Source organism: Bradyrhizobium sp. AUGA SZCCT0158 (assembly GCF_018130065.1).
Lineage (GTDB): Bacteria > Pseudomonadota > Alphaproteobacteria > Rhizobiales > Xanthobacteraceae > Bradyrhizobium.
This window is the reverse complement of sequence record NZ_JAFCME010000005.1, coordinates 280,812-337,557: the sequence shown is the minus strand read 5'-3', so window position 1 is coordinate 337,557 and position 56,746 is coordinate 280,812. Positions and strand designations below refer to the sequence as shown.

General features: G+C 63.2%; 54 protein-coding genes and 1 pseudogene (2 of these 55 only partly in view). 27 read left to right on the top strand and 28 right to left on the bottom strand.

Annotation, left to right across the window (positions count from 1 at the left end):
• The 10 genes from JQ574_RS10175 to JQ574_RS10130 form a co-directional block, all read left to right on the top strand.
• Positions 1-433, top strand: partial view of a glutamate-5-semialdehyde dehydrogenase gene (locus JQ574_RS10175; RefSeq protein ID WP_212204185.1) — the 3' portion only. Its footprint begins 860 nt before the window's first position; 433 of the gene's 1,293 nt are visible here — the last part of the coding sequence; the start codon falls outside the window, past its left edge; its stop codon occupies positions 431-433.
• 49 nt (positions 434-482) lie between these two features.
• Positions 483-1,109 carry a nicotinate-nucleotide adenylyltransferase gene (locus tag JQ574_RS10170; RefSeq protein ID WP_212204184.1) on the top strand — a complete coding sequence of 209 codons (627 nt, stop codon included), beginning with the start codon at positions 483-485 and terminating at the stop codon, positions 1,107-1,109.
• A gap of 211 nt (positions 1,110-1,320) precedes the next feature.
• Positions 1,321-1,677 carry a ribosome silencing factor gene (gene rsfS / locus JQ574_RS10165; protein WP_192739152.1) on the top strand — a complete coding sequence of 119 codons (357 nt, stop codon included), beginning with the start codon at positions 1,321-1,323 and terminating at the stop codon, positions 1,675-1,677.
• A 101-nt stretch (positions 1,678-1,778) separates the two neighbouring features.
• Positions 1,779-2,261, top strand: coding sequence for a 23S rRNA (pseudouridine(1915)-N(3))-methyltransferase RlmH (gene rlmH / locus JQ574_RS10160; protein WP_211999212.1), 483 nt, complete (start codon positions 1,779-1,781; stop codon positions 2,259-2,261).
• A gap of 141 nt (positions 2,262-2,402) precedes the next feature.
• Positions 2,403-3,725, top strand: a complete 1,323-nt coding sequence (locus JQ574_RS10155) for a murein hydrolase activator EnvC (RefSeq protein WP_212204942.1) — start codon at positions 2,403-2,405, stop codon at positions 3,723-3,725.
• Positions 3,722-5,083: a S41 family peptidase gene (locus JQ574_RS10150; RefSeq protein ID WP_212204183.1), complete on the top strand. Its 1,362-nt coding sequence runs from the start codon at positions 3,722-3,724 to the stop codon at positions 5,081-5,083. Before JQ574_RS10155 ends, JQ574_RS10150 begins: the two co-directional genes overlap by 4 nt.
• 263 nt (positions 5,084-5,346) lie before the next feature.
• Positions 5,347-6,552 carry a divergent polysaccharide deacetylase family protein gene (locus JQ574_RS10145; protein WP_212383469.1) on the top strand — a complete coding sequence of 402 codons (1,206 nt, stop codon included), beginning with the start codon at positions 5,347-5,349 and terminating at the stop codon, positions 6,550-6,552.
• Between the two features lie 96 nt (positions 6,553-6,648).
• Positions 6,649-7,152, top strand: coding sequence for an RNA pyrophosphohydrolase (locus tag JQ574_RS10140; protein ID WP_212204181.1), 504 nt, complete (start codon positions 6,649-6,651; stop codon positions 7,150-7,152).
• A 60-nt stretch (positions 7,153-7,212) separates the two neighbouring features.
• Entirely contained in the window at positions 7,213-7,722 is a 510-nt protein-coding gene (locus JQ574_RS10135; RefSeq protein ID WP_212383468.1) for an RNA pyrophosphohydrolase, read from the top strand.
• A 10-nt stretch (positions 7,723-7,732) separates the two neighbouring features.
• The gene (locus JQ574_RS10130) at positions 7,733-8,389 is read left to right on the top strand and encodes an HAD family hydrolase (RefSeq protein ID WP_212204179.1); all 657 of its coding nucleotides are present in this window, start codon (positions 7,733-7,735) and stop codon (positions 8,387-8,389) included.
• Positions 8,390-8,398: 9 nt separating this feature from the next.
• Here the strand turns inward: JQ574_RS10130 and JQ574_RS10125 are convergent.
• The 6 genes and pseudogenes from JQ574_RS10125 to JQ574_RS10100 form a co-directional block, all read right to left on the bottom strand.
• Positions 8,399-10,005, bottom strand: a pseudogene (locus tag JQ574_RS10125) (adenylate/guanylate cyclase domain-containing protein).
• A 196-nt stretch (positions 10,006-10,201) separates the two neighbouring features.
• Entirely contained in the window at positions 10,202-10,609 is a 408-nt protein-coding gene (locus tag JQ574_RS10120; RefSeq protein ID WP_212204178.1) for a F0F1 ATP synthase subunit epsilon, read from the bottom strand.
• 97 nt (positions 10,610-10,706) lie between these two features.
• Entirely contained in the window at positions 10,707-12,152 is a 1,446-nt protein-coding gene (atpD, locus tag JQ574_RS10115; RefSeq protein WP_212204177.1) for a F0F1 ATP synthase subunit beta, read from the bottom strand.
• 58 nt (positions 12,153-12,210) lie between these two features.
• On the bottom strand, positions 12,211-13,089 hold the full coding sequence (locus tag JQ574_RS10110; RefSeq protein ID WP_212204176.1) for a F0F1 ATP synthase subunit gamma: 879 nt from the start codon (positions 13,087-13,089) through the stop codon (positions 12,211-12,213).
• Positions 13,090-13,178: 89 nt separating this feature from the next.
• Positions 13,179-14,708, bottom strand: coding sequence for a F0F1 ATP synthase subunit alpha (gene atpA, locus JQ574_RS10105; RefSeq protein ID WP_212204174.1), 1,530 nt, complete (start codon positions 14,706-14,708; stop codon positions 13,179-13,181).
• Positions 14,708-15,268 carry a F0F1 ATP synthase subunit delta gene (locus tag JQ574_RS10100; protein ID WP_212204173.1) on the bottom strand — a complete coding sequence of 187 codons (561 nt, stop codon included), beginning with the start codon at positions 15,266-15,268 and terminating at the stop codon, positions 14,708-14,710. The genes atpA and JQ574_RS10100 overlap by 1 nt, the downstream gene beginning before the upstream one ends.
• A gap of 691 nt (positions 15,269-15,959) precedes the next feature.
• Between JQ574_RS10100 and JQ574_RS10095 the strand changes: the two genes are divergently transcribed.
• Positions 15,960-16,457, top strand: coding sequence for a septal ring lytic transglycosylase RlpA family protein (locus JQ574_RS10095; RefSeq protein ID WP_212204172.1), 498 nt, complete (start codon positions 15,960-15,962; stop codon positions 16,455-16,457).
• 262 nt (positions 16,458-16,719) lie between these two features.
• Positions 16,720-17,343 carry an MSMEG_1061 family FMN-dependent PPOX-type flavoprotein gene (locus tag JQ574_RS10090; protein ID WP_212204171.1) on the top strand — a complete coding sequence of 208 codons (624 nt, stop codon included), beginning with the start codon at positions 16,720-16,722 and terminating at the stop codon, positions 17,341-17,343.
• A gap of 29 nt (positions 17,344-17,372) precedes the next feature.
• Here the strand turns inward: JQ574_RS10090 and JQ574_RS10085 are convergent, their stop codons facing one another.
• A complete protein-coding gene (locus JQ574_RS10085; RefSeq protein ID WP_212204166.1) occupies positions 17,373-19,583 on the bottom strand; it encodes a primosomal protein N' in 2,211 nt (736 codons plus the stop codon).
• Between the two features lie 145 nt (positions 19,584-19,728).
• On the opposite strand from JQ574_RS10085, the gene JQ574_RS10080 reads away from it, so the two are divergent.
• Entirely contained in the window at positions 19,729-20,700 is a 972-nt protein-coding gene (locus tag JQ574_RS10080; RefSeq protein WP_212204164.1) for a tyrosine recombinase XerC, read from the top strand.
• A 114-nt stretch (positions 20,701-20,814) separates the two neighbouring features.
• A complete protein-coding gene (locus JQ574_RS10075; RefSeq protein ID WP_212204161.1) occupies positions 20,815-21,405 on the top strand; it encodes a DUF4337 domain-containing protein in 591 nt (196 codons plus the stop codon).
• 48 nt (positions 21,406-21,453) lie between these two features.
• Here JQ574_RS10075 and JQ574_RS10070 read toward each other — a convergent pair whose 3' ends face one another.
• From JQ574_RS10070 to JQ574_RS10015, 12 genes are all read right to left on the bottom strand, one after another.
• A complete protein-coding gene (locus tag JQ574_RS10070) occupies positions 21,454-21,984 on the bottom strand; it encodes a hypothetical protein (RefSeq protein WP_212204159.1) in 531 nt (176 codons plus the stop codon).
• Positions 21,985-22,019: 35 nt separating this feature from the next.
• Complete coding sequence (gene lpdA / locus JQ574_RS10065) at positions 22,020-23,423, bottom strand: dihydrolipoyl dehydrogenase (RefSeq protein WP_212204157.1); 1,404 nt, start codon at positions 23,421-23,423, stop codon at positions 22,020-22,022.
• 36 nt (positions 23,424-23,459) lie between these two features.
• Positions 23,460-24,209 (bottom strand): SDR family oxidoreductase, encoded by a 750-nt coding sequence (locus JQ574_RS10060; RefSeq protein WP_212204156.1) that lies wholly within the window; start codon positions 24,207-24,209, stop codon positions 23,460-23,462.
• Positions 24,210-24,289: 80 nt separating this feature from the next.
• Entirely contained in the window at positions 24,290-25,534 is a 1,245-nt protein-coding gene (odhB, locus tag JQ574_RS10055) for a 2-oxoglutarate dehydrogenase complex dihydrolipoyllysine-residue succinyltransferase (RefSeq protein WP_212383466.1), read from the bottom strand.
• 167 nt (positions 25,535-25,701) lie between these two features.
• Positions 25,702-28,659, bottom strand: coding sequence for a 2-oxoglutarate dehydrogenase E1 component (locus tag JQ574_RS10050; RefSeq protein WP_212204151.1), 2,958 nt, complete (start codon positions 28,657-28,659; stop codon positions 25,702-25,704).
• Positions 28,660-28,796: 137 nt separating this feature from the next.
• On the bottom strand, positions 28,797-29,681 hold the full coding sequence (gene sucD, locus JQ574_RS10045) for a succinate--CoA ligase subunit alpha (protein ID WP_212204149.1): 885 nt from the start codon (positions 29,679-29,681) through the stop codon (positions 28,797-28,799).
• 36 nt (positions 29,682-29,717) lie between these two features.
• Complete coding sequence (locus tag JQ574_RS10040; protein ID WP_212204147.1) at positions 29,718-30,194, bottom strand: DUF1579 family protein; 477 nt, start codon at positions 30,192-30,194, stop codon at positions 29,718-29,720.
• 2 nt (positions 30,195-30,196) lie between these two features.
• Positions 30,197-31,393 (bottom strand): ADP-forming succinate--CoA ligase subunit beta, encoded by a 1,197-nt coding sequence (gene sucC, locus JQ574_RS10035; protein ID WP_212204145.1) that lies wholly within the window; start codon positions 31,391-31,393, stop codon positions 30,197-30,199.
• Between the two features lie 132 nt (positions 31,394-31,525).
• Positions 31,526-32,494, bottom strand: a complete 969-nt coding sequence (gene mdh, locus JQ574_RS10030; RefSeq protein WP_212204137.1) for a malate dehydrogenase — start codon at positions 32,492-32,494, stop codon at positions 31,526-31,528.
• A 263-nt stretch (positions 32,495-32,757) separates the two neighbouring features.
• Entirely contained in the window at positions 32,758-33,945 is a 1,188-nt protein-coding gene (gene zapE, locus JQ574_RS10025; RefSeq protein WP_212204136.1) for a cell division protein ZapE, read from the bottom strand.
• A gap of 121 nt (positions 33,946-34,066) precedes the next feature.
• Positions 34,067-34,603 (bottom strand): RNA 2',3'-cyclic phosphodiesterase, encoded by a 537-nt coding sequence (gene thpR / locus JQ574_RS10020; protein ID WP_192739017.1) that lies wholly within the window; start codon positions 34,601-34,603, stop codon positions 34,067-34,069.
• A 146-nt stretch (positions 34,604-34,749) separates the two neighbouring features.
• On the bottom strand, positions 34,750-35,397 hold the full coding sequence (locus JQ574_RS10015; protein WP_409363365.1) for an arylesterase: 648 nt from the start codon (positions 35,395-35,397) through the stop codon (positions 34,750-34,752).
• 55 nt (positions 35,398-35,452) lie between these two features.
• Between JQ574_RS10015 and JQ574_RS10010 the strand changes: the two genes are divergently transcribed.
• From JQ574_RS10010 to JQ574_RS09995, 4 genes are all read left to right on the top strand, one after another.
• The gene (locus JQ574_RS10010; RefSeq protein WP_212204135.1) at positions 35,453-36,172 is read left to right on the top strand and encodes an ABC transporter ATP-binding protein; all 720 of its coding nucleotides are present in this window, start codon (positions 35,453-35,455) and stop codon (positions 36,170-36,172) included.
• Positions 36,169-38,742 (top strand): ABC transporter permease, encoded by a 2,574-nt coding sequence (locus JQ574_RS10005; protein WP_212204134.1) that lies wholly within the window; start codon positions 36,169-36,171, stop codon positions 38,740-38,742. The genes JQ574_RS10010 and JQ574_RS10005 overlap by 4 nt, the downstream gene beginning before the upstream one ends.
• A 245-nt stretch (positions 38,743-38,987) precedes the next feature.
• Positions 38,988-39,779 (top strand): Bax inhibitor-1/YccA family protein, encoded by a 792-nt coding sequence (locus JQ574_RS10000; protein WP_212204133.1) that lies wholly within the window; start codon positions 38,988-38,990, stop codon positions 39,777-39,779.
• A gap of 83 nt (positions 39,780-39,862) precedes the next feature.
• Positions 39,863-40,402, top strand: a complete 540-nt coding sequence (locus JQ574_RS09995) for a GNAT family N-acetyltransferase (protein WP_212204132.1) — start codon at positions 39,863-39,865, stop codon at positions 40,400-40,402.
• Positions 40,403-40,431: 29 nt separating this feature from the next.
• Here JQ574_RS09995 and JQ574_RS09990 read toward each other — a convergent pair whose 3' ends face one another.
• From JQ574_RS09990 to acnA, 3 genes are all read right to left on the bottom strand, one after another.
• Positions 40,432-40,803, bottom strand: coding sequence for a DUF2794 domain-containing protein (locus JQ574_RS09990; protein WP_211999183.1), 372 nt, complete (start codon positions 40,801-40,803; stop codon positions 40,432-40,434).
• A 621-nt stretch (positions 40,804-41,424) separates the two neighbouring features.
• Positions 41,425-42,186, bottom strand: coding sequence for a DUF1223 domain-containing protein (locus JQ574_RS09985; protein WP_192739310.1), 762 nt, complete (start codon positions 42,184-42,186; stop codon positions 41,425-41,427).
• Between the two features lie 247 nt (positions 42,187-42,433).
• On the bottom strand, positions 42,434-45,154 hold the full coding sequence (acnA, locus tag JQ574_RS09980) for an aconitate hydratase AcnA (RefSeq protein ID WP_212204131.1): 2,721 nt from the start codon (positions 45,152-45,154) through the stop codon (positions 42,434-42,436).
• 226 nt (positions 45,155-45,380) lie between these two features.
• Here acnA and ccmA point away from each other — a divergent pair, with 226 nt between their 5' ends.
• The 6 genes from ccmA (at position 45,381) to JQ574_RS09950 (ending at position 49,116) form a co-directional block, all read left to right on the top strand.
• The gene (gene ccmA, locus JQ574_RS09975; protein WP_212204130.1) at positions 45,381-45,983 is read left to right on the top strand and encodes a heme ABC exporter ATP-binding protein CcmA; all 603 of its coding nucleotides are present in this window, start codon (positions 45,381-45,383) and stop codon (positions 45,981-45,983) included.
• Positions 45,984-46,251: 268 nt separating this feature from the next.
• Entirely contained in the window at positions 46,252-46,920 is a 669-nt protein-coding gene (gene ccmB / locus JQ574_RS09970) for a heme exporter protein CcmB (protein WP_212204129.1), read from the top strand.
• An 85-nt stretch (positions 46,921-47,005) separates the two neighbouring features.
• Positions 47,006-47,737, top strand: coding sequence for a heme ABC transporter permease (locus JQ574_RS09965; protein WP_283813708.1), 732 nt, complete (start codon positions 47,006-47,008; stop codon positions 47,735-47,737).
• Positions 47,737-47,916, top strand: a complete 180-nt coding sequence (ccmD, locus tag JQ574_RS09960) for a heme exporter protein CcmD (RefSeq protein ID WP_192739315.1) — start codon at positions 47,737-47,739, stop codon at positions 47,914-47,916. The genes JQ574_RS09965 and ccmD overlap by 1 nt, the downstream gene beginning before the upstream one ends.
• On the top strand, positions 47,913-48,509 hold the full coding sequence (locus tag JQ574_RS09955; protein WP_212204128.1) for a DsbE family thiol:disulfide interchange protein: 597 nt from the start codon (positions 47,913-47,915) through the stop codon (positions 48,507-48,509). The genes ccmD and JQ574_RS09955 overlap by 4 nt, the downstream gene beginning before the upstream one ends.
• Before the next feature lie 247 nt (positions 48,510-48,756).
• Positions 48,757-49,116 (top strand): helix-hairpin-helix domain-containing protein, encoded by a 360-nt coding sequence (locus JQ574_RS09950; RefSeq protein WP_192739317.1) that lies wholly within the window; start codon positions 48,757-48,759, stop codon positions 49,114-49,116.
• A 153-nt stretch (positions 49,117-49,269) separates the two neighbouring features.
• On the opposite strand, the gene JQ574_RS09945 is transcribed toward JQ574_RS09950, so the two are convergent.
• Together JQ574_RS09945 and ftsY are read right to left on the bottom strand one after the other, a co-directional pair.
• On the bottom strand, positions 49,270-49,872 hold the full coding sequence (locus tag JQ574_RS09945) for a septation protein A (RefSeq protein WP_212204125.1): 603 nt from the start codon (positions 49,870-49,872) through the stop codon (positions 49,270-49,272).
• A 1-nt stretch (position 49,873) separates the two neighbouring features.
• A complete protein-coding gene (gene ftsY / locus JQ574_RS09940) occupies positions 49,874-50,821 on the bottom strand; it encodes a signal recognition particle-docking protein FtsY (protein WP_212273361.1) in 948 nt (315 codons plus the stop codon).
• Between the two features lie 28 nt (positions 50,822-50,849).
• Here ftsY and JQ574_RS09935 point away from each other — a divergent pair, with 28 nt between their 5' ends.
• Positions 50,850-51,593, top strand: a complete 744-nt coding sequence (locus tag JQ574_RS09935) for an RluA family pseudouridine synthase (protein ID WP_212204123.1) — start codon at positions 50,850-50,852, stop codon at positions 51,591-51,593.
• Here JQ574_RS09935 and JQ574_RS09930 read toward each other — a convergent pair.
• From JQ574_RS09930 to dapF, 3 genes are read right to left on the bottom strand one after another with little or no spacing between them, the layout of a single operon-like run.
• Positions 51,565-52,113, bottom strand: a complete 549-nt coding sequence (locus JQ574_RS09930) for a 2'-5' RNA ligase family protein (protein ID WP_212204122.1) — start codon at positions 52,111-52,113, stop codon at positions 51,565-51,567. The two genes, JQ574_RS09935 and JQ574_RS09930, sit on opposite strands and share 29 nt — an antisense overlap.
• Before the next feature lie 6 nt (positions 52,114-52,119).
• A complete protein-coding gene (gene mtaB, locus JQ574_RS09925; protein WP_212204116.1) occupies positions 52,120-53,388 on the bottom strand; it encodes a tRNA (N(6)-L-threonylcarbamoyladenosine(37)-C(2))-methylthiotransferase MtaB in 1,269 nt (422 codons plus the stop codon).
• Positions 53,385-54,257, bottom strand: a complete 873-nt coding sequence (dapF, locus tag JQ574_RS09920) for a diaminopimelate epimerase (RefSeq protein WP_212204114.1) — start codon at positions 54,255-54,257, stop codon at positions 53,385-53,387. Before dapF ends, mtaB begins: the two co-directional genes overlap by 4 nt.
• A 180-nt stretch (positions 54,258-54,437) precedes the next feature.
• Between dapF and JQ574_RS09915 the strand changes: the two genes are divergently transcribed.
• Both JQ574_RS09915 and JQ574_RS09910 read left to right on the top strand, forming a co-directional pair.
• On the top strand, positions 54,438-55,202 hold the full coding sequence (locus tag JQ574_RS09915) for a GyrI-like domain-containing protein (RefSeq protein WP_212204112.1): 765 nt from the start codon (positions 54,438-54,440) through the stop codon (positions 55,200-55,202).
• 5 nt (positions 55,203-55,207) lie between these two features.
• Positions 55,208-55,909, top strand: a complete 702-nt coding sequence (locus tag JQ574_RS09910; RefSeq protein ID WP_212204110.1) for an SIMPL domain-containing protein — start codon at positions 55,208-55,210, stop codon at positions 55,907-55,909.
• A gap of 166 nt (positions 55,910-56,075) precedes the next feature.
• Here JQ574_RS09910 and JQ574_RS09905 read toward each other — a convergent pair whose 3' ends face one another.
• Positions 56,076-56,746, bottom strand: the 3' portion of a protein-coding gene (locus JQ574_RS09905; protein WP_212204108.1) for an MBL fold metallo-hydrolase. Its footprint extends 394 nt past the window's final position; only the last 671 of its 1,065 coding nucleotides appear in the window; the start codon falls outside the window, past its right edge; the stop codon is at positions 56,076-56,078.

Sequence of the window (56,746 nt, the reverse complement as noted above, 5' to 3'; positions counted from 1 at the left end):
GAAGCCGCTGGTCGAAATGCTGATCGATGCCGGCTGTGAGGTGCGCGGCGACGCCGCCGTGCAGCGCGTCGACAGCAGAGTGAAACCCGCCTCCGACGAGGACTGGGACACCGAGTATGAGGACGCGATCATCGCCGCGAAAGTCGTCGATGGGCTCGATGACGCGATCGCGCATATCCAGAATCACGGCTCGCACCACACCGATGCGATCGTGACGGAAGACGCAGATGCCGCCGAGAAATTCCTGAGCGAGGTCGACTCGGCGATCGTGCTGCACAACGCATCGACGCAATTCGCCGATGGCGGCGAATTCGGCTTCGGCGCCGAGATCGGCATTGCCACCGGCAAATTCCACGCCCGCGGCCCTGTCGGCGCCGAGCAACTGACCAGTTTCAAATATCGCGTCCGCGGCACCGGGCAGACGCGGCCGTGACCCCAACAACGCTTTCGAGCAACCCCCCGCGCGCGCAGTGGCAGCATTGATGCCGCCACAATCCGCTTCGCAGGCGATCCCGTTCCACACCAACGGCATGCGCGTCGGCCTGCTCGGCGGCTCGTTCAATCCGCCGCACGCGGCGCACCGCGCCATCAGCCAGTTCGCGCTGAAGCGTCTGAAGCTCGATCGCGTCTGGTGGCTGCTGACACCGGGCAATCCGCTGAAGGACAATGGCGGGCTGCATGACCTGTCCGAACGCGCCGACGCTGCGCGCAGGGTCGCCGACGATCCGCGCATCGATATCAGCTGTCTCGAAGCTGTCATCGGCACCCGCTATACTGTCGACACGATCATCCATTTGCGGCGCCGCGTCTCCGGTGTGCATTTTGTCTGGATCATGGGCGCTGACAATCTCGCGCAGTTCCATCGCTGGAAGGATTGGCGGCGCATCGCGTCCGAGGTGCCGATCGCTGTGATCGACCGCCCCCCACAGAGTTTCCGGGCGCTTGCCGCACCCGCCGCACAGGCGCTGGCGCGCTACCGCCTGCCCGAGAATCAGGCTGCCCGGTTGGCGGAGCAGCACACGCCCGCCTGGGCCTTCCTTACCGGCATGAAACTGAACCTGTCTTCGACCGGCCTTCGGAACTCGGACGGAAGCTGGAGGACGAAGTGAGGGTGGGGTCTCACTGGAATATTGAAACCGTTAACCCCACATGCCTAATATAGCCCGTGGACACCAAGATTCGGCGTTCGCGATACAGTGAAAGGAATGGTCCCTGGCCACATCTGTATTGTCCAAGTCTGTTTTGCCCAAGGTTTCCAAGACTTCTGCTGCAAAGCCTGCTGCAAAAACCGCGCGCAAAACATCGACCAAAGCTGCGGCCTTGAAGGCGCAACCCGACGCCGACAAGACGCTGAATATGATCCTCTCCCGCCTCGACGATATGAAGGCGGAAGAAACGGTCACCATCGACCTTCGCGGCAAATCGGCTTTTTCCGACTACATGATCGTCACCACCGGCCGGGCCAACCGGCACGTCGGCGCGATCGCGGAAAACGTCACCAAGGCCCTGAAGGAAACCGGCATCAAAGGCATTCATGTCGAGGGCTTGCCCAATTGCGACTGGGTGCTGATCGATTCCGGCGATGTGGTCGTGCACGTATTCAGACCCGAGGTGCGTGAATTCTACAATCTGGAAAGATTGTGGACGCAAAACCCGGCGGCGGCTGAGGCGATCTGAGTTTTTGAGCCGATGCGAATCGGCTGCAGCGCATGTCGCGTGCGCGCGCCGTTGGCGCGCGAGTAAACGATTTGACGCTTTTTCGGCGCGGCATGCTTTGAATGAAGATCGTCGTCGTTTCAATCGGCCGGCTGAAACAGGGCCCGGAGCGGGAACTGGCCGAACGCTATCGCGAGCGCTTCGAGGACATCGGCCGCAAGCTCGGCTTTCGCGGCCTCGAGATTCATGAAATTCCGGAAAGCCGCGCGCGCGACGCCGCGACCCGGATCGCCGAAGAGGCGGCTGCGATTGCAGCGCTGATCCCGGAGAAATGCGTGCTGGTGGCGCTCGACGAACGCGGCAAGAGCATCGACAGCGCAAGCTTCGCCCAGCAGCTCGGCCGCTGGCGGGATGAAGCGGTCGCCAACACAATTTTCACAATCGGCGGCGCGGACGGACTTTCGCCCGATTTGCAGCGCAGAGCCAAACTGCGCATTGCGTTCGGCTCGGCGACCTGGCCGCATCAAATGGTCCGCGTCATGCTTCTGGAACAGATTTACCGGGCCGCGACGATTCTGTCGGGCCACCCCTATCACCGCGCTTAGGCACGCTAGCGTGAATAGAGAGCGCTGAATAACTGGATGCACACAACACGGGACATTCAAGTACGCCCTGACGGCATCGGCCATGATGGTTCGTTGGCGTCGCGTGTTCCGCTTTGCGTTGTGCTGTTGTCCGCAAGCCTGATGGGTCTTTCGATTTCGCCGGCAGCCGCGCAGGTGACGGCGCCCGCACAGCCGGCGCCATCCCAACAAGCGCCGGCCCAACAGTTGCCTGCCCAACAAGCCGCCGCGCCTTCCCCCGAAGCCATCAAGGAACGCGAGCAGGAACTGGAAGCTGCGCGAGAGCAGCAGAAGAAGGCCGCCGAGCTGCAGCAGAAGCTGAAAGCCGATATCGCATCGATCGGGCAGGACCGCAGCAAGCTCAATGCGCAGCTGATCGACATCGCCGCCCAAGTGCGCGGCGTGGAAACGCGCATCGGCGACGCCGAAGCGCGGCTGCGTCCGCTCGACAGCCGTGAGCAGCAGATTCGCGGCTCCCTCGACTCGCGCCGTGCCGAAATCATCGAGGTGCTGGCGGCGCTGCAGCGTGCCGGACGGCGCACACCGCCGGCGCTGCTGGTCCGCCCGGAAGACGCGCTGCAATCGCTCCGCACCGCCATGCTGCTCGGATCTGTCGTGCCCGAACTCCGCGGTCGCGCGGAAAGACTGGCCAACGATCTCGGCGAACTCGTCGCGCTCCGCAAGACCATCGCCACCGAGCGCGATGCGCTGGCGCTCGATCGTGACAAGTTGAAAGACGATCAGGTCCGGCTAGCGGCGCTGGTCGACGAGCGGCAGCGAAAGCAGAGCGCGATCGAAAAGGACATGGAAGCGGAAGGCGCCCGCGCCATCACGCTGTCCAAACAGGTCGACAGTTTGCAGGGCCTGATCGCCAAACTGGAGCAGGACCTGAAAAGCGCCGCCAAGGCGGCCGCCACCGCCAGCCTGAAGGGGGCCCCGGTGACCCCCGGCGGCAAGCCCAATCTGGGGGCGCTGAAGGATCCTGCCCGACTCAGCCCGGCGATCGCCTTTGCCTCCGCCAAGGGATTGTTCGCCCTGCCGGTCAATGGCCGCAAGATTCGCGATTTTGGCGGTTCCGACGGCGCGGGTGGCGCCGAAAAAGGCATTTCCTTGGCAACCCGGGCCGGCGCCCAAGTCACAACCCCGTGTGACGGCTGGGTTGTTTACGCCGGGCCGTTCCGCAGCTACGGACAACTCTTGATCCTTAATGCCGGTGGCGGGTATCATGTCCTGATCGCCGGGATGGAGCGCATTTCGGTTAACATCGGCCAGTTTGTACTTACGGGGGAGCCGGTCGCCACCATGGGATCGACATCCCAGGTTGCATCGATTCTCGCCACCACCGCGAGTCAGCCCGTGCTCTATGTTGAGTTCCGTAAGGACGGCACTCCAATCGATCCAGGCCCATGGTGGGCCGCAAATGAAGGCGAAAAGGTTCGCGGATGATGCGCAAGACTTCAGTAATTCTCCTCAGCGCCGCCACCGGCGCAGCATTGACGCTCTTCGTGACGCAGCCTCGTTCTGTGCTGATGGGATCGGTCGCGCGTGCGGCGACCTCGGACACCTATCGCCAGCTCAATCTGTTCGGCGATGTATTCGAGCGCGTGCGCAGCGACTACGTCGAGAAGCCAGACGATTCCAAGCTGGTCGAGTCCGCCATCTCGGGCATGCTGGCCGGTCTCGATCCGCATTCCAGCTACATGGACGCCAAGAGCTTCCGCGACATGCAGGTGCAGACCCGCGGTGAGTTCGGCGGCCTCGGCATCGAAGTCACGATGGAAGACGGCCTGATCAAGGTCGTGTCCCCAATCGACGACACGCCGGCGTCGAAGGCTGGCATCATGGCCAACGACATCATCACCAATCTCGACGACGAAGCCGTGCAGGGTCTCACCCTCAACCAGGCTGTCGAGAAGATGCGCGGGCCGGTCAACACCAAGATCCGGCTCAAGATCATCCGCAAGGGCCAGGACAATCCGATCGAAGTCACGCTGGTACGCGACAATATCCGCGTCCGTTCGGTGCGCGCCCGCGTCGAACAGGACGACATCGCCTATATCCGCATCACCACCTTCAACGAACAGACCACCGAGGGCCTCAAGCGCGAGATCGGCAACCTGACGAACCAGATCGGCGCCGACAAGCTGAAGGGCTTCATCATCGACATGCGCAACAATCCCGGCGGCTTGCTGGAGGAAGCGGTGACGGTTTCCGACACCTTCCTCGAGCGCGGCGAGATCGTCTCGACCCGCGGCCGCAATGCCGAGGAAACCCAGCGCCGCGCCGCGCATGTCGGCGACCTGACCAAGGGCAAGCCGGTGATCGTGCTGATCAACGGTGGCTCCGCCTCTGCTTCCGAAATCGTGGCGGGTGCGCTGCAGGACCACAAGCGCGCGACGCTGATCGGTACCCGCTCGTTCGGCAAGGGCTCGGTCCAGACCATCATCCCGCTCGGCAGCGGCAACGGCGCACTGCGGCTGACCACCGCGCGTTACTACACGCCGTCCGGCAAATCGATCCAGGCCAAGGGGATCGTTCCGGATATCGAAATACTGCAGGACGTTCCTGACGAGCTGAAGTCGCGGACCGACACCAAGGGCGAAGCCTCGCTTCGCGGCCATCTGAAGAACGACGGCGACGAGAAGACCGGCTCGCAATCCTACGTGCCGCCGGATGCCAAGGACGACAAGGCCCTGAAGACCGCGGCCGACCTCCTGCACGGCATCAAGTCGACCGCCACCGCGGCGCCCGCGACCGGCGACAAGGCGGCGATCGACAAGCCCGCCACCAAGGCTGCGAACTGATCGAACCACGCTAGTTTCCGTGAAAAGGGCGGCCTTCGGGCCGCCCTTTTTGTTGCCGGTTCCAGATTTTTGTTTTGACGCGTTTTCTACCGCAGATAAGTCTACGCAATCTGCGCAAGCTTGATTGCTATGCGAACCGGGTCCCACTTCGCTCGAAAACGCTATATCCCCGCCGCATCCCGGGGAGGACCGCTTTTGAGCGGGTCGCGAGCGCTCGAATCCGGTCCATCGTGGTATCGTCGGTGGTTGATTCGGGGAGGTTCATGACGGAAACGGCCGACGAGCTGAGCACGCCGCTCGGACAGGACACCAAGCGCAAGAAGCGCCGGTTCCGGCTGCCGTTCACCGCGATGCAGGCGCTGGCCGTGCTGCTTGGCCTGTTCCTGGTCGGCTTTGCCACCATCGCGCTGTTTACGGACAATCCGTTTGGCGGCGAGCCGGTCGCGCACGTCGCCATGCGCAAGACGCCCGTGACTGACGAGAAAGCCACCCCGGCCGCGGCCGGTCCCGCCGGGCAGGCTGCGACATCCGCGCCCAAACAGGCTGCGGCCGGCGAAAACAAGACCGTCACCATCATCGACGGATCCAGCGGCAAGCGGCAGGACGTCGTGATCGGCGGCGATGTCGGCAACAAGAACGATGCGGAGACAGCGCCGGCAACCGCGATGGCCGGCATCGATCCGCGCCTGCTGGAGAAGTCGCGCTACGGCATGATCCCGGTGGTTGCCGACGGCCTGAAGCCGTTTACGGTCTATGCCGCCGACGCCGACCGCGCCAAGGCCGCCAAGATGCCCGTTGTCGCCATCGTCGTTGGAGGCCTCGGTGTCGGCGCCGCCAAGACGGTTGATGCCATCATGAAGTTGCCGCCCGCCGTGACGCTGGCGTTTACGCCCTATGGGGCGGACCCGACGAAACTCGCCGAGCGCGCGCGGGCGCAACGCCACGAGATCCTGCTGCAGGTCCCGATGGAACCGTTCGATTATCCCGACAACGATCCCGGCCCGCAGACCCTGCTGACGACGCTGGCGCCGGAGCAGAATATCGACCGTCTGTATTGGCATATGAGCCGGATCCAGGGCTATGCGGGGATCGCCAACTTCATGGGCGCGCGCTTTGTGGCAACGGACGCCGTGATGCAGCCGATCATCCGCGAGGCGGCCAAGCGCGGCCTCGGCTATCTCGATGACGGCTCCACCCCGCGCAGCGCCGCCCCCGCACTGGCGGCGGGTCAGGCGATGCCCTTCACCAAGGCCGATTTCACCATCGACGCGGTGCCGACCTCGGCCGAGATCGACCGGACGCTGCTCAAGCTCGAAACCCTGGCCAAGGAACGCGGCCTGGCCGTCGGCGTCGCCTCGGCCCTGCCGATTTCGATCGAGCGGCTCGCCGCCTGGATCAAGACGCTCGAGACCCGTGGCATCCTGCTTGTGCCATTGACAACGGCGATGCTGAAATCAAAATCAGGATAGGGATCAACCTGATGGCGCCAATCCGGCATTGCCGGATTCCGCCCGCCTGATCGTTCGAATTGTGTGTGTAGGAAACCTGCAAGGAAAATCGACGGAATGGCGCGCTACGAAGACCTGCCTTACCGGACATGCGTCGGCATGATGCTGATCAATGCGGCGGGGCTGGTCTTCATCGGTCGCCGCGCCGGAGGCATCGAGCATGTCGACGAAACGCACGTCTGGCAGATGCCGCAAGGCGGCGTCGATCCCGGTGAGGATACCTGGGCGGCGGCAAAGCGCGAGCTCTATGAGGAAACCAGCGTTCGCTCGGTGGAGAAACTCGGCGAGGTCGCCGACTGGCTGATCTACGACATTCCGCGCACCGTGGCCGGCCGTACCTGGAAGGGCCGGTACCGCGGGCAGCGCCAGAAATGGTTTGCGGTCCGCTTCACCGGCAAGGATAGCGAGATCAATGTCGCGAGCCCCGGCGGCGGCCACAAGGCCGAATTCATCAGTTGGCGTTGGGAGCCGATGAAGAATCTTCCGAGCCTGATCGTGCCGTTCAAGCGGCCGGTCTATGAACGCGTGGTGCAGGAATTTTCCAGCCTCGCGGGCAAGTAATGTACCCGTCATTCCGGAGCGCGAGCGAACCCGGAATGACGCCTAACACATCAAGCATCAATGACAGATACAAAACCGTACCGCCCCAATGTCGGGATCGCTCTGTTCAACGCTGCCGGTCAGGTGCTGATCGGCCGGCGCTTCCGCGACGATGGACCCGAGATCATCCTCCCCGGCCTCGAATGGCAGATGCCGCAGGGTGGCATCGACGCTAACGAGAATCCGCGTGATGCGGTGATGCGCGAACTCTGGGAGGAGACCGGCGCGGTCAGCGCCGAGCATCTCGGTGAAACCGACTGGATGACTTACGAGTTCCCGCCCTATGACGGTCCTCCCTCGCATCGCCTCGCCAAATTCCGCGGCCAGCGGCAGAAATGGTTCGCGCTGCGCTACACCGGGCGCGACGACGAGATCGACCCGTTGACGCCGCGCAACGGGCAGCCGGCCGAGTTCGACCAATGGCGCTGGGAACGGCTCGACCGTGTTGCCGGTCTTGTGGTGCCGTTCCGGCGCGAGGTGTACATGACCGTCGCCACGGCGTTCGCACGATTTGCAACCACGCCTACTTAAGAAAGTGCCGATGCCGATCCGCGCCATATTTTTCGACGTTGGCGAGACGCTGATCGACGAAACGCGCCTGCTGCACGGCTGGGCCGACACCATGGGCGTCGACAGGGCCGAGTTTCTGGCCGTGCTCGACGATATCATTGCCAAAGGCGAGAATTACCGCATGGTCTTCGAGCGGCTGCGGCCGGGTTTTGACGTCCGTGCCGCTGTCGCCGAGCGCAAGCGAAGCGGAACGGATTTCAGGATCGAAGCAGGCGATCTCTACGCCGACGCGAGGCCGTGCCTGTCCGAACTGACGCATGACGGCTGGTTTGTCGGTATCGCCGGCAATCAACCGCCCACCGCCAAGGCGGCGCTCGATTCGTTCGGCCTCGAGGCCAGATTGATCACGACCTCGGCGGAGCTCGGCGTCGACAAGCCTTCGCTCGATTTCTATAGCAAGACGCTCGCGATGACCGACCTCGATCCAGCCGAAGTGCTCTATGTCGGTGACCGTCTCGATAACGACGTCATTCCGGCGCGGAATTTTGGCATGAAGACCGCCTTACTTGAACGCGGCCCTTGGGGCCGCAACCATGTTCGCTGGCCCGATGCCGCGCTCGCCGATTTCATACTGAAAGATCTGGCCGGATTGCCGGCCTTGCTGCGCGAGATGAAGCGCCAGAGCTGATAGACGCCGCTAGTTGGGCCCGACCGTAAACGGCCCGACCGCGACGACGCGGCAATCGCTGTCGCGCTTGGCACAGTCGCTGAGGGCTTCGTTGACTGCGGCCTGCTCACTGGCTTGCTTCAATCCCAGACCGGGCCGTCTTGCGGCGCCCACGGCGATCGCGCTCCATCCACCTGCAGCATCGGCAGTTTGCGCGCGGCATCATCGCGCGCTTCAGGTGCGACCAGCGAAGTATCGGCCGCCTTGAAGAAGCCGGTCACCCTCATCGTTGTCGGAACTGGGACGATGAACGTGTCGTTCAGCGCTACAATCATGCAGGGAACGCCGGCGATGGCGCCACACGATTCCAGACTCCGTCGCGCCGCCTCCTCTACCGTATCCACACCGACGACCATGTAGTATTGACCGACGCCGGGGCCGACTGCCAGTATCTTGGTCTTACGGGCCGGCACATAGATATTTTCAATCCGCGCCTTGCCGGGATCACGCGTCAACGGCATTTCCTTTGAGGAAAATGGCCGTTCGGTTGTCTGGTCGTGTTTGATCCAGGGCGGTGGTGGCAGGGGCGGCTTGCCGTGCGCATAAACGACTTTGTTGCCGACAGCATAGAGTTCGCATTTTCGCGGTGACGAAGCGCTGTCCGCGCGCTTCTGGCATTGCTCGACCGCCATGCCTTTTGCCACTTCTTCACTCGCCTGCCCGGTGACGAAGGCGTTGAGTCCGCCGAAGTTGAGCGCGACCGCCTTGAAGTCGGTGCCCGGCACGTACTCCTTTTCGAGCGCCGCGCGAATCCGCTCACCGACAAATGGCACGGCAGCGATTGCGAGGGTCTCACTAGACGGCGAAAGCGGCGATGGAGATGATGGCGTAGCCACCGGCGGCACGGACGCTGGCGCCGGCGCCGAGTTCACATGGCTGCTCGCCACTTGCGGCGCCTGCTTCGCCGCCATGTTCTCCAGCTTGGTGAAGTACAGAAAGCCGCCGACGCCGATCGCAGCCAAACTGACCAGGGTGACCGCGACCGGCCACATCCAGTTTGGCGCACCGTGATCCGAAGCCTTGATCGGCTTCTTGACCTGCGGCGTCGAGTAGGAGCCGTCTTCGCGGCGCATCGCCACCATGAAGGCATGCACCGGGGTCGGGATGTTCTTCACGTCCTGCGCGCCGATATCGGCGAACTGCACCGACAATTTGTTGGCGACCTGTTCGTGCACCGCGCACGAGACGCAGATGCCACCGATCTCGGCGAGGCCCTCGAGGCGTGCGGCAATGTTGACGCCCTCGCCCAGCAGGTCGCCGTCGCGCTCGACCACATCGCCGATGGTGATGCCGATGCGAAACGACATCTGCCGGCTCGGCGGATACGCCATGTTCCGGGTGCGCAGGCTTTCCTGAATATCGATGGCGCAGCGTACGGCTTCCACCGCGCTCGGGAATTCGGCAAGCACCGCGTCTCCGGCGGTATTGAAAATGCGGCCGCCGCCTTTGGCGATGAAATCGTCGGTCACTTCACGATAGGACGCGAGCCGCCGCAGCGTTTCCTCTTCGTCCTCGGCAACCAGGCGGCTGTAGCCGGCAATATCGGCTGCAAAGATCGCCGCGATCTTGCGTTTCATAAAGACCAGCCCCGAACCACGTCTGGTACGGGAGAATGCCGTCAGAAGTTCCCGGGCGCAACTGTAGCGGTTCCCGGCACAGCCGGGGCGGCTTGCGAAAGAAATACTGCCGCTAAAAGTTCAGCGCCCGTCACGGTGTGACGAGCGCTGGTGTTATCAGGGGCCTTCATTGCGCCCCGGAGCGGGACCCCGGGGCTTAATGCATCGCCGTGGAGCTGAGCTGATGCTCGATGCTCTTGAAGTGATCGAGCCGCTCGATGGCGTGGTCGAGTTCGGTGCCTTCCTTCTCGGCGAGCTTGGCTTCCATCTCGGCAATCGTCTCGGCGAACTGGGCCCGATCGATGTCCTGAATCGAGGTGGCAACGTCGGCGAGTACGGTGAGGCCCTTCTCCGACATTTCGGCGAGACCGCCGAGCACGATCATCTTCTGATGCGTGCCGCCGGAGGTGATGGTCAGGATGCCGGGACGGACCGCGGCCACAACCGGCGCATGGCCGGCCAGCACGCCGAAATCGCCTTCCACGCCGGGGACGTCAACCTGATCGACCTCGCCGGAGAAGGAGAGTTTTTCGGGGGAAACCAGATCGAAGTGGAAGGTGGCCATGGAGAACCTGCGAGTGGGAATTGGCGAGTGGCGAATGGCGAGTGGCGAATGGAAAGGCGAATATCTATTCGCTACTCCCTATTCGCCATTCGCCGCCTTAGGCGGCTTCAGCCGCCAGCTTCTTGCCCTTCTCGACGGCTTCTTCGATGTTGCCGACCATGTAGAACGCCGCTTCCGGCAGATGGTCGTACTTGCCTTCGCACAGGCCGCGGAAGCCCTTGATGGTGTCGGCGAGGTCGACGAACTTGCCGGGCGAACCGGTGAACACTTCGGCGACATGGAACGGCTGCGACAGGAAGCGCTCGATCTTGCGGGCGCGGGCAACCGCGATCTTGTCCTCTTCGGAGAGTTCGTCCATGCCGAGAATGGCGATGATGTCCTGCAGCGACTTGTAGCGCTGCAACACCTGCTGAACCATACGCGCGGTCTCGTAGTGCTCCTGACCGACGACCAGCGGGGACAGCATGCGCGAGGTCGAGTCGAGCGGATCCACCGCGGGATAGATGCCCTTTTCCGAAATCGCGCGGTTGAGCACCGTGGTCGCGTCCAAATGGGCGAACGAGGTCGCGGGCGCCGGGTCGGTCAAGTCGTCGGCCGGCACGTAGATCGCCTGCACCGAGGTGATCGAACCCTTGTGCGTGGTGGTGATGCGCTCCTGCAGCGCGCCCATGTCGGTGGCGAGCGTCGGCTGATAACCCACCGCCGAAGGAATACGACCCAAGAGCGCCGACACTTCGGAGCCTGCCTGGGTGAAGCGGAAGATGTTGTCGACGAAGAACAGCACGTCCTGACCCTGGTCACGGAAGTGCTCGGCGACCGTCAGACCGGTGAGGCCGACGCGGGCACGGGCACCCGGGGGTTCGTTCATCTGACCGAACACCAGCGCGCATTTCGACTTCACGTTCGGATCGGGATTGTGCGGATCGGCGTTGACCTTGGATTCGATGAACTCGTGATAGAGGTCGTTGCCTTCGCGGGTGCGCTCGCCGACGCCGGCGAACACCGAGTAACCGCCGTGCGCCTTCGCGACGTTGTTGATCAGTTCCTGAATCAGCACGGTCTTGCCGACGCCGGCGCCGCCGAACAGGCCGATCTTGCCGCCCTTGGCGTAAGGCGCCAAGAGGTCGACGACCTTGATGCCGGTGACGAGAATTTCAGCTTCGGTGGACTGGTCGGTATAGCTCGGCGCTTCCGCATGGATCGGGCGCAGGCCTTCGGACACCATCGGACCGGCTTCATCGATCGGCTCTCCGATCACGTTCATGATGCGGCCCAGTGTGCCGGCGCCGACAGGAACGCGGATCGGCGCGCCGGTGTCGGTGACTTCCTGGCCGCGGACCAGACCCTCGGTGGTGTCCATCGCGATGGTACGCACCGTGGATTCACCGAGATGCTGCGCCACCTCGAGCACCAGGCGGTTGCCGGCGTTCTTGGTTTCGATGGCGTTCAGAATGGCGGGCAGATGCCCTTCGAACTGCACGTCGACGACGGCGCCGATGACCTGGGTGATGTGTCCGGTCTGGTTTGCTGGTGCTGCGGCCATAAAACTCTCTCCTTCGAATTCTGTCTTAAGGAAGTCCGTCAGGGTGTCGCGCGAATGGCTAGAGTGCCTCGGCGCCGGAGATGATTTCGATCAGCTCCTTGGTGATCTGGGCCTGACGGGTTCGGTTGTAGATAAGGGTCTGCTTGCGGATCATGTCGCCGGCGTTGCGGGTGGCGTTGTCCATCGCGCTCATCTGCGCGCCGTAGAACGAAGCGTTGTTTTCCAGCAGCGCGCGGAAAATCTGCACCGCGAGATTGCGCGGCAACAGGCGCGTCAGGATCTCGTCTTCTTCCGGCTCATATTCGTAGGACGTCGACGGGCCGGCATTTGCGGCCGGCGCTTCCACCACCAGCGGGATGATCTGCTGCGCGGTCGGGATCTGGGAGATCACGGATTTGAAGCGCGAATAGAACAGCGTGCAGACGTCGAATTCGCCGGCATCGAAACGCGCCAGAACCTTCCTGGCGATATCTTCGGCATTGATGAAGCCGAGCTGACGCACCGATTTCAGGTCGAGATGTTCGACGATCTGCCTGTCGAACTGGCGGCGGAGCTGCTCGTAGCCCTTGCGGCCGACGCAGAAGAACTTGACCTCTTTGCCCTGGGCGATCAGCGACAGCGCGCGTTCGCGTGCCAGACGTACGATCGAGGAATTGAACGCGCCCGACAGACCGCGCTCGCCGGTGCAAACCAGCAGCAGGTGAACCTGATCGTTGCCGGTACCGGCCAACAGGGCCGGCGCGCCGGGTGAACCCGCGGCTGCGGTGGCGATGTTCGAGATTACCGCGTCCATTTTTTCCGCGTAGGGCCGCGCCGCTTCGGCGGCGGTCTGCGCGCGGCGCAGCTTGGAGGCTGCGACCATCTGCATGGCCTTGGTGATCTTCTGCGTCGCCTTGGTCGAGGCGATGCGGACCCGCATGTCTTTCAGTGAAGCCATTCTTAGTTCACCCCGGCGATCAGACCTCTAGGATCCGACCGCAAGCCTCTTTTCATCAGGCCCGGCTAGCGCCGGGCCATGACGGCCCATCAAGCAAGCGTCTTGGAGAAACCTTCGACAACCGCCTTCAGCTTGCCCGCAGTTTCGTCGCTGAGATCGCGGCTTTCGCGGATGCTGTTGAGGATTTCGACGTTCTTGCCGCGCAACAGCGACAGCAGGCCGTCTTCGAAAGGACGCACCTTGTTTAGCGGAAGCGCATCGAGATAGCCGTTGGTGCCGGCCCAGATCACGCAAACCTGCTCTTCCATCTTCAGCGGCGAGAACTGCGGCTGCTTCAGGAGCTCGGTCAGGCGCGAACCGCGGTTCAAGAGGCGCTGGGTCGACGCGTCGAGGTCGGAACCGAACTGCGCGAACGCCGCCATTTCGCGGTACTGCGCCAGCTCACCCTTGATCTTGCCGGCGACCTTTTTCATCGCCTTGGTCTGCGCCGACGATCCGACGCGCGACACCGACAGACCGACGTTGACCGCCGGACGGATGCCTTGGAAGAACAGGTCGGTTTCCAGGAAGATCTGGCCGTCGGTAATCGAAATCACGTTGGTCGGAATGTAGGCCGACACGTCGTTGGCCTGGGTCTCAATGACCGGCAGCGCGGTCAGCGAACCCGAGCCCTGGTCCTTGTTCAGCTTGGCGGCGCGCTCGAGCAGGCGGGAATGCAGATAGAACACGTCGCCGGGATAGGCTTCGCGGCCCGGCGGGCGGCGCAGCAGCAGCGACATCTGGCGATAGGCGACGGCCTGCTTGGACAAGTCGTCATAGATGATGACGGCGTGCATGCCATTGTCGCGGAAATATTCGCCCATGGTGCAGCCGGTGAACGGCGCGATGTACTGCATCGGCGCCGGGTCGGAAGCGGTGGCCGCAACCACGATCGAATATTCCAGCGCGCCCTGTTCTTCGAGCACCTTCACGAACTGGGCGACGGTGGAGCGCTTCTGCCCGATCGCGACATAGACGCAATACAGCTTGATGTTCTCGTCCGGCTGCGCGTTCAGCGGCTTCTGGTTCAGAATGGTGTCGAGCGCGATCGCGGTCTTGCCGGTCTGACGGTCGCCGATGATCAGCTCGCGCTGGCCACGGCCGACCGGGATCAGCGCATCGATCGCCTTGAGGCCGGTCGCCATCGGCTCGTTGACCGACTTGCGCGGAATGATGCCGGGCGCCTTGACGTCGACGCGCTTGCGTTCGGTGGACTGGATCGGGCCCTTGCCGTCGATCGGGTTGCCGAGCGCGTCAACGACGCGGCCGAGCAGGCCCTTGCCGACGGGCGTGTCGACGATGGCGCGGGTGCGCTTGACGGTCTGGCCTTCCTTGATCTCGCGGTCGGCGCCGAAGATCACGATACCGACGTTGTCGGTTTCGAGGTTCAGCGCCATGCCGCGGGTGCCGTTCTCGAATTCGACCATCTCGCCGGCCTGGACGTTGTCGAGGCCGTAGACGCGGGCAATGCCGTCGCCGACGGACAACACCTGTCCGACTTCGGTAACTTCAGCCTCCTGGCCGAAATTCTTGATCTGGTCCTTGAGGATCGCGGAAATTTCCGCGGCGCGGATGTCCATCAGCCTGCCTCTTTCATCGCGTGCTTGATCGAATTGAGTTTGGTGCGAAGCGAACTATCCACCATGCGGCTGCCGAGCTTGACCACCAGGCCGCCGATAATGGAGGGATCGACTTTCACGTTGAGCGCGACGTCCTTGCCCGTCACTGACTTCAGTGCGGTCTTGAGAGCGTCGAGATTCTTGTCGCTGAGCGATTCGGCGACGGTGACGTCTGCCGTAGCTTCGCCCTTGAACTTCGCCACCAGCGCGCGGAAGGCGCGGATTACGTCACCGACGGCAAACAGCCGGCGATTGGCGGTCAGGACCTTGAGGAATTTGGCAGAAGTGCCCGAAATCCCGGCCTTGTCGAGAATCGCGGTGAGCGCCTTCGACTGCGCATCTGCCGAGAAAACCGGACTGCGGACCAGGCGCTTCAAATCAGCGCTGTCGGCCAGCATGGCCTCGAATCTATCGAGATCGGCTTTTACTGCGTCGATCGATTTCTCGTCGCGCGCCAACTCGAACAAGGCCGTTGCATAACGGCCTGACACTCCCGAAACGGACGGATCTTCAGCAGCCACAGAGACGCTCTTTTTTGCTGTCAAACTCGCAAGGGAAAAACCGTCGCCACGGAAGCGGCGCCTAGCGATCCAAGCCCTTGGAATTCAAGCGGGACTTCGATTTTCGACCGACACGAGAGGTGCCGGGATCGTTAAAATCGCGGCTTTGCTAACATAGCAAGCGCGCAGGTGCAACATGACGGCGCGCGCGGGCGATGCCTTGTCGTACGACTATTTTAGTTGGCCTCTAATTCAATTTTCCAAACCGACCTTCAAGCCGACTTTCGAACCGCGGGTGTCACGCGCAGATCGCAGCAAATCAGCCGTCACGATTTTGCCACCCTTCGGTCCGCGCCGGAGTGCGTCAGCACCACGCAAAATTGTTCCGCCCGTATTTGCATGGGCGCCATGAGCCGTCGGCACAGACCGAATCCGGTTCCCTGCCGTTTACTTGTCGCAACTTCGTGAACGCTAACGAACACTTAATTCATCAGTAATAGTAAGTATAGTTATGGTTAAAATATCGTTAAAGCAACGTATTGAGAAATACCCGTTGTTTAGTTGATCTAGGTAGCAAGATATGTCAGCCGGAGGAAAACACAGATTACTGCCCAATTCATGCCTCAATGCCTACTCAAACGGCAGTCTCGTACATGGGAACGGGGGTTCCACTTGTCACATATGTGGCAATACTGTCTGAGGGATTATATTGATGTTGAATTCCAAGAACCTGCTGCCGGGAACTGTCACCCGGTCGCGTACGGCGTTTGCATTCATCGCCGCAACTCTCCTGGTCGGTGGCAGCATCACCGAAGCCTCGGCCAAATCCAGGCATCACCGCCATCACAACCATCATTCCCACCACGCTCAAAAGGCCAAGAGCAACTGGCAGGACGCCAACGCCTCGATCGGCTCAGGCTCCGGGCGCAGCTTCTCGGGCATGGCTTCCTTTTACGGCAATGAATCCGGCAGCAAGACCGCGTCCGGCCAGCGCTTCAACCAGAACGCCATGACCGCGGCCCATCGCAGCCTGCCGTTCGGCACCAAGCTCCGCGTGACCCATGGCGGCCGCAGCGTCATCGTCACCATCAACGACCGCGGCCCGTTCATTAAAGGGCGCGTGCTCGACCTTTCGACCGGCGCTGCCAGCGCGGTCGGACTGACCCGCGCCAAGGGCGTCGGTCGCATCACCGCCGAGGTCGTCTCTTAAATAGCGCCGATCATACGCCGTTTCCGGTTCAACAAATCTGGTAAGCGTTGCGTTGCGTAACGGGCGCAGTACTTTCGCGCACCGATAAGGGCCTGCCGTCGCAAATGACGGCAGGCTTTTTATTTGACCACGCTCGACTTGCCGCCCCGCCCGAACGGCGCTGAGCGGCTCTGGCCACCACGGTGGCAGGAGGATCGTGCTAGGTTCTGCGGGCAACAGGGCGCGTTCCGCAGTCCTTGAACCAGCACTGACGAGATCGATCATGAGCCAGATCAAAACCGTGGAACAACTGCGAAGTGTTCTTCCCGAACCACGGGCGACCACCAAGGCCAAAATAGCGCCCTGTCTCGACGAACAAGCGATCGACTTCCTGCAAACGTGCCCGTTTGGGCTGATGGCCACGGCCGGCCGCGACGGGCCGATCGAAGTATCCCCGAAGGGCGACGAGCCCGGGTTTGTCCGCGTCGAAAATGAAACAACGGTTCTGCTCCCGGAACGGGCGGGCAACAACCTTGCGTTCGGCCTGCAGAACATCATCGAGACCGGCCGGATCGGGATGATTTTCCTGCGACCCCGGACCGGCGAGACGCTGCGACTCTCGGGGCGGGCCGAGATCTTTGACGATGCCGAACTGCTGGCGACACTTGGCAAGGAAGGCCGTCCGGCGCTGCTGGCGATCCGGATCCACATCGAACGCTGCTATTTCCACTGCGCCCGCGCGGTGCTCCGGTCAAAGCTCTGGCAACCCGAGCATTGGCCGGAACCCAAGCGCATCTCGTTCGGAAAAGTCTTCGCGGCGAGGGCCGGCGCCGACGAGGATCAGGCGGCGAAAATCGATGCCTTTGTCGAGCAGGGATACACGACCAATCTGTGGTCGAACGGTTGATGCGGATTGTCGCCGGCCAATGATGGCCTTTACAAAAAGCTCTGCGGATCGACGTCGACCTCGAGCTTGAGATTGCCTTTTGTCTTCGGACCCGCCGCAAGCCATTCGCGCAAATAGTCCGACAGATCGACATTGCGCAGCGACTTTACCAATAGCCGGAAGCGATAGCGGCCCTTGATAACTGCCAGCGGCGCTTCCGCAGGCCCCAGCACCTGGATGCGCTCGTCGATCGGCGCGATGGCGGCTAACTTGCGCGCAAAACCTTCAGCGGTCGGCCGGTCGCCGGCGGAAATGATCAGGCTGGCGAGCCGGCCGAACGGCGGATAGCCCGATCGTTCGCGCTGATCGATTTCAGTGGCATAGAACGCCTCGCGATCGCTTGCGACCAGCGCCTTCATCACGGGATGATCGGGCTGATGGGTCTGCAGGTAACCGATGCCGCGGCCCTGGTCGCGCCCGGCACGGCCGATCACCTGGTTGAGCAATTGAAACGTCCGCTCGGCGGCGCGCGGATCGCCATTGCTCAGGCCCAGATCCGCGTCGACGACACCGACCAGATTGAGCCGCGGGAAATTATGTCCCTTCGCCACCAGCTGCGTGCCGATGATGATATCAACGCGGCCCTCGGCGATTTCGTTCAGCTCGCTGCGCATGGTTTCGATCGAGGTGATCAGGTCGCTCGACAGCACCATGGTGCGCGCGTTCGGAAATAGTTGAGCCGCTTCCTCCTGCAGGCGTTCGACGCCGGGCCCGATGGCGGCCAGCGATTCCTCAGCCGCGCAATGCGGACAGATATTCGGACGCGGCATCGAGAAGCCGCAATGGTGACAGACCAGCCGCTGGCGAAAGCGATGATCCACCAGCCAGGCGTCGCAGATCGTGCAGGAGAAGCGATGCCCGCAGGCGCGGCACAGCGTCAGCGGCGCGTAGCCGCGGCGATTGAGGAACAACAGCGCCTGTTCGCGCTTCTCGATCGCCTGCCCGATGTAATCGGCAAGCCGCGGCGACACGAAGCGGCCGCGCGGCGGCGGTTCGCGGCGCAAATCGATTGCCTCGATATGCGGCATATGCTGGCCGCCGAAACGCGACGGCAATGCTATGCGCTGATAGCGGCCCTTGCGCGCGTTGACTTCCGTCTCGATCGATGGCGTTGCGGAAGCCAGGATGATCGGGATTTTCGCGATATGCGCGCGCACCACCGCCATGTCGCGGGCGTGATAGTGCGCGCCATCATCCTGCTTGTAGGCCTGGTCGTGCTCCTCATCGACGATGATCAAGCCCAAATCGGCATAGGGCAGGAACAATGCCGAGCGCGCGCCGACCACGACCGGCGCTTCGCCGGCTGCGATCGCCGCCCAGTTGCGCGCGCGGGTGCGCGGCGTCAGTTCGGAATGCCATTCCAGAGGACGCACCCCAAAACGCTGCGCGAAGCGGTCGAGGAATTGTCCGGTCAGCGCGATCTCCGGCATCAGGATCAGCGTCTGCTTGCCGCGGCGGATAATTTCGGCGATCGCCTCGAAATAGACTTCGGTCTTGCCCGAACCGGTGACGCCATCAAGCAGCGCGACGTGAAAGCTGCCACTCGCCGCCAGCGCCCGCATTGCATCGACGGCGGTGCGCTGCTGCCGGGAGAATTCAGGCTGGGCAAACGATGGATCGGGCGCCGGCGGCGTCAGCGGCGGCGGCATCGCCTCGATTTGCAGCGTGCCCTCATCGACCAGCCCGTCGATCACGCCCGAACTGACACCGGCTTCCCGCGCGGCTTCGGACTTGCCGTGCAGCAGGCCGTCCGACAGCACGTCAATCGCCCGCCGCCGCGCCGGCGTCAGGCGCCGCGGCGGCTCACCGACCAGCCGCACGCCGAGCCGCATCCGCTCGGGGCCGAGATTTTCGCCCATCCGCAAGCTCATGCGCAGCACCATGCCGCGGGCGGAGAGCGTGTAATTGGCGACCCAATCGACGAGCGAGCGCAGTTCCTGCTTCAGCGGCGGCACGTCGAGCTTTTCGCCGACATCCTTTAAGCGGTTATGCAGGCGCGGATCGGGATTGGCGTTTTCCGCCCACACCACGGCCACCACCTCGCGCGGCCCGAGCGGCACGCAGACGACGTCGCCGGGCTTCAGCTCCATGCCGCGCGGGACGCGATAAGAATAGGCCTGATTGAGCGCAACCGGCACCAGCACATCGACGACGCGCGTCGATGTGGCGGAGGAACTGCTGCTGCGCGTCGAATGGTCCATGGGCATCAGGCTTAATGGGCGGAAGGGTTCAAGTTAAGGGCGCGCGGCCGCGAGGGCCAGTGGCACCTGCGCTGGTGGGGCAAGTTAGCGAACGGTAAACGAAAGAGGTGCGATATAATCAGGAGAATCAGGGCGCCCATAGTCCATGACCAAGCCTGTTCCGTCACCCCAACCGATCGAACTCGATTGCGCCGACGCGACGCTGGCGTTCGAGATAACGCGGTGGCTGTCGCATCTGCGCGCCGAACGTCGGCTGTCACCCAAAACGCTGGAGGCCTACGCCCGCGACCTCCGGCAATGCCTGATTTTTCTCAGCCAGCACTGGGGCCGAAAAGTTACGCTCAAGGGGTTTGCAGCGCTGGAAGCCAGCGACATCCGGGCCTTCATGGCGATGCGCCGCGCCGACGACATCGGGGGCCGCTCGCTGATGCGGGCGCTGGCAGGGCTGCGCTCGTTCGGACGTTTTCTGGAGCGCGAAGGCAAGGGCAAGGTCGGCGCGCTCTCGGCGATCCGTGCGCCGAAAATCGGCAAGAGCCTGCCGAAGCCGATCCAGATGGCGGCCGCCAAACGTTTTGCCGATGCCGACGAACGCGCCGGCGAGGATCGCGATCCCTGGATCTGGGCGCGCGATGCCGCCGTGATGGCGCTGCTGTACGGTTCGGGCCTGCGCATCTCCGAGGCGCTGGGCTTAAAAAAGCGCGACGTGCCGCGGCCCGGCGAAGGCGACGTCATCATCGTGACCGGCAAGGGCAACAAGACCCGCATGGTGCCGGTGCTGCAAAACGTGCTGGCGCTGATCGCCGATTACACCGCCGTCTGCCCGCATCAGCTTAACCCGGAGGGACCGATTTTCGTCGGCGCACGCGGCGGGCCGCTCAGCCCGCGAATCATCCAGCTGACCATGGAGCGGCTGCGCGGCGCGCTCGGCCTACCCGACAGCGCGACGCCGCATGCGTTGCGGCATTCCTTTGCTACCCACCTGCTGTCGCGCGGCGGCGATCTGCGCGCGATCCAGGAATTGCTCGGCCACGCCTCGCTCTCGACCACGCAGATCTATACCGGCATCGACAGCGAGCGGCTGCTGGAAGTTTACAAGACGGCGCATCCGCGCGGCTGAACGCCGGCCGCGCTCCGACATACTATCGTCACATCGTGGACTGCCCGCTCCTGCCCCCTTGCGCCCGCCTTATTTGTTCGGCAATCGTCTCATCACCATTGGCAGGAGAGAAACATGGGCGCACATGAAAGCATGGAGCATGCGGAGCACGCCGAGCACGCTTCCAGCTCCAACAAGAGAATCGCATTGCTGATCGCCGTCATTGCGCTGTTTCTTGCGCTGTCGGAGACCCTCGGCAAGGGCGCGCAGACCGAATCGATCAGCAAGAATGTCGAGGCGTCGAACCTCTGGGCGTTCTTCCAGGCCAAGAGCATCCGCCGCACCACGGTTCAGGCCACCGCCGAGCACGCCAAGCTGAGCCTCGGGGTCACCAGCGATCCGGCCGCAAAGGCGGCGCTGCAAAAGCAGATCGATGACTGGACCAAGACTGCGGCGCGCTATCGCTCGGAGCCGGAAACCGGCGAGGGCTCGGAAGAACTCATGAAGCGCGCCAAGCATGCCGAACATTTGCGCGACGAGGCGATGGCCAAGTACCATCACTACGAAGTCGCTTCGGCCGCGTTCCAGATCGGCATCGTGCTGGCATCGGCGACCATCATCACCGGCATGATCGTGCTGGCCTGGGGTTCCGCCCTGCTCGCGGTGATCGGAATTGGCTTCACCTTGATCGGCCTGTTCGCGCCGCATGCCGTGCATTTGATGTAGCTTGTTTCACTCCTCCCATCGGGAGAGGTGTGAGTTCGGTCACCGGCTTTACCGCGCCTCGTGCACGCGCTTGCGAAAACGCTGGATCAGCCTCAGCGTCCGGGCTGACCAGCCGCTGCCGTCGCCGCGCAGCATTTCCGCGATCCGGCGTTTGACCGGCTCGACCAGTGCGGCCGCCCTGGCGCGCAACGCCATGATGAACTCATAGACCGTCTTGAACCATTGCATCTGCAGCAGCTTCGGCCGCGTCACTTCGAAGATAAAGGCGGTGACGCCGACGCCGATGAATTTTCCGAGAACGATGACGACGATCGCGCTGATCCAATATTCATTCGCCAGCAGCCACAGCCCGACCAGTTTGAGCGGAAACAGCGGGATCACCGGCACCGCAAATACGATCAACGTCATCGCCGGCGACAGCGTATCGACACGCTCGGACAGCCATCGCTTGAACGCGCGGAACGGAATCCACGCGACGATGCGCTCGACGATCGGCTCGAGATGATCCCACAGCCATGCTTCGATCAGGAAGATGACCGCAAGCAGAATCCATAACGGCTTCAATAGACGGCGCATCATCTGAAAAACTCGACCCGGCGTGTGCCGGGCATCGATCACATATGGATGGCCCGTTTGCCGACCGCAAGCGCGGCTTCCTTGATGGCCTCGGAGCGAGTCGGATGCGCGTGGCAGGTTCGTGCCAGATCTTCGGCGGAACCGCCAAACTCCATCAGAACGGCGGCTTCATGGATCATCTCGCCGGCTTCACGGCCAATAATGTGCACGCCGAGCACGCGATCGGTCTTCGCATCGGCGAGAATCTTTACAAAGCCGTCCGTGGTCTGGTTGACCTTGGAGCGGCCGTTGGCAGTGAAGGGGAATTTGCCCGACGTGTAAGCGACGCCCGCCTGCTTCAGCTCTTCCTCTGTCTTGCCGACCGACGACACTTCCGGTGTGGTATACACAACGCCCGGGATGACGTCGTAATTCACGTGCCCGGCTTGCCCTGCGATGATCTCGGCACACGCCACGCCTTCGTCCTCGGCTTTGTGCGCAAGCATCGGACCCGCCACCACGTCGCCGATCGCATAGACGCCCTTCACGTTGGTCGAGAAATGCGCGTCGATCTCGACGCAGCCGCGATTGTCGAGCGCAATACCGGCCTCCTTCAGCCCAAGGCCGTCGGTGTAAGGCACGCGGCCGATGCAGACCAGCACCACATCGGCTTCGATGCTCTCCGCTGCACCGCCCGCCGCCGGCTCGACTTTGGCCGACAGCGTCTTGCCCGACGTGTCGACACCCGTAACCTTGGCGCCGAGCTTGAACGCAAAGCCCTGCTTTTCGAGAATGCGCTGGAATTGTTTTGCGACTTCGCCGTCCATGCCGGGCAGGATGCGGTCGAGGAATTCCACCACGGTGACTTTCGCACCTAACCGGTGCCATACCGAACCGAGTTCGAGCCCGATCACGCCGGCGCCGACGATCAGCAGGTGTGAGGGCACCTTGTCGAGCGACAGCGCGCCGGTCGACGACACGATCCGCTTCTCATCGATCTCGATGCCCTTCAGCCGCGCGATGTCGGAGCCGGTGGCGATCACGATGTTTTTGGTCTCGATCGCCTGCGCCTTGCCGTCACCGCCTGACACTTCGACCTTGCCGGCACCGAGAACCTTGCCCGTGCCGCTGATGACGTCGATCTTGTTCTTCTTCATCAGGAACTCGACGCCCTTGACGTTGCCGTCGATGCCCTGCTGCTTGAAGTTCATCATCGAAGGCAGATCGAGCTTCGGTGCGGAAATGCTGACGCCCATTTTTGCAAAGGAGTGCCCGGCTTCCTCGAACATCTCGGACGCATGCAGCAGCGCCTTCGACGGCATGCAGCCGACGTTGAGGCAGGTGCCCCCGAGCGTCGCATTCTTCTCGACCACCGCGACCTTCATGCCGAGTTGCGCGGCGCGCACCGCGCAGACATATCCGCCCGGACCGGTGCCGATGACGACGAGATCGTAAGAAGCCATGATTGAAGTCCCGTAACTGAATTCTATGACAGGGTATTACCGGCCGCCCGATACATCGAGGATGGCGCTGGTGACGTACGAAGCGTCGTCCGACATCAGCCAGACGATGGCATTGGCGATTTCTTCCGCGGTGCCGACGCGCTTCATCGGCACCATGTGCGCAAGACGATGAGCACGATCGGGCTCGCCGCCGGCCGCATGAATTTCGGTATCGATCAGCCCGGGCCGGATTGCAGCGACGCGTATCCCCTCGCCGGCGACTTCATGGCCGAGCCCGACCGTGAACGAATCGACCGCGCCCTTGGAGGCCGCGTAATCGACATACGTATTCGGCGCACCGAGTCTCGCCGCGACCGAGGAAAGATTGACGATAACGCCGCCTTTGCCGCCATGCTTGGTCGACATGCGCTTCACGGCCTCGCGCGCGCACAGGATGGATCCAGTAACGTTGACCGCCATCACGCGCTGGATGCGCTCGGCCGACATCTCGTCGACGCGCACGCCGCTCTGACCGACAATACCGCCGTTGTTGACGAGCGCCCCTAACGTACCGAACTGATCGGCCGCCTTGAACAGCGCGAGGATGTCGCTTTCCTCGGCAACGTCGCATTTCACCGCGACGGCCTTGCCGTTCCTGCGCTCGATTTCGGCAACGACTTCGTTCGCCGCCGCCTCGTTACTGGCGTAACCGACGACGACCCGAAAACCGCGGGCCGCCGCGGCAATCGCGGTGGCACGGCCGATGCCGCGGCTACCGCCGGTGATGACAACAACACGATCCGTCACATTCGCCCCCATTGATCCACGCGTTCACTACGCCGCTCAAAATACCCGCCGAGGAGCGGGCATTCGAAACGCGCCGTGCCTCAGAGATCCAGCACCAGCCGCGCCGGATCTTCCAGGCTCTCCTTGACGCGAACCAGGAACGTCACCGCTTCCTTGCCGTCGATGACGCGGTGATCGTAGGACAGCGCCAGATACATCATCGGGCGGATCTCGATCTTGCCGCCGACCGCCATCGGCCGCTCCTGGATCTTGTGCATGCCCAGAATGGCGGACTGCGGCGCGTTCAGGATCGGCGTCGACATCAGCGAACCGTAGATGCCGCCATTGGTGATGGTGAAGGTGCCGCCCTGCATCTCGTCGATCTTGAGCTGGCCGTCGCGGGCGCGGCGGCCGAAATCGGCGATGCTCTTTTCGATGTCGGAGATCGACTTGTGGTCGCAGTCGCGCACCACGGGGACGACCAGGCCCTTGTCGGTGCCGACGGCGACGCCGACATGATAGTAGTTCTTGTAGATCAGATCGGAGCCGTCGATCTCGGCATTGACGGCCGGAATATCCTTGAGCGCCTGCACGCAGGCCTTGGTGAAGAAGCCCATGAAGCCGAGCTTGGTGCCGTGCTTCTTCTCGAATACGTCCTTGTACTGCGTCCGCATCGCCATGATGTGGCTCATGTCGACCTCGTTGAAGGTCGTGAGCATCGCCGCGGTGTTCTGCACGTCCTTCAGGCGGCGCGCGATGGTCTGGCGCAGCCGCGTCATCTTCACGCGCTCTTCGCGCGCGGCATCGTCAGCGGGCGACGGTGCACGCACCTGCACGGCAGCGGCGGGCTGATTGACCGGGGTCGGCGCCGAAGCCGCCTTCTCGATCGCAGCCAGCATGTCGCCCTTGGTGACGCGGCCATCCTTGCCGGAGCCGGGCACGGTCGCGGCATCGACGCCGCTCTCGACGGAGAGTTTGCGCACCGACGGCGCCAGCGGCGTATCCGCGGGTGCGGCCTTTGGCGCCGCAGCAGGTGCTGTGGCAGCGGCGGGCGGCGGAGCGGCCGGCGCTGCTGCCTTTGCGGGAGCGGCCGCGGGCTTGGCGCCTGCCGCGCCGTCATTGATCTGTCCGAGCAGCGCGCCGACGGCGACGGTTTCGCCGTCCTTGGCGGCGATCTCGCCCAGCACGCCTGCTGAAGGCGCCGGGACTTCGATGGTGACCTTGTCGGTCTCGAGCTCCACCAAAGGCTCGTCCACCGCCACGGCATCGCCGGCCTTCTTGAACCAGCGGCCAATGGTGGCCTCCGTCACGGACTCGCCGAGCGTCGGAACGCGAATGTCAGTCATGGTCTGTTTTTCCTCAATACCCTTAAGCAGTCATCTATTTCAAACTGTCATCGCCCGCCGTGTGCGCAATTGCGCTCAGGGGCGGACAATCCAGTACTCCGTGACGATTGCGATTAAAACGAACGGCGCGGAGTACTGGATGCCCCGCCTTCGCGGGGCATGACGGATCAGTTCAGCGCGTCATCCAGCAGTGCCTTGAGCTGCGCCAGATGCTTCGACATCAAACCGGTGGCCGTGGCCGCCGCCGCCGCGCGGCCGGCGTAACGCGGACGCCTGTTCGGCGCGTGGATCTGGTTCAGCACCCATTCGAGATAGGGCTCGATGAAGTGCCACGCACCCATGTTGCGCGGTTCTTCCTGGCACCAGACGACTTCCGCATTCTTGAAGCGGGCGAGTTCGTGCACCAGCGCCTTCAGCGGCACCGGATAGAGCTGCTCGACGCGCATCAGGTAGATGTCATCGATGCCGCGCTTCTCGCGCTCCTCGTAGAGATCGTAATAGACCTTGCCCGAGCACAGCACGATGCGGCGGATCTTGTCGTCGTCCACCAGCTTGATCTTCTCGTCCGGCAGCATCTGGGCGTCATCGTAGAGGATGCGGTGGAACGTGGCGTCCTTGCCGAGTTCGTCGAGCCGCGACACCGCCCGCTTGTGGCGCAGCAGCGATTTCGGCGTCATCAGGATCAGGGGTTTGCGGATTTCGCGATGCAGCTGACGCCGCAGCACGTGGAAGTAATTCGCCGGCGTGGTGGGATAGACCACCTGCATGTTGTCTTCGGCGCACATCTGCAGGAAGCGTTCGAGCCGCGCCGAGGAGTGCTCCGGTCCCTGCCCTTCATAGCCATGCGGCAGCAGGCAGACGAGACCCGACATGCGCAGCCATTTGCGTTCGCCCGAGGAGATGAACTGGTCGAACAGCACCTGCGCCCCGTTGGCGAAGTCGCCGAATTGGGCTTCCCACATCGCGAGCGCATTCGGCTCGGCCAGCGAATAGCCGTACTCGAAGCCGAGCACCGCCTCTTCCGAAAGCAGCGAGTTGATCACCTCGTAGTGGCCCTGATCGGGGCCAAGGTGATTGAACGGCGTGTACCGGCTCTCGTCCTCCTGGTCGATCAGCACCGAATGGCGCTGCGAGAAGGTGCCGCGCTCGGAGTCCTGCCCCGACAGGCGGACGTGCCGGCCTTCCTGCATCAGCGTGCAGAACGCCAGCGCCTCGCCGGTGGCCCAGTCGATGCCGACGCCATTGTCGATCGCCTTGGCTCGATTTTCCAGGAAGCGCTGAATGGTGCGGTGAACGCGGAAGCCGTCTGGCACCTTGGTGATCTTGCGGCCGATATCCTTCAGGATAGCCGTATCGACGCCGGTAACGCCGCGGCGCGCATCCTCTTCCTGATCGGCGGACTTGAAGCCGGCCCATTTGCCGTCGAGCCAATCGGCCTTGTTGGGCTTGTAGCCCGAGCCGGCCTCGAGTTCGGCATCGAGCCGCGCACGCCAGTCGGCCTTGGCCTTTTCGACCTCGCCCTCGGTCAAGACGCCGTCAGCGATCAGCCGCTTGGAATAAAGCTCGACCGTGCCGGGATGCGTTGCGATCTTCTTGTACATCACCGGCTGGGTGAACATCGGCTCGTCGCCTTCGTTGTGGCCATGCCTGCGGTAGCAGAACATGTCGATCACGACGGGCTTGTGGAATTTCTGCCGGAATTCGATCGCGACCTTGGCCGCGAACACCACGGCTTCCGGATCATCGCCGTTCACATGGAAGATCGGCGCATCGATCATCTTCGCCACGTCGGACGGATAGGGCGAGGAGCGCGAGTAGCGCGGATAGGTGGTGAAGCCGATCTGGTTGTTGACGATGAAGTGCAGCGAACCGCCGGTGCGGTAGCCCTTCAGGTCGGACAGGCCGAAGCATTCGGCGACCACGCCCTGGCCGGCGAAGGCGGCGTCGCCATGCATCAGCACCGGCAGCACCGAAATCCGCATGTCCGGCGGATCGCCATGCTGGTCCTGCTTGGCGCGCACCTTGCCGAGCACGACCGGATCGACGATTTCCAAATGCGACGGGTTGGCAGTCAGCGACAGATGGATCTTGTTGTTGTCGAACTCGCGGTCGGACGAGGCGCCGAGGTGATATTTGACGTCGCCGGAGCCTTCGACCGCGTCGGGATTGGCGGAGCCGCCCTTGAATTCATGGAACAGCGCGCGGTGCGGCTTGCCCATCACCTGGGTCAGCACGTTGAGGCGGCCGCGATGCGGCATGCCGAGCACGATCTCTTTTACGCCGAGATTGCCGCCGCGCTTGATGATCTGCTCCAGCGCCGGGATCAGCGATTCGGCACCGTCGAGGCCGAAGCGCTTGGTGCCGGTAAATTTGATGTCGCAGAATTTCTCAAAGCCTTCGGCTTCGATCAGCTTGTTCAGAATCGCGCGCCGGCCTTCCGGCGTGAAGCTGATTTCCTTGTCCGGACCTTCGATGCGTTCCTGGATCCAGGCCTTCTGCGCCGCGTTGCTGATGTGCATGAACTCGACGCCGAGCGTCTGGCAGTAGGTGCGCTCGCAGATCGCGACGATTTCGCGAAGCGTGCCGTATTCCAGACTGAGCACGTGATCGAGGAAAATCTTGCGGTCGAAATCGGCCTCGGCAAAACCGTAGGTGCGCGGATCAAGCTCCTCGCGGTCGCGCTGGGCCTCGATGCCGAGCGGATCAAGCTTGGCGTGGAAATGACCGCGCATCCGGTAGGCGCGGATCAGCATCAGGGCGCGGACCGAATCGCGCGTCGCCTGGTTGATGTCGGCCGACGCCACTTCGGCGCCCTTGGCCTGCGCCTTGGCCGCCAGCTTGGCACCAACCGCCTTTTCGACCTGCGCCCAGTTGCCGTCCAGCGCCGATGTCAGTTCGTCACGCGGCGTCAATGGCCAGTTGTCGCGGCCCCAGGAAGCGCCGCCGGCGTTCTTCCGGACGTCGGCCGGGGTGTCTTTCAGGCTCTTGAAGAATTCCTGCCAATCGGGATCGACCGAGGCGGAGTCCTGTTCGTAGCGGGCGTAGAGGTCGTCGATGTAGGTGGCGTTGGTGCCCTGCAAAAAGGAAGAGAGGGCAAATGCAGCATTCGCGTCCTGGCGAGACATGATGGCGTCCTGGTAATTTTTTGGCTTCGCGCGTGGAAAACGGCGCTTTGGCCGGTCCGGAGGCCCGGACCAGCGAGGTAAAGCACCTTTACCCTATTTAGCGCGAAACTTCCCGCCCAAAAGAACCAAGAATTGAATTAGGACTTCAATTTTTCGGCAAGGGTGTGTCCAAGCCGCGCCGGCGACGGAGAGACCGTGATTCCGGCCGATTCCATCGCTGCGGTCTTGGAACCGGCGTCACCCTTGCCGCCGGAGATGATCGCGCCGGCATGGCCCATGCGGCGGCCGGGAGGGGCGGTGACGCCGGCGATGAAGCCGACCATCGGCTTCATGCGGCCCCGCTTGGCCTCGTCCTTGATGAACTGGGCGGCGTCTTCCTCGGCGGAACCGCCGATTTCACCGATCATGATGATCGAGGTGGTCTTGGGGTCGGCAAGGAACATTTCCAGCACGTCGATAAATTCGGTGCCCTTGACCGGGTCGCCGCCGATGCCCACGGCGGTGGTCTGGCCGAGGCCTTCCTGGGTGGTCTGGAACACGGCTTCATAGGTCAGCGTGCCCGAACGGGAGACGATGCCGACGCTGCCGGGCTTGAAGATATTGGCCGGCATGATGCCGATCTTGCATTCACCCGCGGTCATGACACCCGGGCAATTCGGTCCGATCAGGCGGGACCTCGACCCTGACAGCGAACGCTTGACGCGGACCATGTCGAGCACCGGAATGCCCTCGGTGATGCACACGATCAGCGGAATTTCCGCATCGATCGCCTCGCAAATCGCATCCGCAGCCCCCGGCGGCGGCACATAGATGACGGACGCATCGGCGCCGGTTTTTTCGCGCGCTTCGGCAACCGTGTCGAACACCGGCAGACCGAGATGCGTCGCACCGCCTTTGCCAGGCGAGGTGCCGCCGACCATCTTGGTGCCGTACGCGATCGCCGCTTCGGAATGGAACGTGCCGTTCTTGCCGGTAAACCCCTGGCAGATGACTTTGGTGTTTTTATCGATCAGAACGGACATGATGGATGTTACTTCCCTGTGTGATCGGAAACGGGATCAGTGGATTCGCCGATACGTGCCGGTGAGCACGTCGGCCCATCCTTCCGCATCAGGCGAGAACTGGATTTTCATGGTGTAGTTGTTGTCGTCGACGACTTCATAGACGTGGCGCGCATTGCCGCGCAGCGAGCCGCGCACCAGGATCAGCGTCTTGCCGGTCCAGCCGCCGGAGGCCGGCGCCGGCGAGTAGTAGCCGAGCGAATCGTGCCAGAACAATTTGTAGTGCCGGTCCTCGCGGTCGTAGGTGAACACGCCATGGGTGGCGAAAGTTTCCTTGCCGTCGCGTATCTGGACCGCGTCCTGGATCAGATAAAAACCGTTGAGATCCATGCGCGCCTTGACATGCGCGGTCGCCGGGCCGCCCGCGTTCCAGCGCGAGGGATAGACCATCTCTTCGCCGCTCCACTCGCCGGCAAACACGGCGAGCTTGCGGTGTTCCTCCAGGGCAGTCGGTGCGGCGAGACGGTCAGCCATCGCTAGCCTCCCTTGACGGCATTCACGATTTTCTGCGCGGCATCGTCGAGATCATCGGCGGGCAGCACGTTGAGACCGGATTCGCGGATGATTTTCTTGCCGGCGTCGACATTGGTGCCCTCGAGCCGAACCACCAGCGGCACTTTCAGGCCGACTTCCTTGACGGCCGCGACCACGCCCTCGGCGATGATGTCGCATTTCATGATGCCGCCGAAGATGTTGACGAGGATGCCCTTCACGTTCGGGTCGGCGGTGATGATCTTGAAGGCGGCCGCAACCTTTTCCTTGCTCGCGCCGCCGCCGACGTCGAGGAAGTTCGCGGGCTCCATGCCGTAGAGCTTGATGATGTCCATCGTCGCCATCGCAAGGCCGGCGCCGTTGACCATGCAGCCGATGGTGCCGTCGAGCGTGACGTAGTTGAGATCGTATTTCGACGCCTCGATTTCCTTGGCGTCCTCTTCGGTCTCGTCGCGCAGGGCGGCGACTTCCGGATGGCGATACATCGCGTTGTCGTCGAACGCGACCTTGGCGTCGAGCACGCGCAAATCGCCCTGCTTGGTGACGACCAGCGGATTGATTTCCAGCATCGCCATGTCCTTGGCGGTGAAGGCTTTGTAGAGCTGCGCAACCAGCTTCTCGGCCTGCTTGGCCAGATCGCCGGAGAGCTTCAGCGCCTTCGCGACCGTGCGGCCGTGATGGGCCATGATGCCGGTGGCCGGATCGACCGAGAAGGTGATGATCTTCTCAGGGGTGTTGTGCGCGACGTCCTCGATGTTGACGCCACCTTCGGTCGAGACCACGAACGAGACTTCGGAGGTTTCGCGATCGACCAGGATCGAGAGATAGAACTCCTTGTCGATGTCGGAGCCTTCCTCGATGTAGAGGCGGTTGACCTGCTTGCCGTGGGCGCCGGTCTGGATCGTGACGAGGGTCGCGCCCAGCATCTGCTTGGCGAACTCGTTGACCTCGGCGACCGACTTGGCGATGCGCACACCGCCCTTGTCGCCCGCGGAAGCTTCCTTGAACTTGCCCTTGCCGCGGCCGCCGGCGTGGATCTGGCTTTTCACCACCCAGATCGGGCCGGGAAGCGCCTTGGCGGCGGCTTCCGAATCCGAGGCCTTCAAGACCGGCACGCCGCGCGAAATCGGCACCCCGAATTCACTGAGCAACGCCTTGGCCTGGTATTCATGGATATTCATCTGGACGCTCCCCAAACCTTCATACGGCAAGTTCTACGGCCCACCGGCATTGGTAGTTGGCATACCATATACCAATAGAACTGCAAGCCAGAAACGCTTTCGCCCCGTTTCCAGGGCGAAAGCTGAATAAAATCAACGGCCGAGCAGATCGGGAGCGATTTTCTTGCAGGCATCGACCAGGCCCTGCACGGCGCCGACCGACTTGTCGAAGGCTTCGCGGTCCTTACCGGCCAGCTCGATCTCGACAATGCGCTCGACACCCTTCGAGCCGATGACGACGGGCACGCCGACATACATGTCCTTCACGCCGTATTCGCCGTTGAGATAGGCGGCGCAGGGCAGCACGCGCTTCTTGTCCTTCAGATAGCTCTCGGCCATCGCAATCGCGGAAGCCGCCGGGGCGTAGAAGGCCGAACCGGTCTTCAGCAGGTTGACGATCTCGGCGCCGCCATTGCGGGTGCGATCGACGATCTCGTCGATCCGCGCCTGCGAGGTCCAGCCCATCTTGACGAGGTCGGGCAGCGGAATGCCGGCAATGGTGGAGTAACGCGTCAGCGGCACCATGGTGTCGCCATGGCCGCCGAGCACGAAGGCGGTGACGTCCTCGACCGAGACGTTGAATTCGTCGGCGAGGAAATAACGGAAGCGCGCGGAATCCAGCACGCCGGCCATGCCGACCACCTTCTTGTGCGGCATGCCGGAAGCCTTCTGCAGCGCCCACACCATCGCGTCCAGCGGGTTGGTGATGCAGATGACGAAGGCGTCGGGGGCGTATTTCTTGATGCCGGCGCCGACCTGCTCCATGACCTTGAGGTTGATGCTGAGCAGATCATCGCGGCTCATGCCGGGCTTGCGCGGCACGCCGGCGGTGACGATGCAGACCTTGGCATTGTCGAGCGCCTCATAGGAATTGGCGCCGGTCAGATGCGCGTCGAAACCGTCGACAGGCGACGACTGCGCAATGTCGAGCGCCTTGCCCTGCGGCACGCCCTCGGCGATGTCGAACATGACGACGTCGCCGAGCTCCTTCAGGCCAATGAGGTGAGCCAGCGTTCCGCCGATCTGACCGGAGCCAATCAAAGCAATCTTGTCGCGCGCCATGGGAAATTTGTCCTTCTGAGACGTAGAGGAGGATGGAGAGTGAACTGGGAGGCTGGTTATCCCTTTCGAATGATACGTTCAAGTCGCGGCGTGCCCAATTGTAGGCCTTGCCTTCATTTCGATCAGGTATGCCACCGGCGTTCCCAACCGTCATTGCGAGAAGCAATCCATCTATCTCCGTGCGGAGGGGTGGATTGCTTCGCGGAGCCTGTCATCGGGCGCGCATTCGCGCGACCCGTTGGCTCGCAATGACGGCTGAAAGACTACGTTTCCACCAACCCCGTGCTCGACCCGCTCGCCGCTGAATCCTTCCGCCCGTGCGGGAGCGCCAGATAGGATTCGGAACTCATTTCGATCAGGCGCGACGAGGTCCGCTTGAACTCGTTCGCCTCAATGCCGTCGGTTGCCAGATACAGCGACACCGGATCGGCGTCCGCCGAGGCCATCAGCTTCACGGCATTGTCATAGAGCGTGTCGATCAGCGAGATGAAGCGCTTGGCCGCGTTGCGTTCGGCATAGTCCATCACAGGAATGCGATCGACGAGGATGGTGTGATAATCGTGCGCCAGCCGCAGATAATCAGAGGCGGCCAGCGGCTGCTCGCAGAGTTCGGCAAACGAAAAGCGGGCGACGCCATGCGACGAACAGGGCACGCGCAGGATGCGGCCCTTGATCGCGATATCGCGCGCCTTGCAGGGCGCGTTGCCGGTCATCTTGCGCCAGGCCTTGTCGAGCGCGTCACCGGCGGCGTCATCCGCCGGCACCAGCCACATCTTCACGCCGGCGAGTTTTTCCAGCCGGAAGTCGGTGCGCGCGTCGAGCCGCAGCACGTCCATGCGATCGGCAATCTGCGAAATGAATGGCAGGAACAGCGCGCGGTTGAGGCCACCCTTGTAGAGATCTTCGGGCGCGACGTTCGAGGTCGCCACCACGACGGTGCCGAGTTCAAACAGCTTTGAGAACAGCCGCCCCAAAATCATGGCGTCGGCGATGTCGGTGACGTGGAATTCGTCGAAGCACAGCAGCCATGCCTCCTCGAAGATCGCGTTCGCGGTCAGCGCGATCACATCGCCGTCGGCGATCTCGCCGCGCGCGATCTCCTGCCGGTAGCCGTAAATCCGCTCGTGCACCTCGGCCATGAATTCGTGGAAATGCGCGCGGCGCTTGTGCTCGATGGCGCTCTGCTGGAAGAACAGGTCCATCAGCATGGTCTTGCCGCGACCGACCTCCCCATGGACGTAAAGCCCGCGCGGCGGCGGCTCGTCCTTGTCGGCGAACAGCCGGCCGAGCAGGCTTTGCTTGCGCCGCGGCTTGTAGCTGGACAGCCGGTCTTCCAGCGCCGCAAATGCGTCGGCGGCGCGGGCCTGCGCCGGGTCGGCCTCGATCGCGCCGGAGGTGACCAGCCCCTGATAATGGGCGCGGAACGAGGTGGGTGAGGTCGTCGACAGCATGGCCCACCTTACGGCCCCAAGCGTGCGAGAATTGCAAGCCGTGAATTGGTGGTGGGGGTTATGCGCTTTCTTCTCCCTCGCCCCGTTCTTACGGCGCAGCGGGGCGAGGTAAGAAGCGCCCTCACGCACTCAGTGCGTAGGAATCCTCGACCACATAGGGGCCGCCGCCGGTCGAAGCGCGCGACGAGAACAGCACGAAGCGCGAGGCCATGAAGGTGCGGCTCGGAAAATAGCCGCGCACCGACAGATAGTCGGCGACATCCTGGCTCGAGGCGTCGTGCAGCCGCGCCAGCGTCACATGAGGGGTGAATTTGCGTCCCTCGGGATCTAGCCCCATGCGTTGCATCATCCGCTCGAGTTCGGCCTGCAATTCGATCAGCGGCCGGCTCGGTTCGACGGAGGCGACCACCGCCCGCGGCTTGCGGCCGCCAAAACTTTGCAGGCCCTGCACCTTGACCTCGAACGGCTTGCGGTTGACCCGAAACAACATCGAGGCGATTTCATTCGCCGACATGCCGTCGATGTCGCCGATGAAACGCAAGGTGACGTGATAATTTTCGGGATCGATCCAGCGTGCGCCCGGAAGGCCGCCACGCAAATTGGAAAGGGTCTGGCCAATCTCGGCCGGAATTTCCAGTCCAGCAAACAAACGCGGCATCGCTCGACTCCCGATGCTGAAACCCGATGACGAATCACCGATCACCAATTTCTACCTGAGTTATATGACCCTGCGAAGCAGCCGGCGCCACTGGACCGGAAAGCTACGGGGAAAACTATCGGGCAGGGTTATTCACTGCTGTATTTTCAGCTGCGTTGCGCAGATAACGCGCCGAGAAATGCCTCGACACTGGGCAGAATGTTTTTCACAATCATGTCGACCCCCTCAGCGGTCGGATGCAATCCGTCCGGCTGGTTGAGCTTGGCCTCGGCGGCGACGCCTTCCAGAAAAAACGGATAGAGCGGCACGCCGAAGGATTTCGAAAGCTCCGGGTAGATCGCGTTGAAGCGGGCCGCATACTCGCTGCCATAATTCGGCGGCGCCAACATCCCGCACAGCAGGACGGCGATCTTGCGGGCCTTAAGCCGGGTCAGGATATCGGTGAGCGCGGCGCGGGTGACGGCAGGATCGGTGCCGCGCAAGGCGTCATTGGCGCCGAGCTCGAGGATCACGGCCTCGGTTCCCTCCGGGACCGACCAGTCGAGCCGGTCGCGGCCGCCTGAGGTGGTGTCGCCGGACACCCCGGCATTGATCATATCTACCTTTATCCCCTTGGCTTCCAACGCCTTTTGCAGGCGGGCGGGGAACGCCCCGGTCGCCGCCAGGCCATAGCCGGCACTTAAGGAGTCGCCGAGCACGACCATCTTGATCGGCTTGACCGGAGGTGTGGCCGGGGTCTGCGCAAAAACCGTCTGTGTCGTCATCAAGGCCATAATCAACACGAGTATGTGCACGAACATGCCTATCCGGCCCTCGACCCCGGCGGCGGAATTGCCATATGACCGATCCATGGACAGTCTCATCGAACCCTCTTCACTAACCGGCCTGGAGCCGGACACCATTTCCATTTCCAACGTCAATCTCTCGCTCGGTACGGGCGCGGCACGCGTTCATATTCTGAAGGATATCAGCCTTCGTGTGGCACCGGGCGAAGCGATCGGCCTGATCGGACCGTCAGGTTCGGGGAAATCCACCTTGCTGATGGTGATGGCGGGGTTGGAGCGGCCTGACAGCGGAGAGGTGGTGGTGAACGGCACGCCGTTCAATGCCCTCGACGAGGACGCCCTCGCCCGCTTCCGCGGCCGCCAGGTCGGCATCGTGTTCCAGTCGTTCCATCTGATCCCGACCATGACGGCGCTGGAAAACGTCGCGGTGCCGCTGGAGCTCGCCGGCAATCCCGATGCGGCCAAACGAGCCGAGCAGGAGCTGACCTCGGTCGGTCTCGGCGATCGGCTGCATCACTATCCGACGCAGCTCTCCGGCGGCGAGCAGCAGCGCGTCGCGCTGGCCCGCGCGCTGGCGCCGGATCCTGCGATCCTCGTCGCGGACGAACCGACCGGCAATCTCGACGAGGCGACCGGCAAGCAGATCGTCGACCTGCTCTTCACCAAGCATTCCGAGCGCGGCATGACGCTGGTGCTGGTGACGCACGACACCTCGCTGGCGCAACGCTGCGACCGCGTGGTGCGGCTGCGCTCGGGCCGCATCGACGGACAGCCCACTTCATGACCATGGCGTCGGAAGCCGCTGGCGGCAGCCGCGCATCATCATCACTGGCGCTGCGTTACGCGTTTCGCGAACTGCGCGGCGGCCTGCGCGGGTTTTACGTCTTCATCGCCTGCATCGCGCTCGGTGTGATGGCGATCGCCGGGGTCGGCTCGGTCGCGGCCAGCCTCAGCGACGGCCTGAACCGGGAGGGCCGCACCTTGCTCGGCGGCGACGTCGCATTCTCGCTGATCCAGCGCGAAGCCACGCCAGAGGAAATCGCCTTCCTGCGCGCCCGCGGCGAGGTTTCGGTCGCAGCCGCCTTGCGCGTCATGGCCCGCAGCGGCGACGGCAGGCTGGCGCTGGTCGAACTCAAGGCGGTGGATGGAAAATACCCGATGCTCGGGGAGTTGACGCTTGAGCCCAAGATGCCGGTTGCGGACTTGCTGGCCGAGCGCGACGGCGTATTCGGCGCGGCGGTGGATTCCGTGCTGCTGGCGCGGCTCGATCTCAAGCTCGGCGACCGCATCAGCATCGGCAACGCCAACTACCAGATCCGCAGCGTGGTCGGCGCGGAACCGGACAAGCTCGCCGGCAATGTCGGGCTCGGGCCGCGCGTCCTGGTCAGCGAAACCAGTCTGCGCGCGACCGGATTGCTGCAGCCCGGCAGCCTGGTGCGCTGGATCTATCGGCTGAAACTGCCCGACAATGCGGCCGACGAGCGCGCCGCGACCCAGCTGATCGATAGCGTGCGGGCCGCGTTGCCGGAGGCCGGCTGGTGGATCCGCAGCCGCGCCAACGCCTCGCCGCAGCTCGAGCGCACCATCAGCCGTTTCACCCAGTTCCTCACCCTGGTCGGCCTTGCCGCCCTCCTGGTCGGCGGCGTCGGCGTCGCCAACGCCGTCAAGAGCCATATCGACCGCCGCCGCGACGTCATCGCCGCGTTCAAGGCGCTCGGCGCCACCGGCCGCGACGTCTTCACGATCTATCTGACCCAGGTCGTCGCGCTCGCCGGGATCGGCTCGATCATCGGGCTCGTCGCAGGCGCCGCGCTGCCGTTCGTCATCGTCGGCCTGTTCGGCAAGCTGCTGCCGCTGCCGGTGATCCCCGCGCTGCATCTCGACGAACTCGCATTGTCCTTCATCTATGGCCTGCTGACCGCGCTTGCGTTCGGGCTGTGGCCGCTCGGACGGGTGCACGACGTGCCGGTGGCGGCGTTGTTCCGCGAGGAAGTCGCCCGCGAATGGCACCGTCCGCGCTGGCGATACCTCGCCTTGATGGCCGTCGTGATTGCGCTTTTGATCGCAGTCGCCATCGGCCTTGCCTACGATAAGCGGATCGCAGCGGTGTTCGTCGCGTCGTCGGTTGCGGTGTTCGCACTGCTGTGCGGCGTCGCCGCTGGCCTGATGGCGCTGGCGCGCCGGCTGCCGCGATCGGACATCACCATGCTGCGGCTGGCGATTGCCAACATCTACCGGCCCGGCGCGCTGACGCCGTCGGTCGTGATGTCGCTGGGCCTTGGCCTCGCCGTCCTCGTCACCATCACCCAGATCGACGGCAATCTGCGACGGCAGTTCCTGGCGGCGTTGCCGGACCGCGCGCCCTCGTTCTACTTCATCGACATCCCGACCTCGGAAGCCGATCGCTTCGGCGCGTTTCTCAAGCAGACAGCGCCGCAATCGACCGTGGAGGATGTGCCGATGCTGCGCGGACGCATCGTAGCAGCCCGCGGCGTCAAGGCCGACGAGCTCAAACCAACGCGGGATACCGAATGGGTGCTGCAGAGCGACCGCGGCCTGACCTATACGGCCGACATCCCCAGGGGCTCGAAAGTCGTCGAGGGCGATTGGTGGAGCGCGGACTATCGCGGGCCACCACTGGTCTCGATGGAGAAAAAGATCGCCGACGGAATGAGGCTCAAGATCGGCGACGAGATCGTCGTCAATGTGCTGGGCCGCGACATCCCGGCGAAGATCGCCAATCTGCGCAACGTCGACTGGCAGGGCCTCGGCATCAATTTCGTGCTGGTGTTCTCGCCCAACGCCTTCAAGGGCGCGCCGCACACCCATGTCGCGACCCTGTCCGAGGCCCACCCGGATCCGGCCGGCGACGCCCGGATCATCAAGCAGGTGGCCGACGCGTTCCCGATGGTGACCAGCGTACGGGTCCGCGAGGCGCTGGACACGATCGGCACCGTCGTCACCAATCTCACGCTCGCGATCCGCGGCGCCAGCGCCGTGACACTGATTTCGGCCATCCTGGTGCTGGGCGGCGCACTCGCCGCCGGCCATCGCCATCGGGTCTATGACGCTGTGATCCTGAAGACCCTGGGCGCGACGCGGGTGCGGCTGCTCGGCGCCTACGCGCTGGAATATCTGATGATCGGCCTGGCCACGGCGGTGTTCGGCGTGATCGCAGGCTCGGTCGCGGCCTGGCTGATCGTGACGCGGCTGATGACGCTGAGCTTCATATGGCAGGCCGGCAGCGCCGCCGGCGTCGTCGCCGCGGCCCTGATCGTCACGGTAGGCCTCGGACTCGCCGGCACGTTGCTGGCCCTGAACCAGAAGCCGGCCAGCGTGCTGCGAAATTTGTGACAATTTGTAGCGGGCGGCAAGGCGGCGTTAACGCTGCTTTTGCTGGAAAATAGCTATCTAGAGCGACATTCAGCCGCGCGTGGAAGCTTGCAGCGGATGTGTTAGTTTCCCACATACCAGCCTGGGACAGAGGCCGGTTTGATGACACCGAATTAATGTCAGCAAATCGCGGCCTTTGGGCTAGATATTCTAACCGGCGACGCAAACCCCTTGCGATCCGCCGGGCAACCAACGGGAATTCGACCATGTCGGACCTAGACCGTAACTACGCTTCTCCTTTCGGCCGGGCCGCCGGACGCGTCGATGCCGCGGCCGTCGATGCCGGTCTGCGCGCATACATGCTGCGCATCTACAATTACATGTCGATCGGCCTGGCCATCACCGGTCTGGCGGCGCTCGGCGTCTATATGATGGCGGTGACCCCGGATCAGTCGGCCGGCGTCGCCAAGTTCGGCAGGGAGTTCCTGACGCCGTTCGGCTACGCGATGTATGTCAGCCCGCTGAAGTGGCTGTTTATCCTCGCGCCGTTGGTCATGGTGTTCGCGATTTCGTTTGGCATCAACCGGCTGAGGCCCGCGACGGCGCAATTGCTGTTCTGGGCGTTCGCGGCGCTGATGGGCATCTCGCTGTCGTCGATCTTCCTGGTGTACACCCACACCTCGATCGTGCGGGTGTTCTTCATCACGGCGGCAACGTTCGGCGCGCTGAGCCTCTACGGCTACACCACCAAACGTGACATGAGCGGCATGGCGTCGTTCCTGTTCATGGGCCTGATCGGCGTCATCATCGCGAGCCTGGTCAACATGTTCCTCGGCAGCTCGATGCTGCAGTTCATCATCTCGGTGGTGGGCGTGCTGGTGTTCGCGGGCCTCACCGCCTATGACACCCAGCGGCTGAAGAACGACTACATCTACGGCTATGCCTCGCAGGGCGGTGACATTGCGGAAAAGGCGGCGATTACCGGCGCACTTTCGCTCTACCTGAACTTCATCAACCTGTTCACGCTGCTGCTGCAGCTGCTTGGCCAGCGCGACTAGCGATCCAGTCCAGCCAAAGAATTGAAGCCCCGGCCTCGCGGCCGGGGCTTTTCTTTTGCGGCCAGCAAAAATAATCTGTCACCATGTCTACGCCCGATATCAGGCCCGCCACCGAGGCCGACCTTCCCTTTGTCACCGAAATCTACGAGCACGCGGTGCGCTACGGCACCGCGACATTCGAGCTGATCCCGCCCGATCTCGTCGAGATGACAAGGCGGTTCCGTGTGCTGATGGACGGGGGATTTCCGTATTTCGTCGCCGCGGTCGAAGGCCGGGTGATCGGATATGCCTATGCCGGCCCCTACCGCCCTCGGCCGGCCTATCGCTTCACGGTGGAGAACTCGGTCTATCTGCAGCCGGCGACCCACCGCCGCGGCATCGGCCTGTTGCTGCTGCAGCGGCTGATCGCCGAATGCGAAGCGCGGGGCTACCGGCAAATGATCGCCGTCATCGGCGATTCCGCCAACGCCGGCTCGATCGGCGTCCACACCAAGACCGGCTTCCAGATGATCGGGACGCACCCCTGCGTCGGTCTCAAATTCGGACGCTGGCTGGACACGGTGATGATGCAGCGCGCGCTTGGCGAAGGCGCCGCGACGGTGCCCGCGGATTCGAAGGCCTAGAATCGTAGATGGGGTAACGGGCCGGCCGATTAAACCACCGCCAGCTTCCGATCGATCACTAGTAGCACGCGCTCAAGCTCATGGCCGCGGCGCAGGATCAGCCCGGTCGCCGAGATCACGCTGTACATGCCCTGCTTGCGCGCCAGCCGCGGATCCTTCTCGATGCGATAGATCGGTACTTCGGAGGCGCGGCGGAACACCGAGAACACCGCGCGGTCCTTCAGGAAGTCGATGGCATAGTCGCGCCACTCGCCATCGGCGACCATGCGGCCGTACAGATTGAGGATGCGATTGAGCTCCAGGCGATTGAACGTAACGCTATTCGGCAGCGGACTTGCAGTGGCGGTACGCGCCACCGCGCGACTCCCACTTGGATCAGTGTCCTCCGACATCGAACTCATCGAGCGCCTCCTGTCGTCTCCGGCATGATCTTGTTCCGAAAAAACCGGTCCCCACTAAAAACCGGTCCCCACTTTCGGATCATGACAATGACATGATCGCGCTAACCGCCGGGCACCGCAAGGCCCTTTGAAATTGCGGCGGAAAACCGCGACGGGCCGTGCGGCAACACCGGAAATACCGAGTCACGGGAACGTTAGAGGAATCATATTGCTGCCCCACTTCCGCCCATCGCCCGCCCCGCTGGCTTGCGACAAGTGAATCCTGCGTTGACCCGGTCCTTTCGGTTCCGGATTCCTCAGCCCCCAGCCCCCCGGGGCCGTCGGGATCGGGTCTGTTCGCAGGGGAGCTTTCTCCCGCACTGGGCCAACGAGAGTTGGTCCTTTTTCTTTTGGGGGGTGCTTCGTCATTGCGGAGCATTCCACCGGATCCGCGCAAAGCGCCCCACAATTTCTGCTGTCGTCCTCCGCGAAAGCGGGGGCCGAGTACGCCGCGGCGGCGAGATATATCGCTGGTTTTTCGGACTACTGGATCGCCCGAAGCGCAGACAAGTTTACGTAGTCTGCGCAAGGCAGACTACCATGTCGGGCGACAACAGCTTGGGTGGCGCGAGAAATCCGAAATCAGCGCAGCGGCGTGTAGGCCGCGCCCAGCATCGGGCCGGGCTTTTCGCGATTGCCGTCCTGGACATAGACGACCGCGGCATCGACGCCATCGCGGGAGATGTTTTCAAGCGGAACGGTCCAGCTTCCGGAATTGCCGTTCCAGTCCCCGACCTTCAGGATGTTGCGCACCACATTGTAGTAGGTGACCTGGCGGCCGCGGTTTTCGCCGCGCCCGATCGAGATCGGCACCGCCTTCGAGACCGAGCAAATCCAGACTTCGCCCTGCGATGAAGTCGGCGCGTTGCTCGCCGCCACCGACACGTTGATGTGCTTGCCGGACAACGTCATCGTCACCGGTACCGACATCACGCCGGCGGCTTTCTGGGTGTGCTGGATTGCGCTGTCGATGCCTGCACGATCGCTGCCGACCACCTTCGCCGAACCGTTGACGATGACCTGCGGCGTGTAGACGTCGCGATCGCCACGCATTTGCGAATAGGCTTTCTGGCGCGCGCTGAAGCGCGAGTCCGCCAGCGTATCCTTCCAGCCCAGATAATCCCAATATTCGATCGGCATGCTCAGCGCGATCACGTTGGGGTCCTTGGCGAGCTCGCCAATGATCTCGTCGGCCGGCGGGCACGACGAGCAGCCTTGCGAGGTGAACAGCTCGACGACCGCGCGCGGGTCGGCATGAGCGGGACGGATAATCGCGACGATGGCACAGACGCCAAGCGCACTCGACCATCGCGAAATCGAACTATTGGCCATCATCGCTGTCATACTGCGAACCGGTCCCGGCGATTTCTATCCGTATTTGTACGGGGCATGATTTTCTATCCCTAAGCGCGCACCCCAGACGCAAGAAAGCGGCCTTTTCATAGGCCGCCTTCTTCCCGGTCGCTACTCACGTAGCGGTGAGGCACCGATCACAAATCCGCGTTTCAGGGCGTTTTCAAGCGAAGTATGCCCTCGGACTTGATCCGGTGGTGGATACGCCTTCGCGTGAAGAAACGCGTCAAAACCGAACTCAAGCCGCAAGCTTGCGCAGCACATAGTGCAGAATACCGCCGTTGCGGTAGTAGTCGAGCTCGTCGAGCGTATCGATGCGGCAGAGCAGCGAAACGCGCTGCAGCGACCCGTCGCCGGACACGATTTCCGCGGTCAGCTTCTGACGCGGCTTCAAATCGCCCTGCAGGCCGCGGATCGTCACCTTCTCGTCGCCCTTCAGCCCGATCGATGTCCAGGACTGGCCGTCCTCGAAGGTCAGCGGCAGCACGCCCATGCCGACCAGGTTGGAGCGATGGATGCGCTCAAAGCTCTGGCAGATCACCGCGCGGACGCCGAGCAGCCTGGTGCCCTTCGCCGCCCAGTCGCGCGACGAGCCGTTGCCGTATTCGGCGCCGGCGAACACCACCAGCGGCACCTGCTCGGCCTGGTACTTCATCGCGGCGTCGTAGATCGACATCTGCTCGCCGTCAGGCCAATGCTTTGTCAGGCCGCCTTCCGGAATATTTCCATCAGCGCCTTTGAGCATGAAGTTCTTGATGCGGATATTTGCGAAAGTGCCGCGCATCATGATCTCATGGTTGCCGCGCCGCGTGCCGTACTGGTTGAAGTCGGCCGGACGCACCTGATGCTCCGACAGATACTTTCCGGCCGGAGAGGTCAGCTTGATCGAACCGGCCGGCGAGATGTGGTCGGTGGTGATCTTGTCGCCGAACATCGCCAGAATCCGCGCATCGACCACGTCGACGATCGGTTCCGGTTCTTTCTTCATGCCTTCGAAGTAGGGCGGGTTCTGCACATAGGTCGAGCTCATGTTCCAGCGGTAGGTCTCGCTCTCGACCGTCTTGATCTTGCGCCAGTTGGTATCGCCCTTGAACACGTCGGCGTAGCGCTTCTTGAAGATCGTCGCGGTGACGAACTTCTTCATATAGGCGTTGATTTCCTTGGTGGTCGGCCAGATGTCCTTCAGGAACACCGGCTTGCCGTCCTTGCCTTCACCGATCGGCTCGACCGAAAGGTCCTTGGTCACGGTGCCGGCCAGCGCATAGGCGACGACCAGCGGCGGCGAGGCGAGATAATTCGCCTGCACATCCGGCGACACGCGGCCTTCGAAATTTCGGTTACCCGACAACACAGCGGCGGCGACGATGCCATTGTCGTTGATCGACTTCGAAATATCCTCCGGCAGCGGGCCGGAATTGCCGATGCAGGTGGTGCAGCCGAAGCCGACCAGGTTGAAGCCGACCTTGTCGAGATCGAGTTGCAGTCCGGAATTGGACAGATATTCCGCGACCACCTGGCTGCCCGGCGCCAGCGAGGTCTTGACCCATGGCTTGGCCTTCAGGCCCTTGGCGGCGGCGTTGCGCGCCAGCAGGCCCGCACCGATCAGCACGCTCGGATTTGACGTGTTGGTGCAGGAGGTGATCGCCGCGATCACGACGTCGCCATGGCCGAGGTCGAACTTGCGGCTCTCGACGGCGAAGCGATGCGAGGCATCCGCCGCCTTCTTGTATTCGGTGGTCATCGCTGCGGAGAAGCCCGAGGCGACCGCCGGAAGTGCGACGCGGCCTTCGGGGCGCTTCGGTCCGGCCATCGAGGGCACCACGTCGGCAAGATCGAGCGTCAGCGTTTCCGTGAACACGGGGTCGGCCGATTTGGCGGTGCGGAACAGGCCCTGCGCCTTGGCGTAGGCCGCGACCAGCTTGACCCGATCGGCCTTACGGCCAGAGGTTTTCAGATAATCGATGGTCGCGGCGTCGACCGGGAAGAAGCCGCAGGTCGCGCCATATTCCGGCGCCATGTTGCCGATCGTCGCCTTGTCCGCGACCGACAGATAATCAAGGCCGGGGCCGTAGAATTCAACGAACTTTCCGACCACGCCCTGCTTGCGCAGCATCTGCGTCACAGTCAGCACCAAATCGGTGGCGGTGACGCCTTCCTTCATCTGGCCCTTGAGCTTGAAGCCGATCACTTCGGGCAGCAGCATCGACTGCGGCTGGCCGAGCATCGCAGCTTCTGCCTCGATGCCGCCAACGCCCCAGCCCAGCACGGCAAGACCGTTGACCATCGTGGTGTGCGAATCGGTGCCGACCAGCGTGTCGGGATAGGCGACTTCGAACGTGCCGGTCTTCCTACCGACCGTCATCTTCTCTTTGCGGGTCCACACCGTCTGGGCGAGGTATTCGAGATTGACCTGGTGGCAGATGCCGGTGCCGGGCGGCACCACCGAGAAATTCGTGAACGCCTTCTGGCCCCACTTCAGGAACTCGTAGCGCTCCTGGTTCTGCTTGTATTCCTCGACCACGTTCTTGCCGAACGCCTTGTTGTCACCGAAGAAGTTGACGATCACGCTGTGGTCGATGACGAGGTCGACCGGCACCAGCGGATTGATCTTTGCGGCGTCGCCGCCGAGCGCCTGCATTGCGTTGCGCATCGCGGCGAGATCGACCACCGCCGGCACGCCGGTGAAATCCTGCATCAGCACGCGGGCGGGGCGAAACGAGATTTCATGCTCGAGCTTGCGGGTCTTCAGCCATTTCGACACCGCGATGATGTCGGCCTTCTTGACCGTGCGATCGTCTTCAAAACGCAGCAGGTTTTCCAGCAGCACCTTCATCGAATAGGGAAGCTTGGAAATTCCCTTCAGACCGTTCTTCTCGGCGGCGGGCAGGCTGTAATACACGTAGGTCTTGCCACCGACCTTGAGGGTCTTGCGGCATTTGAAGCTGTCGAGCGAGGTCATGTCAGGAAATCCCAATTCTCAGTTATACCCGGCAAGGGGTATTTAAACACCGTCAGCGCGGTCGGCTTACCGGCTTGCGGCCGCCGGTTGTGTGCTGCATCAAGTTCCGGGCTTATAGAATCTTTCTAGATGCGCCGCCACAACCACGATCGTGCTGCAGCATTGCGCGACCCAAAAATTCTGATGCGGTACCCCAAGGTTTTCTGAAGGGCCGTAACGAGGCAAGATGCGGCTCACAGGACGTCAGATCGATTGTGTGCGGGGCGGGCGCGCGGTGTTTTCCGGGCTCGATTTCGAGGCCGCTTCTAGCCAAGCCCTTGCCGTCATCGGCCCGAACGGCTCCGGCAAGACGTCGCTGCTGCGGCTGATCGCGGGCTTGCTGGTGCCGGCAGGCGGATCGGTCGCGCTGGAAGGCGGCGCGGACGAACTGACGCTGCCCGAACAGGCCCATTATCTCGGCCATCGCGACGCACTGAAACCCGCGCTCAGCGTGCTGGAGAACCTGTCGTTCTGGCGGGATTTTCTGGGCGGGGACGCCAGCGATCCCAACGAAAGCCTCGCCAAGGTGGGGCTCGCGCACGCGACGCATCTGCCGGCGGCGTATCTGTCGGCCGGCCAACGGCGCCGGTTGTCGATCGCCCGGCTGCTCGCGGTGCGGCGGCCGGTCTGGCTATTGGACGAGCCGACCTCGGCGCTCGACGCCGCCGGGCAGGATCTGTTCGCGGGCCTGATGCGCGATCACCTCGCGCGCGGCGGCATCATCGTCGCGGCCACCCATGCGCCGCTCGGGATCGAGGCGGACGAATTGCGGATGGGGGGCGGGAAGTGAATGCGCTGAGCTTCTCGCCTCTTGGTACAACTCTCTCCGTTCCCTCCCCCCTTGCGGGGTCCGAGGCGAGCGAAGCTCGCTCTCGAGGTCAGGGAGAGAGGTATCCCACGACGTGCTCTCTCCGTTCGACCTTCGACAATAGTCCCCCTCAGACACCATTTCCGGAGCTACCCCTCTCCCCCGCCCTCCCCCGCAAGGGGGGAGGGAGCGATTGGCGCTCGTTGCGGCATCGTCGCTCTACATCCGGCAAGATGCAGAGGGATTTCCAATGACCGCCCTTGCCGTGCTGATTCGACGGGATATCAGGATCGCGCTGCGCGTCGGCGGCGGCGCGCTGATCGGCGTGCTGTTCTTCCTCACCGTCACCGTGCTGATGCCGTTTGCGCTCGGGCCCGACCTGGCGCTGCTGACGCGACTCGGGCCCTCCATTCTCTGGCTCGGCGCGCTGCTGGCCAGCCTGCTCACGCTCGACCGCCTGTTCACATCAGACCACGAGGACGGCTCGCTCGATCTGATCGTGATGGGCCGGACACCGCTGGAACTGGCCTGCGCCGCCAAAGCGCTGGCGCACTGGCTCGCCGCCGGCCTGCCGCTGATCATCGCGACCCCCGTGCTTGGGCTGATGCTCAATCTCGACGCCACCGCGACCTCGGCCGTGGCACTGACGCTGCTGGTGGGAACGCCGGCGCTGACTTTCATCGGCATGATCGGCGCCGCGCTGGCGGTGACGCTGCATCGCGGCGGGTTGCTGCTCGCGGTTCTGGTGCTGCCGCTGTCGATCCCGGTGCTGATTTTTGGCGTAGCGGCGTCGCAGGCCGCGATATCGGGGCCGCTGCCGTTTGGAACACCGTTCTCGATCCTCTGCGCGATCTCGCTGGTCAGTTTCGTGATCGGACCGTTTGCCGCAGCCGCCAGCCTGCGGCACGGGCTGGACTAGATAATCTGATGCATGCCGATCAACACTTGATGGAACAGAACAAGCCGCATTGCCTGCCCCGCCGCCGACGATTATCAGGATGCCCATGACGTTGATCGACCTCGCCAACCCCACCAAATTCCTGTCGCTGACGGGGCGCATATTGCCGTGGCTGGCGGGCGCGACCGCGATCCTGCTGCTCATCGGCTTGTACCAGGCAGCAATGGCACCCGACGATTATCAGCAGGGCGCCACCGTCAAAATCATGTTCATCCACGTGCCCAACGCCTGGCTGTCGATGTTCGTGTGGGGCGTCATGAGCCTTGCGGCGCTGGGCACGCTGGTGTGGCGGCATCCGCTCGCCGACGTCGCTGCGAAAGCCGCCGCCCCGATCGGCGCCGCCTTCACATTTCTCGCGCTGGTCACGGGCTCGCTATGGGGCCGGCCGATGTGGGGCACCTATTGGCAATGGGATGCGCGGCTCACCTCGGTGCTGATCCTGTTCCTGATGTATCTCGGCCTGATCGCGCTGTGGCGCGCGGTGGACGATCCCTCGCGCGCGGCGCGGGCGGCGGCGATCCTCACACTGGTCGGCGCGCTCAATTTGCCGATCATCAAATTCTCGGTCGACTGGTGGAACACGCTGCATCAGCCGGCCTCGGTGCTTCGCATGGGAGGCTCCACGCTCGACCGCGCCTTCCTGATTCCGTTGCTGGTGATGGCGGTTGGATTTTCGCTGCTGTTCGTCACGCTGCATCTGGCGGCGATGCGCAACGAGATCCTGCGCCGCCGCGTGCGCAGCTTGCAGATCATGCAAGCCAGCCAACAGGCCGCGTGATGGCGCTCGGTCCCTATGCCTCCTTCATCGTGACGTCCTATGCGCTGGTCGCCGCGGTGGTCGCGATCCTGATTGCCTGGATCGCCATCGATTTTCGCCGCCAGAAGGCGCGCCTGCGCGAGCTCGAGGCCAGCGGCATCACCAGGCGCTCCGGCCGCAGTGCGGCGGATATCAGATGAGCGGGCCGGCGGCATCTGACGCACCGCGGCAAAGCCGGCGCTGGCTGGTGACGCTGCCGCTGATCGGCTTCATGGCGGTCGCCGGGCTGTTCCTGCTGCGGCTGCACGGCGGCGATCCTTCGAAAATTCCATCCGCTTTGATCGGCCGCCCGGCGCCGCAGACCGCGCTGCCGGCGCTGGCAGGCCTGGTCGACAACGGCATCGCCGTTCCCGGGCTCGACCCGGCGGCCTTCAAGGGCAAGGTCAGCGTCGTCAACGTCTGGGCGTCCTGGTGCGTACCATGCCATGACGAGATGCCGCTGCTCACCGCTCTGGCCAAGGACAAGCGGCTGCAGATCGTCGGCATCAACTACAAGGATTCGCCCGACAACGCCCGCCGCTTCCTCGGCCGCTACGGCAACCCGTTCAGCATGGTCGGCGCCGACAGCAATGGCCGCGGCTCGATCGAATGGGGCGTCTATGGCGTGCCTGAAACCTTCGTGGTCGGCCGCGAAGGCACCATCGTCTACAAACTGGTCGGGCCGATCACGCCAGCCAATGTCGATACCGTGCTGAAGGCCGAGATCGAGAAGGCGTTGCGAGCGGGGAGTTAGCTCCGGCCGTCATTCCGGGGCGCGCCTTGGCGCGAGCCCGGAATCCATTTGTCGACGCGACTTGCGATCTGATGGATTCCGGGCTCTCGCTTCGCTCGCCCTCAGATGCGCAATTGCGCATCGGGAAATGACAAGGGATAAATAATTTCCAGCTTTTATCTGCCGTTCATTTGCCGGCCATGGCGCCGCCACGAATTCGAAGCTAGCTTGATGGCGTTACTTAAACCGTCCTTGGAGGGACACTTCTATGCGTCATTTCACGCTCGCTTCTCTTCTCGCAACTGCGCTCACGGTTGGCCTGATGACGGCAACCCCGTCGATGGCCCAGACCGCGCAGCCCGCGACCAAATCCGACAGCAAGATGGCTCCCGCGCCGAAGGCCCAGGAGTCGAAGATGGCGCCGGCCCCGAAGGCCGAACTGCTCGACATCAATTCGGCGACCGTCGACCAGCTCGAAGCGCTGCCGGGGATCGGCAAGGCCTATTCCGCCAAGATCGTCGCCGGCCGTCCCTACAAGGGCAAGGACGATCTGGTGCACAAGAACATCGTCCCGCAGGCGACCTACGACAAGATCAAGGACCAGGTGATCGCCAAGCAGAAGAGCTGATTGTTATCGTGCCCCGGACGCAGCGCAGCGCTCTTGCGGTGCGCTGCAGAGCCGGGGCCCACTCTAACGGATAGATCGGCTCAAACGGATAGATGGGTCCCGGCTCTGCGGTGCATCGTAAAGAACGCTGCACCGCGTCCAGGACACTAACTCTCACCCCTTCCTCACATCTCCCGCGTCCGCTTCGCTGGCTTCCAGCGAGGCCGGCTCCAGATGGTAGCGCTTGGTCAGCGGCATCTGGGCGATCGCAAAGATCATCGTCAGCGGAATCACGCCGAACACCTTGAAGCCGACCCAGAAGTCGGTCGACTGGGTGCGCCAGATGAATTCGTTCAGAAGCGCCATTGCGAAAAAGAACAGCGTCCAGCGCATGGTGAGGATGCGCCAGCCCTGCGGCGTCAGATTGAACACCTGATCGAACATGACGGCGATGAAGGAACGGCCGAACAGAAGGCCACCGCCGAGGATCGCGGCGAACAGGCCGTAGATGATGGTCGGCTTCATCTTGATGAAGGTCTCATCATGCAGCACCAGGGTCAGCGTGCCGAACACGATGACGATTACGGCGGTGACGATCGCCATCATGGGCACATGCCTGGTCACCACATAGGACGCGATCATCGCGGCGATGATCGCCACCATGAAGGCGCCGGTGGCGACGAACAGGCCGAACTTGGCGTTGGCGGCAAAAAACACGAGCAGCGGACCGAGTTCGGTCGCAAGCTTGAACAGCGGATGCGGCTGGGTCTTGTCCATCTTAGCTTTCGATTCCTGCAATCGCGTTCGCAAAATCCCGCGCGGTAAACGGCGCCAGATCGTCGACGCCTTCGCCGACACCGATGAAGTGCACCGGCAGTTTGAATTTCTCCGACAGCGCCACCAGGATGCCGCCCCGCGCGGTGCCGTCGAGCTTGGTCATCACAAGGCCGGTGACCCCTGCGGTACGATGAAAAGCCTCGACCTGCGACAGCGCATTTTGTCCCACCGTGGCGTCGAGCACCAGCAGCACCGCATGCGGGGCCGAGGCATCGACCTTCTTGATGACGCGGACGACTTTTTCGAGCTCCTTCATCAGCTCGGCCTTGTTCTGCAATCGCCCGGCAGTATCGACCAGCAGCACGTCGACGTTCTGTTCTTTCGCTGCGGTCAGCGCATTGAAGGCGAGGCCCGCTGAATCAGACCCCTGCGCGCCCGCGATCACAGGCGATTTGGTCCGCTCGCCCCAGACCTTCAATTGCTCGATCGCGGCGGCGCGGAACGTGTCGCCGGCCGCCAGCATCATCTTGCGGCCCTCGGCGCTCAGTTTCGCCGCCAGCTTGCCGATGGTGGTGGTCTTGCCGGAACCGTTGACGCCAACCACGAGAATGACGAACGGTTTTTGAGCGGCGTCGATCACCAGCGGCTTGGCCACCGGCGCCAGCACCTTCTCGACCTCGGTCGCGACCACCGCCTTGACCTCATCCGCCGAGATCGCCTTGTCGTAGCGGCCGGCGCCGACGGCGTCCGCGATCCGCACCGCGACCTCGGTGCCGAGATCGGCGCGCAGCAGCACATCCTCGATATCATCGAGCATGGCGCGGTCGAGCTTGCGTTTGATGACGAGGTCGGCAACGGCTGACCCGATCGAACTCGAGGTTCGCTTCAGGCCGCTCGAAAGCCGCCGCCACCAGCTCAGTTTTGGAGTTCCAGGAGTGGTATCGCTCATGTCGGACGTGTGTTAGCGGTTTCGCGCCATGAACGAAAGCCACAACCAATCCATTGATATTGGCGGGGCATCCCCTGAGGTCCCCGACCTGACCGCGGAAGAAATCCAGGCTCGCGTGCTCCACCGCGACGGGCTGATGCTGGTCATCGACAAGCCCTGCGGCCTGCCGGTGCATCGCGGCCCCAAGGGCGGCGCCAACCTGGAAACCTCGTTCGACGGGTTGCGATTCGGCCTGCCGCGGCCGCCGGTTCTCGCGCACCGCCTCGACAAGGATACCTCCGGCTGTCTCGTGCTGGGACGCCATCGCAAGGCCACGGCCTCGCTCGGGCTGCTGTTCAAGCACGGCAAGATCGGAAAGACCTACTGGGCCGTCGTGGAAGGCGGACCTGCCGAAGATGAAGGCACCATCGACATGGCGCTCGGCCGGCTCAACGTCGAGCGTGGCTGGTGGCAGAAGCCGGATCCGGACGGTCAAAAAGCCGTCACAAACTGGAAGGTGCGCGGCCGCGGCAATGGCCTCGCCTGGTTAGAGCTGGAACCGGTCACCGGCCGCACCCATCAATTGCGCGTGCACACATCGGCCACGGGCTGGCCGATCGTCGGCGACAACATCTACGGCAACGGCCCCCGCTTCGGCGAGCCGCGCCTGCATCTGCATTCCCGCGAGATCGTGATTCCGATTTCAAGGAACAAGGAACCGGTTCGCGTGGTGGCGCCGGCGCCGGAGCATATGCGCGAGCGACTCAGGGCGTGTGGGTGGAACGGGGAGTAGCGGCCAAGGTCCAGCGCTTGAGTTCAACAACCGGCACGAACTCGACCAGCGTCGCCGCCTTGAACACGCCCGCAAGCGGACGCCAATCCGATTGAAGTAGACCTTTCGCCCGCTCCAATCCTGCATCCGTCATGCCCGTCGCCAGGGTACAATGAGGTGTCCAGCGCCCCGTTTGATAATGTGGCCTGCAGGTTTCGCCGAGGGCACCAATGATCGTCGCATGTAAGCGCATCAGGTCAAGCGAAGAAGCCAAGGCCGCGTAACAAACGCCGCTGCCGGCACCAAATGTCGAGAAATCAGTCAAGGTGACGGTGATCTGGTCGGCATTGCCGAAGATCCGATCAAGCGAAGCGACCGCCGCCTCTACCACCAGATCGTCATAAACGGCCAATGTCACATGCGGCGCGAACCTGAGATCAGGCATCGAACTTGATACGCCCGCATTTGCAAGCCGCGCCCAGCGCCCCGAAATAGCGTCCGCCATTTCAGAATTGAAATGCAGGCTCACAGCAAAAGCCATGTTTGCCTAGCGTCCCGTCATCCGAGCACCATCATGTCCTATCATCGTCAGCGCTCGCACCGCGCCCGGCATTTCACCATTGATGGCAACGGGCAGGAAATGCTCCGTCCGCCCCTGCCTGCCGCTCTCGATCAGCACCTGTCGCGTCGCGCCGATCTCCGACGCCAGCCTCTTTCGCAACGCCGCCTCACCCGTCGCGCGCAAGCGCTTCGCCCGTTCCTTGATCGCCTCGCCCGCGACCTGCGGCATCCGCGAAGCCGGCGTGCCCGGGCGTTTTGAGTAAGGAAACACGTGCAGGAAGGTGAGACCGCATTCCTCGACCAGATCCTGCGAACGCGCGAACATCTCTTCCGTCTCGGTCGGAAAGCCCGTGATGATATCGGCGCCGAGCGCGATGTCCGGCCGCAGCCGCCGCACCTGCGCGCAGAATTCGATGGCATCGCTGCGTGAATGCCGTCGCTTCATCCGCTTCAGAATCAGATCGTCGCCGGACTGCAGCGACAGATGCAGATGCGGCATCAGGCGCTCATCATCCGCAATGACGCCGAGCAGATCGCGATCAGCTTCGATCGAGTCGATCGATGAAATCCGCAAACGCTTCAGTTCCGGCACATGCCGCAAAATCTGCTTTGTCAGTTGGCCGAGTTTTGGCGTGCCCGGCAAATCGGCGCCGTAGCTGGTGAGATCGACGCCGGTCAGCACGATCTCGGCATGACCGCGTTCGACCAGCGCGCGGACCTGCTCGACAACAGCTCCCATCGGCACCGAGCGCGAATTGCCGCGGCCGTAGGGAATGATGCAGAAGGTGCAGCGGTGGTCGCAGCCGTTCTGCACCTGCACGAACACCCGCGGCAGGCCGCTCTGAAAACCTTCCAGCAAATGCGGAGCCATCTCGGTGACCGCCATGATGTCGGCGACCGCGATCTTCTCGCTGGCCTCGACGCCAAATCCGGTATCGAACGCGGCACGCGCGCTGCGCCAGGCCTCGCTCCGCATCTTCTCGTCATTGCCGACGACGCGATCGACTTCAATCATGCCGGCAAACATTTCAGGCTGGGTCTGCGCCGCGCAGCCGGTGACGACGATGCGCGCATTGGGCCGCTCGCGCTTCAGCCGCCGGATCGATTGCCGCGCTTGCGCGACTGCCTCGTTGGTGACGGCGCAGCTGTTGATGACCACGGTATCGGAAAGGCCGGCATTCTCGGCCTCGTGCCGGATCACTTCGGATTCAAAGGCGTTGAGGCGGCAGCCAAACGTAAGGACGTCGACGCTCATGCGACGCTGGCGAACAGCGCCGGATCGAAGCGGCCTTCATATTCGAAATCGGCCGTGCCGGTCATCAGCACATGATCGTCGCGCTCACGCCATTCGATCGAGAGCTTGCCGCCCGGCAGCGTCATTTCAACGACACGATTGGTGCGCTTCAGCCGCGCCGCGGCGACCGCGGTGGCGCAGGCGGCCGAGCCGCAGGCCCGGGTCAGCCCGGCGCCGCGTTCCCAGGTGCGCATCGTGATGTGATCGCGATCGACGATATGGGCGAGCGTGATGTTGGCGCGATCGGGGAAAATGGGGTGATTTTCCAACAGCGGCCCGAAGCGCTCGAGGTCGTAGGCGTTGATGTCATCCACCCAGAAGATCGCGTGCGGATTGCCCATGCTGACGACCGACGGCGAATGCAGGATCGGCGCGTCGATCGGCCCGACCTGCAGTTCAATGTAACGCGTGTCGCGAAACTCTTCGGCGAGCGGAATTTCCTGCCAGCCGAATTTTGGCGCGCCCATGTCGACCGTGTAGAGATCGGGCTGCGGCCCCTGCCAGCAATTCAGCAGGCCCGAGCGGGTCTCGAAGGTCACGGCCGTCTGGCCGGTCTTCTCGAACAGCCGCCGCACCACGCAGCGCATGCCGTTGCCGCAGGCGCCGGCCTCCGAGCCGTCATTGTTGTAGATGCGGATGAAGGCCTCGGTACCCTCCAGCCGCGGCGGCTGCAATACCATCAACTGGTCATAGGGCACGCCGGCGGGCGAGGCGACGGCGCGCGCCTCCTCCGCCGTCACCTTGGCCGGCTTGTCGCGCAGATCGACCACGACGATTTCGTTGCCGATACCGTTCATCTTGGCGAATGCCTGATTGGCCAGCGCGCTCATGGAATTTCCCAATTTCTGCCTGCTTATATGGCGAATGGTGGCCGATTGCCTAGTGCGCAGGGGCGCATGACGCATCTGTCATGGGACGAAGGCGAAGCTTGCGTGTTAGGGATGGCGGCGTCTTTGCGGGCGTGACGGGACATACCGCGACCGCTTGGGGATGGATGGAGAATGCCTAAAATGAACCGTATCAGCCCTTTCCGCTCGGCCATGGCCGCGCTGGTCGCGACGCTGGCAATCGCGTGGGGCGGCGCCGCGCTGGCGCAATCGCCGGCGCCTGCCGCCTCTCCGTCCGCCAGCCCTTCCGCGGCACCGGTGCCCGCCGCTTCGGCTTCCCCTGCTCCGGCGGAAGCGCCCGCGGCATCCGCGCCCCCGGCACCGGCAACCTCCCCGGCGCCGGTGGCAAGCCCGTCGGTTGCCCCTTCGCCGCCACCCGCGGCCGCCCAGACGCCGGCCACGCCCCCCGCCGCGACCGTTCAGACCGCTGACCCCTTCGGCGAGCAATTCACGCTGGAGCCCAAAAAGGTGGTGGTCATGAAGGGCACCGCCAATTGGGACTCGGCGTTCGACACGCTGATCGATTCATTCAAGGCGCTGACCGCGCTGCTCGACAAGCAGGGCATCAAGGCCGCGGGCAATGCGATGATCGTCTACACCTCGACCGACGACAGCGGCTTTACGTTCCTGGCCGAAATTCCAGTCGACCAGGAGCCGAAGAACCTGACCAAGGACATGAGCATCGGCAAATCGCCCGAGGGCAAAGCCCTGAAGTTTGTCCATCGCGGCTCCTACGACAACATGGACAACACCTATGAGGCGATCACCAATCACCTCGACGACAAGAAACTTGAAGCAAAAGACACCTTCGTCGAGGAATACATCACCGATCCCTTGAAGACCGCGGAGGACAAGCTGGTGATCAACGTCTATGTGCCGCTGAAGTGAAAGACATGAAACAGGTACTCGCTCTCGCCGCCGCCGGTGTCGCGCTGCTGGCCACGCCCGCGCTGGCGCAGACGGTGCCGCCGCCCGCCATCTCCGTGACCGGCGAAGCCAATGTCTCGGTGCCGCCGGATCAGGCGCGGATCGATGGTGGCGTGACTACCGAAGCAAAGACCGCGCGCGAGGCGTCGGAGGCGAACAACGCGGCGATGGGCAAGGTGCTGCTGGCGCTGAAAGGCGCCGGGATCGAGGAGACGGATTACCAGACCTCGCGGCTGTCGCTGCAGCCGCAATATCCGCCCAACCCGAACCGGACTGGACCTGCGGTGATTTCCGGCTATCGCGCCAGCAACCGCGTTACCATCAAGCTGCGCGACGTCACCAAGGTCGCCAGCATCATCGACGTATTGGTCGGCGCCGGCGCCAACGAAGTCGGCGGCATCAATTTCGTGGTTACGCAGGCTTCAAAACTGCTCGACGAAGCGCGCGAGCAGGCAATCGCCGACGCGCGGCGCAAAGCGCAAATCTACGCCAAGGCTGCCGGCGTAACGCTCGGCGAACCGATCAGCATCTCCGAGGAGGGCGCGCCCAGCCCGATGTTCCGCAGCAAAGTCGCCGGCGGCATGGCTGCATCCGCGCCGGTGGCGCCAGGCGAAGAGACGCTATCGGTTTCGGTGAGCGTGTCCTGGGCGATCAAGCCGAAGGAATAACTGATCGTCGTCCCGGCCTTGAGCCGGGACCCATAACCACAGGGCTCTGTGGTTAGGGCAAGCTGGAGCTCCTGCCTTTTTCAATACTCAGGTCGGTGGTTATGGGTCCCGGCTCAGCGCTCGCTACGCTTGCTTGGCCGGGACGACGAGATAATTAGCGCGGCGACTAAACCTCGAATACCTGCCCGGGTTTCAGCGCCGCAAACCGCTCGCGCGGAATTTTCGCTTCATCCAGCGCTTCGCCGAGTGCGACGACAGGCGCGTCGATCGCCTCGTCGGTGAGCTGGAACGTGCCGTGATGATGCGCCAGTGCCGTTTGCGCCCCGCAATCCGCCAGCGCCTTCACAGCGTCCGACGGGTTCATGTGCTGGTCGCGCATGAACCAGCGCGGCTCATAGGCGCCGATGGGCAGGATCGCCAGCCGCAGCGGGCCATGAGCTTCGGCAACCCGGCGAAAATGCTTGCCGTCGCCGTAGCCGGAATCGCAGACGATGTAGAGTTTGCCGGCGGGCGTCTCCAGCACGAAGCTCGCCCACAGCGCCTTGTTGCGGTCGAACAGCCCGCGCGCCGACCAATGCCGCGTCGGCACCAGCGTCACGGCGATGCCGTTGCCGAGTTCGATGCGATCCTTCCAGTCGAACGCTTCCACTTTGATCGCTTCATCCGCGTCGCGCATGGTGACGTCATTGCCGAGCGGTGTGATCACGCGCGGCGAAAACGTTTTCGCGAGCCTCGACAGCGTCGCCAGATCGAGATGGTCGTAATGGCCGTGCGACACCAGCACGACATCGATCTTGGGCAATGCGTCGAAGGCGATGCCGGGATCGTTGTGCCGCT

Coding starts and splice junctions, on each gene's coding strand:
- JQ574_RS10140 (WP_212204181.1), top strand. CDS start 6,649: ATGGCGCGCTACGAAGACCTGCCTTACCGGACATGCGTCGGCATGATG.
- JQ574_RS09950 (WP_192739317.1), top strand. CDS start 48,757: ATGCGTCATTTCACGCTCGCTTCTCTTCTCGCAACTGCGCTCACGGTT.
- JQ574_RS10170 (WP_212204184.1), top strand. CDS start 483: ATGCCGCCACAATCCGCTTCGCAGGCGATCCCGTTCCACACCAACGGC.
- lpdA (WP_212204157.1), bottom strand. CDS start 23,423: ATGGCTTCTTACGATCTCGTCGTCATCGGCACCGGTCCGGGCGGATAT.
- JQ574_RS10145 (WP_212383469.1), top strand. CDS start 5,347: ATGACGGAAACGGCCGACGAGCTGAGCACGCCGCTCGGACAGGACACC.
- JQ574_RS10070 (WP_212204159.1), bottom strand. CDS start 21,984: ATGATGCGCCGTCTATTGAAGCCGTTATGGATTCTGCTTGCGGTCATC.
- ftsY (WP_212273361.1), bottom strand. CDS start 50,821: ATGAGCGATACCACTCCTGGAACTCCAAAACTGAGCTGGTGGCGGCGG.
- ccmA (WP_212204130.1), top strand. CDS start 45,381: ATGCGGCTCACAGGACGTCAGATCGATTGTGTGCGGGGCGGGCGCGCG.
- JQ574_RS10110 (WP_212204176.1), bottom strand. CDS start 13,089: ATGGCTTCACTGAAAGACATGCGGGTCCGCATCGCCTCGACCAAGGCG.
- JQ574_RS10155 (WP_212204942.1), top strand. CDS start 2,403: ATGGGTCTTTCGATTTCGCCGGCAGCCGCGCAGGTGACGGCGCCCGCA.
- JQ574_RS10040 (WP_212204147.1), bottom strand. CDS start 30,194: ATGGCTGACCGTCTCGCCGCACCGACTGCCCTGGAGGAACACCGCAAG.
- JQ574_RS09910 (WP_212204110.1), top strand. CDS start 55,208: ATGAAACAGGTACTCGCTCTCGCCGCCGCCGGTGTCGCGCTGCTGGCC.
- dapF (WP_212204114.1), bottom strand. CDS start 54,257: ATGAGCGCGCTGGCCAATCAGGCATTCGCCAAGATGAACGGTATCGGC.
- JQ574_RS10085 (WP_212204166.1), bottom strand. CDS start 19,583: ATGGACCATTCGACGCGCAGCAGCAGTTCCTCCGCCACATCGACGCGC.
- JQ574_RS10050 (WP_212204151.1), bottom strand. CDS start 28,659: ATGTCTCGCCAGGACGCGAATGCTGCATTTGCCCTCTCTTCCTTTTTG.
- JQ574_RS10135 (WP_212383468.1), top strand. CDS start 7,213: ATGACAGATACAAAACCGTACCGCCCCAATGTCGGGATCGCTCTGTTC.
- JQ574_RS09995 (WP_212204132.1), top strand. CDS start 39,863: ATGTCTACGCCCGATATCAGGCCCGCCACCGAGGCCGACCTTCCCTTT.
- mdh (WP_212204137.1), bottom strand. CDS start 32,494: ATGGCGCGCGACAAGATTGCTTTGATTGGCTCCGGTCAGATCGGCGGA.
- JQ574_RS10090 (WP_212204171.1), top strand. CDS start 16,720: ATGAGCCAGATCAAAACCGTGGAACAACTGCGAAGTGTTCTTCCCGAA.
- JQ574_RS10080 (WP_212204164.1), top strand. CDS start 19,729: ATGACCAAGCCTGTTCCGTCACCCCAACCGATCGAACTCGATTGCGCC.
- JQ574_RS09915 (WP_212204112.1), top strand. CDS start 54,438: ATGAACCGTATCAGCCCTTTCCGCTCGGCCATGGCCGCGCTGGTCGCG.
- ccmD (WP_192739315.1), top strand. CDS start 47,737: ATGGCGCTCGGTCCCTATGCCTCCTTCATCGTGACGTCCTATGCGCTG.
- atpA (WP_212204174.1), bottom strand. CDS start 14,708: ATGGACATCCGCGCCGCGGAAATTTCCGCGATCCTCAAGGACCAGATC.
- JQ574_RS09955 (WP_212204128.1), top strand. CDS start 47,913: ATGAGCGGGCCGGCGGCATCTGACGCACCGCGGCAAAGCCGGCGCTGG.
- JQ574_RS09965 (WP_283813708.1), top strand. CDS start 47,006: ATGACGTTGATCGACCTCGCCAACCCCACCAAATTCCTGTCGCTGACG.
- atpD (WP_212204177.1), bottom strand. CDS start 12,152: ATGGCCGCAGCACCAGCAAACCAGACCGGACACATCACCCAGGTCATC.
- odhB (WP_212383466.1), bottom strand. CDS start 25,534: ATGACTGACATTCGCGTTCCGACGCTCGGCGAGTCCGTGACGGAGGCC.
- JQ574_RS10150 (WP_212204183.1), top strand. CDS start 3,722: ATGATGCGCAAGACTTCAGTAATTCTCCTCAGCGCCGCCACCGGCGCA.
- JQ574_RS10005 (WP_212204134.1), top strand. CDS start 36,169: ATGACCATGGCGTCGGAAGCCGCTGGCGGCAGCCGCGCATCATCATCA.
- JQ574_RS09935 (WP_212204123.1), top strand. CDS start 50,850: ATGAACGAAAGCCACAACCAATCCATTGATATTGGCGGGGCATCCCCT.
- mtaB (WP_212204116.1), bottom strand. CDS start 53,388: ATGAGCGTCGACGTCCTTACGTTTGGCTGCCGCCTCAACGCCTTTGAA.
- JQ574_RS10075 (WP_212204161.1), top strand. CDS start 20,815: ATGGGCGCACATGAAAGCATGGAGCATGCGGAGCACGCCGAGCACGCT.
- zapE (WP_212204136.1), bottom strand. CDS start 33,945: ATGCTGTCGACGACCTCACCCACCTCGTTCCGCGCCCATTATCAGGGG.
- JQ574_RS10000 (WP_212204133.1), top strand. CDS start 38,988: ATGTCGGACCTAGACCGTAACTACGCTTCTCCTTTCGGCCGGGCCGCC.
- JQ574_RS10095 (WP_212204172.1), top strand. CDS start 15,960: ATGTTGAATTCCAAGAACCTGCTGCCGGGAACTGTCACCCGGTCGCGT.
- JQ574_RS09945 (WP_212204125.1), bottom strand. CDS start 49,872: ATGGACAAGACCCAGCCGCATCCGCTGTTCAAGCTTGCGACCGAACTC.
- JQ574_RS09985 (WP_192739310.1), bottom strand. CDS start 42,186: ATGACAGCGATGATGGCCAATAGTTCGATTTCGCGATGGTCGAGTGCG.
- JQ574_RS10120 (WP_212204178.1), bottom strand. CDS start 10,609: ATGGCCACCTTCCACTTCGATCTGGTTTCCCCCGAAAAACTCTCCTTC.
- sucC (WP_212204145.1), bottom strand. CDS start 31,393: ATGAATATCCATGAATACCAGGCCAAGGCGTTGCTCAGTGAATTCGGG.
- JQ574_RS09990 (WP_211999183.1), bottom strand. CDS start 40,803: ATGAGTTCGATGTCGGAGGACACTGATCCAAGTGGGAGTCGCGCGGTG.
- JQ574_RS10010 (WP_212204135.1), top strand. CDS start 35,453: ATGGACAGTCTCATCGAACCCTCTTCACTAACCGGCCTGGAGCCGGAC.
- thpR (WP_192739017.1), bottom strand. CDS start 34,603: ATGCCGCGTTTGTTTGCTGGACTGGAAATTCCGGCCGAGATTGGCCAG.
- rlmH (WP_211999212.1), top strand. CDS start 1,779: ATGAAGATCGTCGTCGTTTCAATCGGCCGGCTGAAACAGGGCCCGGAG.
- JQ574_RS09930 (WP_212204122.1), bottom strand. CDS start 52,113: ATGGCTTTTGCTGTGAGCCTGCATTTCAATTCTGAAATGGCGGACGCT.
- sucD (WP_212204149.1), bottom strand. CDS start 29,681: ATGTCCGTTCTGATCGATAAAAACACCAAAGTCATCTGCCAGGGGTTT.
- ccmB (WP_212204129.1), top strand. CDS start 46,252: ATGACCGCCCTTGCCGTGCTGATTCGACGGGATATCAGGATCGCGCTG.
- JQ574_RS10130 (WP_212204179.1), top strand. CDS start 7,733: ATGCCGATCCGCGCCATATTTTTCGACGTTGGCGAGACGCTGATCGAC.
- acnA (WP_212204131.1), bottom strand. CDS start 45,154: ATGACCTCGCTCGACAGCTTCAAATGCCGCAAGACCCTCAAGGTCGGT.